General features: G+C 59.6%; 44 protein-coding genes and 1 pseudogene. 35 read left to right on the forward strand and 10 right to left on the reverse strand.

What is annotated here, in order from left to right; genetic code table 11:
- The 4 genes and pseudogenes from ACMNI9_RS08545 to ACMNI9_RS08560 all read left to right on the forward strand — a co-directional run.
- Positions 1-151, forward strand: a pseudogene (locus ACMNI9_RS08545) (ectoine/hydroxyectoine ABC transporter ATP-binding protein EhuA); the annotation flags it as partial.
- A gap of 529 nt (positions 152-680) precedes the next feature.
- Positions 681-2,081, forward strand: a complete 1,401-nt coding sequence (locus ACMNI9_RS08550) for a cytochrome ubiquinol oxidase subunit I (RefSeq protein WP_216529209.1) — start codon at positions 681-683, stop codon at positions 2,079-2,081.
- 2 nt (positions 2,082-2,083) lie between these two features.
- Positions 2,084-3,121 (forward strand): cytochrome d ubiquinol oxidase subunit II, encoded by a 1,038-nt coding sequence (gene cydB / locus ACMNI9_RS08555; protein ID WP_418831632.1) that lies wholly within the window; start codon positions 2,084-2,086, stop codon positions 3,119-3,121.
- Positions 3,122-3,328: 207 nt separating this feature from the next.
- Entirely contained in the window at positions 3,329-4,255 is a 927-nt protein-coding gene (locus tag ACMNI9_RS08560) for a DUF4190 domain-containing protein (protein WP_418831634.1), read from the forward strand.
- Positions 4,256-4,313: 58 nt separating this feature from the next.
- On the opposite strand, the gene ACMNI9_RS08565 is transcribed toward ACMNI9_RS08560, so the two are convergent.
- Positions 4,314-4,757 carry a GatB/YqeY domain-containing protein gene (locus tag ACMNI9_RS08565; protein ID WP_216529212.1) on the reverse strand — a complete coding sequence of 148 codons (444 nt, stop codon included), beginning with the start codon at positions 4,755-4,757 and terminating at the stop codon, positions 4,314-4,316.
- 46 nt (positions 4,758-4,803) lie between these two features.
- Positions 4,804-5,601 (reverse strand): prepilin-type N-terminal cleavage/methylation domain-containing protein, encoded by a 798-nt coding sequence (locus ACMNI9_RS08570; protein WP_418831636.1) that lies wholly within the window; start codon positions 5,599-5,601, stop codon positions 4,804-4,806.
- Between the two features lie 312 nt (positions 5,602-5,913).
- On the opposite strand from ACMNI9_RS08570, the gene ACMNI9_RS08575 reads away from it, so the two are divergent.
- From ACMNI9_RS08575 to ACMNI9_RS08625, 11 genes are all read left to right on the forward strand, one after another.
- On the forward strand, positions 5,914-6,402 hold the full coding sequence (locus ACMNI9_RS08575; RefSeq protein ID WP_114567850.1) for a PH domain-containing protein: 489 nt from the start codon (positions 5,914-5,916) through the stop codon (positions 6,400-6,402).
- The gene (locus ACMNI9_RS08580; protein ID WP_418831638.1) at positions 6,402-8,240 is read left to right on the forward strand and encodes a PH domain-containing protein; all 1,839 of its coding nucleotides are present in this window, start codon (positions 6,402-6,404) and stop codon (positions 8,238-8,240) included. The genes ACMNI9_RS08575 and ACMNI9_RS08580 overlap by 1 nt, the downstream gene beginning before the upstream one ends.
- Before the next feature lie 157 nt (positions 8,241-8,397).
- Positions 8,398-9,090 carry a PAQR family membrane homeostasis protein TrhA gene (gene trhA / locus ACMNI9_RS08585; protein WP_216529239.1) on the forward strand — a complete coding sequence of 231 codons (693 nt, stop codon included), beginning with the start codon at positions 8,398-8,400 and terminating at the stop codon, positions 9,088-9,090.
- 12 nt (positions 9,091-9,102) lie between these two features.
- Entirely contained in the window at positions 9,103-10,443 is a 1,341-nt protein-coding gene (locus ACMNI9_RS08590) for a hemolysin family protein (protein WP_418831639.1), read from the forward strand.
- Positions 10,440-11,432, forward strand: a complete 993-nt coding sequence (locus ACMNI9_RS08595) for a PspC domain-containing protein (protein WP_225749792.1) — start codon at positions 10,440-10,442, stop codon at positions 11,430-11,432. Before ACMNI9_RS08590 ends, ACMNI9_RS08595 begins: the two co-directional genes overlap by 4 nt.
- Positions 11,433-11,729: 297 nt before the next feature.
- The gene (locus tag ACMNI9_RS08600) at positions 11,730-12,542 is read left to right on the forward strand and encodes a CMP-2-keto-3-deoxyoctulosonic acid synthetase (protein WP_418831661.1); all 813 of its coding nucleotides are present in this window, start codon (positions 11,730-11,732) and stop codon (positions 12,540-12,542) included.
- A gap of 214 nt (positions 12,543-12,756) precedes the next feature.
- The gene (locus ACMNI9_RS08605) at positions 12,757-13,416 is read left to right on the forward strand and encodes a potassium channel family protein (RefSeq protein WP_114567857.1); all 660 of its coding nucleotides are present in this window, start codon (positions 12,757-12,759) and stop codon (positions 13,414-13,416) included.
- Between the two features lie 62 nt (positions 13,417-13,478).
- Positions 13,479-14,156, forward strand: a complete 678-nt coding sequence (locus ACMNI9_RS08610; protein WP_114567845.1) for a potassium channel family protein — start codon at positions 13,479-13,481, stop codon at positions 14,154-14,156.
- Between the two features lie 209 nt (positions 14,157-14,365).
- Positions 14,366-16,225 carry an FAD-dependent oxidoreductase gene (locus ACMNI9_RS08615; RefSeq protein ID WP_114567844.1) on the forward strand — a complete coding sequence of 620 codons (1,860 nt, stop codon included), beginning with the start codon at positions 14,366-14,368 and terminating at the stop codon, positions 16,223-16,225.
- Between the two features lie 35 nt (positions 16,226-16,260).
- Complete coding sequence (locus ACMNI9_RS08620) at positions 16,261-16,965, forward strand: succinate dehydrogenase/fumarate reductase iron-sulfur subunit (RefSeq protein ID WP_225749793.1); 705 nt, start codon at positions 16,261-16,263, stop codon at positions 16,963-16,965.
- Positions 16,966-17,097: 132 nt separating this feature from the next.
- Positions 17,098-17,670: a TetR/AcrR family transcriptional regulator gene (locus ACMNI9_RS08625; RefSeq protein WP_114567856.1), complete on the forward strand. Its 573-nt coding sequence runs from the start codon at positions 17,098-17,100 to the stop codon at positions 17,668-17,670.
- An 11-nt stretch (positions 17,671-17,681) separates the two neighbouring features.
- On the opposite strand, the gene ACMNI9_RS08630 is transcribed toward ACMNI9_RS08625, so the two are convergent.
- The gene (locus ACMNI9_RS08630) at positions 17,682-18,215 is read right to left on the reverse strand and encodes an MOSC domain-containing protein (RefSeq protein WP_216529217.1); all 534 of its coding nucleotides are present in this window, start codon (positions 18,213-18,215) and stop codon (positions 17,682-17,684) included.
- Positions 18,216-18,414: 199 nt separating this feature from the next.
- On the opposite strand from ACMNI9_RS08630, the gene purB reads away from it, so the two are divergent.
- Positions 18,415-19,758, forward strand: a complete 1,344-nt coding sequence (gene purB, locus ACMNI9_RS08635) for an adenylosuccinate lyase (RefSeq protein WP_216529218.1) — start codon at positions 18,415-18,417, stop codon at positions 19,756-19,758.
- A gap of 445 nt (positions 19,759-20,203) precedes the next feature.
- Here purB and ACMNI9_RS08640 read toward each other — a convergent pair whose 3' ends face one another.
- On the reverse strand, positions 20,204-21,793 hold the full coding sequence (locus ACMNI9_RS08640) for a Tat pathway signal protein (RefSeq protein WP_225749794.1): 1,590 nt from the start codon (positions 21,791-21,793) through the stop codon (positions 20,204-20,206).
- 150 nt (positions 21,794-21,943) lie between these two features.
- Between ACMNI9_RS08640 and ACMNI9_RS08645 the strand changes: the two genes are divergently transcribed.
- The 5 genes from ACMNI9_RS08645 (at position 21,944) to ACMNI9_RS08665 (ending at position 29,691) form a co-directional block, all read left to right on the forward strand.
- Entirely contained in the window at positions 21,944-22,654 is a 711-nt protein-coding gene (locus ACMNI9_RS08645; RefSeq protein ID WP_103264709.1) for a response regulator transcription factor, read from the forward strand.
- 82 nt (positions 22,655-22,736) lie between these two features.
- Positions 22,737-24,305: a sensor histidine kinase gene (locus ACMNI9_RS08650; protein WP_231088319.1), complete on the forward strand. Its 1,569-nt coding sequence runs from the start codon at positions 22,737-22,739 to the stop codon at positions 24,303-24,305.
- A 98-nt stretch (positions 24,306-24,403) separates the two neighbouring features.
- On the forward strand, positions 24,404-25,276 hold the full coding sequence (locus tag ACMNI9_RS08655) for a phosphoribosylaminoimidazolesuccinocarboxamide synthase (RefSeq protein WP_216529220.1): 873 nt from the start codon (positions 24,404-24,406) through the stop codon (positions 25,274-25,276).
- A 50-nt stretch (positions 25,277-25,326) separates the two neighbouring features.
- The gene (locus tag ACMNI9_RS08660) at positions 25,327-25,962 is read left to right on the forward strand and encodes a hypothetical protein (RefSeq protein ID WP_114567838.1); all 636 of its coding nucleotides are present in this window, start codon (positions 25,327-25,329) and stop codon (positions 25,960-25,962) included.
- Between the two features lie 9 nt (positions 25,963-25,971).
- Entirely contained in the window at positions 25,972-29,691 is a 3,720-nt protein-coding gene (locus ACMNI9_RS08665) for a phosphoribosylformylglycinamidine synthase (protein WP_418831643.1), read from the forward strand.
- A 126-nt stretch (positions 29,692-29,817) separates the two neighbouring features.
- Here the strand turns inward: ACMNI9_RS08665 and ACMNI9_RS08670 are convergent, their stop codons facing one another.
- Both ACMNI9_RS08670 and ACMNI9_RS08675 read right to left on the reverse strand, forming a co-directional pair.
- Positions 29,818-30,990, reverse strand: coding sequence for an Mbeg1-like protein (locus ACMNI9_RS08670; protein WP_418831645.1), 1,173 nt, complete (start codon positions 30,988-30,990; stop codon positions 29,818-29,820).
- Positions 30,991-31,146: 156 nt separating this feature from the next.
- A complete protein-coding gene (locus tag ACMNI9_RS08675) occupies positions 31,147-31,542 on the reverse strand; it encodes a molybdenum cofactor biosynthesis protein MoaE (RefSeq protein ID WP_114567835.1) in 396 nt (131 codons plus the stop codon).
- Positions 31,543-31,959: 417 nt separating this feature from the next.
- Here ACMNI9_RS08675 and lysA point away from each other — a divergent pair, with 417 nt between their 5' ends.
- The 4 genes from lysA to ACMNI9_RS08695 all read left to right on the forward strand — a co-directional run bounded on the left by lysA (position 31,960) and on the right by ACMNI9_RS08695 (position 36,754).
- Complete coding sequence (lysA, locus tag ACMNI9_RS08680) at positions 31,960-33,315, forward strand: diaminopimelate decarboxylase (RefSeq protein WP_418831647.1); 1,356 nt, start codon at positions 31,960-31,962, stop codon at positions 33,313-33,315.
- Positions 33,316-33,330: 15 nt separating this feature from the next.
- Positions 33,331-34,617, forward strand: a complete 1,287-nt coding sequence (locus ACMNI9_RS08685) for a homoserine dehydrogenase (RefSeq protein ID WP_418831648.1) — start codon at positions 33,331-33,333, stop codon at positions 34,615-34,617.
- Positions 34,618-34,827: 210 nt separating this feature from the next.
- The gene (gene pyrE, locus ACMNI9_RS08690; protein WP_418831650.1) at positions 34,828-35,508 is read left to right on the forward strand and encodes an orotate phosphoribosyltransferase; all 681 of its coding nucleotides are present in this window, start codon (positions 34,828-34,830) and stop codon (positions 35,506-35,508) included.
- 568 nt (positions 35,509-36,076) lie between these two features.
- Entirely contained in the window at positions 36,077-36,754 is a 678-nt protein-coding gene (locus tag ACMNI9_RS08695) for an HAD family hydrolase (protein ID WP_216529225.1), read from the forward strand.
- 19 nt (positions 36,755-36,773) lie between these two features.
- On the opposite strand, the gene ACMNI9_RS08700 is transcribed toward ACMNI9_RS08695, so the two are convergent.
- Positions 36,774-36,992, reverse strand: a complete 219-nt coding sequence (locus ACMNI9_RS08700) for a hypothetical protein (protein WP_216529226.1) — start codon at positions 36,990-36,992, stop codon at positions 36,774-36,776.
- Positions 36,985-37,926, reverse strand: coding sequence for a homoserine O-acetyltransferase MetA (gene metA, locus ACMNI9_RS08705; RefSeq protein ID WP_114567829.1), 942 nt, complete (start codon positions 37,924-37,926; stop codon positions 36,985-36,987). The genes ACMNI9_RS08700 and metA overlap by 8 nt, the downstream gene beginning before the upstream one ends.
- A 289-nt stretch (positions 37,927-38,215) precedes the next feature.
- Between metA and ACMNI9_RS08710 the strand changes: the two genes are divergently transcribed.
- The 6 genes from ACMNI9_RS08710 to ACMNI9_RS08735 all read left to right on the forward strand — a co-directional run bounded on the left by ACMNI9_RS08710 (position 38,216) and on the right by ACMNI9_RS08735 (position 44,714).
- The gene (locus ACMNI9_RS08710) at positions 38,216-38,734 is read left to right on the forward strand and encodes a hypothetical protein (protein ID WP_114567828.1); all 519 of its coding nucleotides are present in this window, start codon (positions 38,216-38,218) and stop codon (positions 38,732-38,734) included.
- A 135-nt stretch (positions 38,735-38,869) separates the two neighbouring features.
- Entirely contained in the window at positions 38,870-40,360 is a 1,491-nt protein-coding gene (locus ACMNI9_RS08715) for a hypothetical protein (protein WP_418831652.1), read from the forward strand.
- A gap of 131 nt (positions 40,361-40,491) precedes the next feature.
- Positions 40,492-42,132, forward strand: a complete 1,641-nt coding sequence (locus ACMNI9_RS08720) for a molybdopterin-dependent oxidoreductase (RefSeq protein ID WP_418831653.1) — start codon at positions 40,492-40,494, stop codon at positions 42,130-42,132.
- 12 nt (positions 42,133-42,144) lie between these two features.
- The gene (locus ACMNI9_RS08725) at positions 42,145-42,954 is read left to right on the forward strand and encodes a molybdopterin-dependent oxidoreductase (RefSeq protein WP_216529229.1); all 810 of its coding nucleotides are present in this window, start codon (positions 42,145-42,147) and stop codon (positions 42,952-42,954) included.
- Positions 42,955-42,962: 8 nt separating this feature from the next.
- Positions 42,963-43,241 (forward strand): Ig-like domain-containing protein, encoded by a 279-nt coding sequence (locus ACMNI9_RS08730; protein WP_216529230.1) that lies wholly within the window; start codon positions 42,963-42,965, stop codon positions 43,239-43,241.
- Between the two features lie 192 nt (positions 43,242-43,433).
- Positions 43,434-44,714 carry an O-acetylhomoserine aminocarboxypropyltransferase/cysteine synthase family protein gene (locus ACMNI9_RS08735; RefSeq protein ID WP_418831655.1) on the forward strand — a complete coding sequence of 427 codons (1,281 nt, stop codon included), beginning with the start codon at positions 43,434-43,436 and terminating at the stop codon, positions 44,712-44,714.
- A gap of 12 nt (positions 44,715-44,726) precedes the next feature.
- Here ACMNI9_RS08735 and ACMNI9_RS08740 read toward each other — a convergent pair whose 3' ends face one another.
- Positions 44,727-45,137 (reverse strand): hypothetical protein, encoded by a 411-nt coding sequence (locus ACMNI9_RS08740; RefSeq protein WP_418831657.1) that lies wholly within the window; start codon positions 45,135-45,137, stop codon positions 44,727-44,729.
- Positions 45,138-45,260: 123 nt separating this feature from the next.
- Here ACMNI9_RS08740 and ACMNI9_RS08745 point away from each other — a divergent pair, with 123 nt between their 5' ends.
- Positions 45,261-46,148 carry a GGDEF domain-containing protein gene (locus ACMNI9_RS08745; RefSeq protein WP_231088317.1) on the forward strand — a complete coding sequence of 296 codons (888 nt, stop codon included), beginning with the start codon at positions 45,261-45,263 and terminating at the stop codon, positions 46,146-46,148.
- Between the two features lie 37 nt (positions 46,149-46,185).
- Here ACMNI9_RS08745 and ACMNI9_RS08750 read toward each other — a convergent pair whose 3' ends face one another.
- Entirely contained in the window at positions 46,186-47,619 is a 1,434-nt protein-coding gene (locus ACMNI9_RS08750) for a response regulator transcription factor (protein ID WP_418831659.1), read from the reverse strand.
- 220 nt (positions 47,620-47,839) lie between these two features.
- Here ACMNI9_RS08750 and ACMNI9_RS08755 point away from each other — a divergent pair, with 220 nt between their 5' ends.
- From ACMNI9_RS08755 to rpsI, 3 genes are all read left to right on the forward strand, one after another.
- Complete coding sequence (locus ACMNI9_RS08755; RefSeq protein WP_114567820.1) at positions 47,840-49,507, forward strand: FAD-dependent oxidoreductase; 1,668 nt, start codon at positions 47,840-47,842, stop codon at positions 49,505-49,507.
- A 434-nt stretch (positions 49,508-49,941) separates the two neighbouring features.
- Complete coding sequence (gene rplM, locus ACMNI9_RS08760) at positions 49,942-50,376, forward strand: 50S ribosomal protein L13 (RefSeq protein WP_114567819.1); 435 nt, start codon at positions 49,942-49,944, stop codon at positions 50,374-50,376.
- A 3-nt stretch (positions 50,377-50,379) separates the two neighbouring features.
- Entirely contained in the window at positions 50,380-50,772 is a 393-nt protein-coding gene (rpsI, locus tag ACMNI9_RS08765; protein WP_114567818.1) for a 30S ribosomal protein S9, read from the forward strand.
- Positions 50,773-51,240 lie beyond the last annotated feature (468 nt).

Raw genomic sequence — 51,240 nt, forward strand, 5'->3', positions numbered from 1 at the left:
GGTCACGCACGAAATGGGCTTCGCGCGCGATGTGGCCGACCGCGTCATCTTCATGGACGGCGGCTTCATCGTGGAGCAGGGAACGCCGGAAGAGGTGTTCGACCATCCGAAGTCCGACCGTACCAAAGACTTCCTCGGACACATTTCGTAACCCGTCCGAATACTGCGTAGAAAAGAGAGGGCCGAACTCCTGGAGTTGCGGCCCTCTCTTTGCGTGCGGCGCCGGTGCCGTCGAGCGCGACCGCGTTTTCCGTGAGCATCCCTTCATTCACGTTTAGCGTGCCAAGGAGGATAGCCTGATATAGGTCGTTGTCCTGGTGCTTCTTATCCCAGAACGCAAGGCTGACCAGGAGGCCCGTATCTCCCAGGTAGCATCTGGAAGTCGAGTGCTCCGCGCTCAGTTTCTCGCCCACCCCGCACCCGCGCCCATCCCCGCACCCATCCCGCACCCCTCCGAGTTCTACGCTTCCCTTACGAGGTCGAATATCTTACGAAAAGGGGAGTATATTGATGCTGCAAAGCTGTTTCGCCCTCGAAACAAGGCGTCGGCGCGGTATTCCCGTGCAAACGTACTGGCGCTTCTCCGTAAATGATGTTAATATTGTAACAATTAGGGTGTCGGATGGTTTCAGAGGGCGTTCGGCACGAGGGTGCAAGACGAGACAGTAAGGGGGTGTGCGATGGATATCTTCACCGATCCAGCGTTTCTGGCGCGTTTGCAGTTCGCTTGCACGGCGGCCTACCACTTCATTTTCGTGCCGCTGACCATCGGGTTGGGACTTATCCTTGCCATCAACGAAACACGGTACTACCGCTCCGGCAATCAGGCGGATGCGGCGGCTACCAAGTTCTGGGTCAAGATCTTCACCGCGACGTTCGTAGTCGGCGTGGCTACGGGCATCACGATGGAGTTCTCGTTCGGAACGAACTGGGCGGATTACTCGCGCTTCGTGGGCGACATCTTCGGCGCTCCGCTGGCGGCAGAGGCTCTGTTCGCGTTCTTCTTGGAGTCGGTGTTCCTGGGCGTGCTGCTGTTCGGGCGCAATCGCGTGTCGCGTAAGTTCTACCTGGTGTCGGCCTGGCTCGTGTGGTTCGGGTCGTGCCTGAGCGCCCTGTGGATCCTCATCGCCAACTCGTGGATGCAGACGCCTGCCGGAGCCGAGCTTGCTGCGGACGGTTCCAAGGCCGTCATCACGGACTTCTTCGCCGCGGCTTTCAACCCGTCGCTCATGGCGCGCTATTCGCACACGGTGGTCGCGCTGCTTATCGTGGGCGCGTTCGTGGCGATGGCCGTTGCTGCATGGTACCTGCTCAAGGGCAAGCATGCCGACTTCGCCATGAAGACCATGAAAATTGGCGCGGTGGTAGGCATTGTCACTACCGTTGTGATGCTGGGCACGGCCCATTCTTCGGCCGTGGTCGTTTCCGAGGAGCAGCCCACCAAGCTTGCCATGATGGAGGGCATGTACGAGTCCGAGGCTCCCGCATTGTACTTGTTCGGATGGGTCGACGAAGAGAAACAGGAAGTCCTTACCCCGTTCTACATTCCGGGCGGCACTAGCTTCTTGGCAACGGGCACGTGGGACACCGAGTTCCAGGGCCTCAACGATCTTGCCAAGTCCGAGAAGTACGGTGACTTCGACCCGTCGACCGCTCCCGTGAACTTCGTGTTCCAGACGTACCACTTGATGGTGGCCCTGTTCGGCCTGATCGCCATCACGGTTTTCCTGGCGCTGTTCTTCACGCTGCGCGGCGGCAAGATCAAGAACATGAAGTGGCTCCAGCGCTTGATCCTCATTTCCCCGGTGTTTCCGATGCTGGCCATCCAGGCCGGTTGGTTCACGGCTGAGGTCGGGCGTCAGCCCTGGGTAGTCTATCCGTCCGCAACGGGCCCGGATGGCGTGAGCCTGCTGACGAACGAGGGCATCTCCCAGTCGGTTTCCAGCGTCGAACTGCTCATTACCATGGTGCTGTTCCTGGTGGTCTACACGTTCTTGATGGTGGCGTGGGCGCGTGTCCTGGGCCGCTTCATCAAGGAAGGCCCCGTTGTCGAGCCTGCGTTGAAGAAGGAAGGTGAGTAGTCATGGAAATCACGTTCTTCCAGGGGCTGTGGTTCCTGCTGATCTTCGTGCTCATCGCTGGTTATTTCGTGCTCGACGGATTCGACTTGGGCGCCGGCGTGCTGTATCCGTTCGTTGCGAAGAACGATCGCGATAAGGCTATCGTGCGTCGCAGCATCGGGCCGGTGTGGGACGGCAACGAGGTGTGGCTGCTTACGGCGGGCGGCGCGCTGTTCGCGGCGTTCCCTGCGGCGTACGCCACCACGTTCTCCGGATTCTACCTTGCGGTTATGCTGGTGCTGTTCGGTTTGATCGTGCGCGCGGTTTCCCTTGAGTATCGCGGCCACGACCCCCAGTGGGGGAAGGTGTGGGACGGCTGCTTCACGGTGGGCTCGCTGCTTCCCGCGCTGCTTTTGGGCGTGGCCGTGGGCAACATTTACGCGGGCATCCCCATGGACGCCAACGGCGATTACGCGGGTATTCCGCTGCTGGGCCTGATCACGCCGTTCACGCTCCTGTGCGGTCTTTTGGGCTTGGCCATGTTCTTGGCGCAGGGCGCTACGTGGCTGTCGCTGAAGGCTCCCAAGCCAAGCGACCTTCAGGCTCGCGCGGCGAAGCTGCGCCTGCCGTTGCAGGTGGTTGCGCTGGTTCTGTTCGCGGCGGTGTCGGTGTACGGTCACTTCATCATCCAGCCGGCCATGGATCCCGCCCTCGGCGCGCTGCGCTGGGTGTTCGCGATCTTGGTCCTGGGCGGTATCGGCGCGTCGATCTTCTTCGCGCTCAAGAAGAACTGCGACCTGGGCGCGTTTCTTGCCCAGTCCGTTTCGGCGGCGATGCTGGTGGGATTGCTGGCCGCTTCCATGTTCCCGAACCTGGTGGTTGCGTCGGCCGACAGCGTGGGTCCCGCCATCACGGCGATGAGCGCGGCGTCTTCCGAGCTTTCACTTATGTGGATGACCGGAATCACGTGCGTTGGCTTGCCGCTGGTGCTGGCGTACCACGTTATCATCTACCGCACGTTCCGTGGCCGGGTGACCGAAGAGGATCTGGCACACTACTAGGCAAGCGCCCGCAAGCGGGCATGTTGACCAGGGTGTTCTTGGAGCGGGGCCGTTGCATGCGGCCCCGCTCTTGCTTGTTTGAGAACTGAATCGATCGGTAAAGCATGGCGCGAACCTTCGGCCTGAATCTATTGCATCGGCGGTGCCGTCGGTATAATGCCTAACCAGCCCCTTGGGTTTAACGACACCGAATACGTGAGGACTAGTATGAGTACCGAGAACAATCCCAACCAGCCCCAGCAGCCCGTCATGCCGCCAAACCCCGAAGACAATCAACCTGTTGCGCCGCCGGCTCCTGATCAGCAGCCTGTTCATGCGCCCTCGAACGGCAAAGCGGTAGGTGCGCTTGCATGCGGCATTCTTGCTATCCTGTTCGCTTGGATGCCCTTGCTTGGCGTGGCGCTTGGCGTGGCGGCCATTGTTTTGGCTGGCAAGGCGGTCAGGGAGTCCGGGAAAGACGGCAAGGCTACGGGAGGAAAGGCCTGCGGCATCATCGGAATCGTGCTGGCGGTGCTTTCGCTTGTTCTCTATCTGGTCCTGTTCAGCTTCGGCACCATGGCTTACCTGATGGCGGGATCGACCAGCACCGAGTACCTTTCCTCGCTGTCGACGGGGGACGCCCGCGCGAACGAGGCCGATATGGAGGCCGTTGCCGCGGCTGAATACGATAGGCTCAAGAACAAGGATGCTGCGTTGATTCAGCAGATTGCGGCCAGCGTGGACAAAAGCTTTGCGTCTGCGGCTCATTACGGGCTGGCTGACCTGGGGCTTGATCCTCAAACGTTTGCTGAATGGATGCTGACCGATTTCGATTACAGCCTTGACGGCGCGTACGACAACGGTGACGGAACCGGAACCGTTTACGCGAACGTGACCGTGCGCGATGCGACCGCTTTCGCTAACGCGTTTGTGGCTGACGCCCAGGCGGCGCTCGATTCAGGCCAGCTGGATGGCTTGGACGAGGCTGCCATGAAGGCCAAGCTTGGCGAGATCTACGCTTCCTCCATGGCGAAGTCAACGGGCACTACGACCAGTTACTCCGGGATATCGCTTGTTCAACAGGGCGATGTGTGGAAGGTCGACCAGGATGCCTGGAGCATCGAGCTCAAGCGTTTGCTGGGACTGTACTACTAGAACATGAGAAGCGCCGCGGTTCGTTTCAGCACGAACCGCGGCGCTCGATGGTTGCGCGCTAGGACAGCTTCTGGCCCAGCATTTGGGCGGCTGCTGCTTTGTCGAAGTTGCCGCCGGTCTTCCCCGTGAGGGCGCCCATGATGCGTCCCATATCCTTTTTCGACGATGCGCCCGTTTCTGCAAGCACCTCGTCGATCAAAGAGGCCAGCTCGTCGCCTGCCACCTGCTTGGGCAGATAGCTCTCCAGCACGGCGACCTGAGCGGTCAGCGTGTCGGTGCGCTCTTGGTCGTTTCCTGCCTTGATGGACCCGTCGAGCGTTTCCTTCGTCTGCTTGATCAGGCGCTTGAGCATGGCGTCCACATCGGCGTCCGTGATCTCGCGGCGCTCGTTCACTTCGATGTTCTTGATCTCGCCGTGCACTTGGCGCAGGATCGACAGGCGGGGCTTGTCCTTTGCTTTCATGGCTGCTTTGATCTCGTTTTGCAGTTCCTCGTAGTTCATGCGCTTCCTCTTTCGCTTGCGGCCGTCGTTCGTGTCCGAGTATACCTTACTGCGAAACCGCTACGAACTTTTCGTTTTCCAGATTGACTTTCTTGACGCCCTCTTTTTGCAGAAGATTCCTCAGCGCATTCTCGGCTCCGTTTCCAGACATTGCGATGCTCTCTTCTGCGGGCAGCTCGTGCCATTGGCCCTTTTCGCCCACCAGCCCGTTGTTGTCGCAGATGTACTTGGCTTTCCATCGATCCCCTTCGCTTATGCGCTTTTCGGGGCCCGCGTACAGGAACACGTGGGCGGAGGAATTGTCGTAGCTTTTGAACTGCAGGTAGTACGTCTTTTTGCCGTCCGTCGCTTGCACCGAAGGCCATTCCGTTATGCCGGCTGCTTTTGCGTAGTTTTGTCGATACTCATCATCCGTCTTTCCGGTCCATGTTTGACCGCCCAGCCAATTGACCATGGCGTCTTCGGAGCTCAGCCCATGCTTGGAGCATTTGACCACCATGTTTCCGGGTTCCTTCCCCAGCGCCAGGCTGTAAGATCCTCCCGCGGGGCACAGATCGTGGTTGCCGTTGCCCTCCTTGAGCTGGGCGACGTATCCGTCCAGCATGCTTTGAGTGGGCGTTTCGTCCGTCAGCAGGTAGTTGTCGGCCACCATGACTTTCAGCGATCGTCGGTTGGCGGCGTAAGCGGCTTCCTCGGCGCTTTGGGTCGCGCCGGTGAACACGGGCACGGCGATGGCCACCAGCACGAGCACGATGGCTACGACTACCAGCAATTCCGCCAGCGTGAAGCCTGCGGTTCCGGCTTGCCGAGAGGCGAAGCGACGTGCGACGGCGTGATTCTCCATGAAGTTCCTTTCCCGATGCGCCCGCGTTCGGCGAGGAACGCGGAGGGAGCAGCGCGATGCAGCGTTCCGAACGAAGATCGCGTAGAGAAATTCCCCAGGCGCATCATAGCTGGTCGAGGTAAAGTTTACAATAAGACGCAGCATTGGCGGCGCCGGCAGCGCTGCCGGTCCTGTCGGCACTGCATTTCATGGACGCACCTTGGTGCCTTGTGCAAAAACCTCGTTACAGGGTGGGATATAGCGTCGGAGCCTTTTGACCGCTCTGGTATGATGGATTCCAGTGTTAGAGCTATAACGAGCAAAAGGACCTCCATGAAAGAATTGCCGGTCAATCAACTCAATCCGAAAATCAAGTCGGTGTGGCGGATAAACGACGCAGTGTGGCTTACCGTCGTGTTCCTGTGCTGCTTCGTGCCGTTTGCGATAGCGGCGGTGACGGATGCGTCTCCTTGGATCTTCGTCGTTTTGGCGGCTATCGCCGCCGTGTACGCGGCGTCGCTTATCCTGTGCCTGATCGTCTTGCCGCCCATTCGCTTCATGCGCTGGCGCTACGAGCTGTCGGATGACTATCTGGACATTGCGAAGGGCATCGTCTGGCGCAAGCGCTACATTATCCCGTTCATTCGCGTGCAGAACACCGATACGCGTCAGGGCCCCATCCTGCGCGCGTTTGGCTTGGCGAGCGTCACCGTTGCTACGGCTGCGGGGGAGCACGAGATTCCCGGCCTTGACGCCGATACGGCCGAGCAGCTGCGCGACAAAGCCGCCGAGTTGGCTCGCTTGGCGCAGGAGGACGTGTGATGTCCGACTTCCAGCAGCAAACGATTCCGTCCGAACCGACGCAACCCCAGCCCCAGGCCGACGAACCTCAACGCCATCATGTGCACCATAGCTATATCTGGTTGAACAGCATCCAGGTGGCCGTCACGTTGCTCGTAGTCATGGCGTTCACTTCGTTCTCGTCCATTATCGGAGTGCTCGCCGACGGGCAGGCGTTTGGTCCGGGCAGCGTTCCCTTGGTGCTGTTCGCCCTGGGCGCGAGCGTTGTCGGCTTCGTTCTTCTGGTGGGTTTGATAGGGCTTATCCAGTGGTGGTCGTACAAGCATCTGTATTACGAACTGGGGGCCGAGGAGTTCAACCTGTATTCGGGCATCTTCAACAAGAAGCGCGTACACGTTCCTTACCAGCGCATACAGTCCGTCGATCAGCGAGCCACCCTTATGCAGCGCGTTTTCGGCGTGTGCACGGTGAGCATCGATACGGCCGGCGGCGCGGCTAACAAGGCGGTTCAGGTTCCCTATGTGCAGAAAACGCGCGCCGAGGAATTGCGCAGAGAGCTGTTTGCGCGCAAGCAGCTCGCGGTTGCCGTGCAGAACGGGGCGGCTCCCGAGGCTGCCGCCCAAGCCGTTGCGGCGGCAACCGGCGTGCTTGTTCCCGGTGCGACGGGAGTTGCTGCGGATCGGCCTGCGTCCAACGTGCTGGATGCTCCTGCCGAGATCTGGCAGGACGTGCGCGGCGTGTTCGGTGGGCAGCACGTCGATACCGGCGCTGTCAGCTACGAATACGGCCTGTCCAACAAAGAGCTTGTTTTCACGGGCCTGTCGAACCACACGGCGTTTTGGGTGGTTGTTCTGGGCGCCTTCGGCGCTGTCAGCCAGCTTGCTTCCTTGTTTTCCGGTGCGGCGGAGCCGATGGTCGATCAAGCGGTCACGCTGGGCACGCATTTGTTCGGGGGCAACTTGATCGCACTGGGCGTTGCTGCGTTCTTCGTAGGGTCCGTTGTGATCTGGGCCATATCGGCGGTTGGCGCTTGCCTTTCGTATGGCGGGTTCCGTGCGTGCCGTCGCGGTAGCCGCATCGAGGTTGAGCGCGGTCTGCTGCAGCATCAGTTCCAGGGCGTTGACGTCGACCGCGTGCAGTCGATCATGGTGAAGCAGAGCTTCATTCGTCGGCTTATCGGCTATTGCGAGATATCGTTGGGCAAGATCGACGCGGCTGCGGAAGGCTCGGACGAGCAGCAGCAGGGGCTTGCCCCGCAGGGCGTCGTCATCCACCCGTTCGTGAAGCTCAACCGCGTGCCGGAGATCTTGGCCGGCATCGCCCCCGAGTTTGCCGACGTGCCGGCTGAGACCACGCCCGTTGCTCCCGTTGCGCTCAGGCGCGCGCTCATCCGACGCTGTCTGTTGCAGGGCACGGGCTTCTGGCTGGCTGTTGTTATTGCCGCCGGACATATCGCCGTCAACATCGCCGCGAACCCGGCGGATCCGGCGCAGGCTGCGTCCCTCGGATTCGTCAACGCGGGCGCGTGGGCGGGCTATGCGCTGTGCGTGGCGCTGTTCGCGTTCGACGTTGCGGGTTCTATCTTGTGGTTCCGCGGCTCGGGATTCGCGTACAACGATCGGTTCATGCAGGTGAGCAACGGCGGTTTGGCGCGCGAGACCATCAGCTTCCCTCGCAAGAAGATCCAGTTCGGCTATACGAAGACGAACCCCTTCCAGCGTCGAGCCGGCACCGCTACGGTTAACGCCCGCACGGCGGCGGGCGTCGGAGGGACTACCATTCGCTTGATCGATGCGCGCGTCGAGGATGCGCAAGATTGGCTCGAATGGATCAAGCCCCATGGAAATGTGATACAGTAGAGCTATGGATACCCAAGCGACATCTGACAAACAAAGCCCCCGAAGCACGGAGTCCGGCACTGCCGACGCGCGGCCCGATGCCCCGGGGGACTCTTCCGCGAAGCCTCCGGCTCCCGGTTGGACGCCTTCGCAGTTCAAGCCCGATAATTTCGCCAGCATGCGCCGCGACCGCCACAAGGTTTCGAACACGTCGGCTAGCGCGGTGAACAAGGCTCGCAACGTGCGGGAGTACACGCTTGGCGAGGAAATCGCCAACTCCATCACGCATGGCATCGGCGCTTTGCTGGCCATCGCCGCAATCCCCATCTTGGTGGTGCGCGCGCTCGATGACGGCGGCGGCGTGTATCTGTTCGCCGCCCTTGTGTACACCCTGACCATGCTGCTTGAATACACCATGTCCACGCTCTACCACGCCATTGCGGTCGATCGTGCGAAGAAAGTGTTCAAGATTCTCGACCACAGTTGCATCTACCTGTTTATTGCGGGTTCTTACACGCCGTTTTGCCTGATCTCTCTTGCAGATCACGGTGGCATGTGGCTGTGCTTGTTCGTGTGGGCGGTCGGGTTGGCCGGCGTGGCGTGCGAAGCGTTCTGGGTGTTTCGTCCCCGTTGGATTTCGGCGCTGCTGTATTTGCTCATGGGCTGGTGCGTCGTGTGGTTTTTGCCGGTGCTGGTTTCGGCTATCCCCGCGCAAGGCCTGTGGCTGCTCGTGGGCGGCGGCGTGTGCTATTCCATCGGGTGCATCTTCTACGTCCTGAAGAAGATTCCCTACATGCATTCGATTTTTCATCTATGGGTTCTTGCCGGCAGCGTTTTGCAGTTTTTGGCTATTGCGCTGTACGTCATGTAAACAGGAAGCAGCATGGATATCTGGATAAGCATTATCGTCACATTCTTGCTCGTGCTGGTCAACGGATACTTTTCTATGTCCGAAATGGCGTTGGTGAACGCCAAGTTGGTGCTGCTGCAGCATGAAGCGGAAGCAGGCGACAAACGAGCGGAACGCGCGTACAGCTTGGCGAGCGATTCCAGCCAGTTTTTGGCAACCATCCAAGTGGCCATCACGCTGGTCGGCTTTTTCGCCTCGGCCGCCGCTGCCACGAACCTGTCCGAGCCTTTGGCTTCGTGGTTTGCCAGCTTCAACGTGGCGTGGCTTACGGCTATTGCGCCCGGCTTGGCTCCCGTGGTCATCACGCTGGTGGTGTCGTACCTCAGCATCGTGGTGGGCGAACTTGTCCCGAAGCGCATTGCCCTTGCCGATGCGGAGGGCATGAGCAAAGCGGTGGCGGGCCCGCTTATGGTGTTCGCCAAGATTGCTTCGCCGCTGGTCACGCTCACGTCGGCTTCTGCTAACGGATTGTCCAAGCTGCTGCGCGTCAAGAACGCCGACGAGCGTCAAACCGTGTCCGAAGAAGAGATCAAGTACATGGTCACGGACAACGACGAGCTGCTTGAAGACGAGAAGCGCATGATCCACGACATTCTGAATCTGGGGGACATGAGCGTGCATGAGATCATGCAGCCGCGCGTGGACATGATTCTGGTCGAGGATACGGAAACGGTGCAGCAGGCTCTCGAACGCATGCACGGCACGGGGTACTCGCGCCTTCCCGTGTATCACGAGGACATCGATCACATCGTGGGCATCGTTCATTACAAGGATCTCATGGGTCCGTTCATGGATTCCAAGGGCGCTGATCCGGCCTCTTCTTGTGCGTATGAAGCGCTGTTCGTTCCAGAGACGAAAGACATCTACCCGCTGCTTGCGGAAATGCAAACGAACAGGCAACAGATGGCCATTGTCGTGGACGAGTACGGTGGAACGGATGGTTTAATTACCGTAGAGGACATCGTGGAGGAGATCGTCGGCGAGATCATTGACGAGTCGGACCGAGAGAATCCGTTCGTGGAGCAAGCGAGTGGCGACACCTGGGTGGTCGACGGGCGTTTCCCGGTAGAAGATGCCGAAGAGTTGGGGTGGCCGGTCGAGGAGTCCGCAGACTACGAGACCATTGCCGGTTGGTTGATGAACATGCTCGACTCCGTTCCTCAAACCGGCGATGAGTTCGACCACGACGGCTACCGATTCAAGATCTTGTCCATGCGCCGTCGCCGCATCTTGTCGGTGCGCGCTGAACGCCTGAAAGCCCAGCCCGATTCCTCTGAATGCTCATGTGAGGAACTAGGCCGGGAGGAAGCGTGACGCAAGGAAGGCAGCTGTATCGTTCGCGCGATGCGCTTATAGCGGGTGTTTGCGCCGGCGTAGCCGACTATTTTTCCGTGGACCCGCTTGTTGTTCGCATCTTGGCAGCTGCGTTTACGCTCGCTTCCGGGGGCTTGCTTGGCTTGGCGTATCTTGCGATGTGGATCGTGGTTCCCAAGGCTCCTAAAATAGTGAAACCGCTTGAAGTAAAACCCCAATCGGTTCATTCCGACACGTACGGAACGGTGGACTTCGGCAGTCGATACGGTTCGACCGGGCAGGGTCCGTCGCGGTCGAACACGCCGGCCCAGGCAGCGGGTTGGCGCTATTCGGTGCCATCGTATACGGGCGCCGCGCACGTGCCGCCCGAGCCTCCTGCGGCCGCGCCGTTGAAGCGGGTCCCGCAACCGGTGGTCCACCATCCCGTCGATCCTCCGAAGGAGGCGTCTGAAGCGGGCGTTCGAGCCGCTTTGTGGCTGGGCTCGTTTTTGCTGTTTACCGGCATCGTCGCGATGGCGGTGACGTTCGTTCGCGATATCGCGTGGTGGCAATACGCACCGCTCTTCTTTGTCATCTTGGGAATTGTGGGCATGGTTGTTCCGGGAACCCCCGGGCGCCGCATGCGCAAGTTCGTGGAGGGGCTTGCGTGCTTTTGCATAGGCTCGATGGCGTTGACCATGAGTTTGGGCATCGTTGCTTGGGAATCCATTGTTCCCATGCTGGTTTACCTGTGGCCCCTGCTGCTCATGACGCTTGCGTTCGCGGTGTTTTCGGCAACGCTTAAATCTTCCATGATGAATTTGCTTGCGGGCGCTTGCTTCGCGGTGTTCTGCACGGTGGGGGTGCTGTGGTATTCCATCCCCGGCCCTACGACCGAGATCGTGTTCATGGCTCCGTACGGGCGCGAATACCATATTCAGATGCTGTTGAAGGAGCGCGAATTCGATTTGCTCAACGGAGACGTTCTAGAGTGGTCTATTCGGCTTTAGCTAGCAGAGCACTTACCGTTCGCCCGCATCTGCACATTTCGTTCGCTTGTTCGATTTTTCAATCGAACGCATTGCGACCTGCGGTTTTGTAAAGCGAATTTTTGTCAAGCGAACAAATGATGTAGGGTGTCTCCACACTTTTTTGCCCTATAGCCCCCTTGTCCGCTAAAATGTCTTGTACCACAACAGCATATCGCCCTCCAGGCAGCAATCCCTCTTACAATCTACTACGCTGTCAACCGCCTAAGCGGTAAGGGGTCGTGCGCTGTGTAACGAAAGGTTATTGAAGTTTTGACGGTGAAACGCACTAAACAACGGAAGTCGAACATAGCTGCCAAAATCGCTGCGGTTGGCTGCGCATCGTGCGTGCTGGCTGGGTGCATTGGCTTCGGCTTCGCCTCCGCGGGTAGCGGCGCTTCTCATGATATAGATTCGTTCGGGATTGATTCGGTAAGCACGGCTGCGTCTACGACGGACTATGGCTTTTCGTCGGAGGCCGCCGATTCTGACGCTCGCGAGTCCACGGTGCTTACCAGCACGGCTTCGCGCGATATATCCCAGGGCATCGCCGCCATAGAGGCGGAAGAGGAGGCTGCTCGCCTTGCCGCCGAAGAGGCCGCTCGGAAGGAAGAGGCGGCTCGCATTGCCGCCGCAGAGGCTGCGAAGGCCGAGCAGCAGGCTCGCGCCGCTCGCGAGGGTGCCGCAGATGCGCTGGCTTCCCTTTCCGACGTTGACTGGTCGGTGGGCCACGAGGCGTTCGTGGCCGAATGGAGCGGCCGCATCGACGCGTATCTGGCCGGTTCTCCCTTGTTTGGGCACGGTGCCACGTTCGCGGAAGCTGCTTGGGTCCATGGCGTTGATCCTCGCTGGTCACCCGCTATCTCCAATACCGAAAGCTCGAAGGGCTCTGCGTGCTTCAAGCCCTACAACGCTTGGGGGTGGATGTCCTCGGTTGCGTGGAGCAGTTGGGAAGAGTCCATCAACGCGCACGTTGCGGGTTTGGCTAGCAACTACGGGTATTCCATCACCGTAGCGAACGCGCAGAAGTATTGTCCTCCTACTTATATGGACTGGTTCAATAAAACGCTTACGCAAATGAAGATGATCTAATCGAAGCGCCGCCGGAAAGGCGGCGTTTCGCTTGTTGCGGGCTCGCGAGCCCGCCCCGTGCGCGAAGCGAGGCAACGATCGAGGCACTGTGCTCGCCCTTCCGTTTCGCTTGCCGCTTCACCTCTTCGCTACCGTTTCGTTCCGTTATCTTGTTATTGCAGTATGCTGGGTGCTTGCAGGAAAGTGCGCCTTGGGCGCAGACGAAAGGACTGGTATGAGCAACGTGATCGTCGTAGGCTGTGGCCGCGTCGGTTCTCAGCTGGCAAACATGCTGTCGGACAACGGCAGCAACGTGTGCGTGATCGATCGCAATGCCGATGCATTTGCGAACCTGGGCCGCAACTTCAACGGTTCCACCGTGCAAGGGGTTGGCTTCGACGAAGAGACGCTGATAAAGGCTGGCGTGGAGGACTGCGACGTTGTGGCGGCGGTTACTCAGTTCGACAACACGAATCTTATGTGCGCCGAGGTGGGCAGCCGTTTGTTCGGCGTGCCTCACGTTATCGCGCGTCTGTACAATCCCGACCACGAACGCGCGTACATGCAGTTGGGCATCGACTACGTGTGCGGCACGTCGCTTGTGGCCGAGGACGTGTTCAGCAAGGTGGTGTCGGGGCACGGCGCGCACCTGGACACGTTCGGGGAATTCGAAGTGCTGCGCTTTTCGCTTGACCTGAGTTGGTCGGATAAACGCACCATTCGCGTGTCCGAGCTGGAGCGCGATCACGACATCCGCATTGTGGCGTTCGAGCGCGGAGACGGATCGGCCAGTTCCATTCCCACGCGCGATTCCATTCTGTATAACGGAGATTCGGTGCTGGCGTGCGTGCGCCATGAGCTAATCGAGTCGTTTTCGAAGTATATTCAAGATTAAGGTGCAGCGTTGGCCTGCAATGAATGCGGGCGGCTTGCAGGGCTGTCGGGAAAGGAAGCTTCATGTACATCGTGATCGCGGGAGGTGGCAAAATTGGCGAGTACCTGGCCACCGTGCTGCTGCAAAGCGGCAACGACGTGGCCATTATAGAGGAGACGCTTTCGACGGCCGACAGGTTGTCGGTGGCGCTGCAGGGCCGGTACCTGGTCATCCACGGCGACGGCTGCGATTCGAAGTATCAGGAAGATGCGGGCATTCGCCGCGCTGACGTGTTCGTGGCCACTACAGGCCAAGACGACGACAATCTGGTGTCGTGCGAGATCGCGCAGCGCGTGTTCAACGTGCCGCGCTGCATTGCCCGCGTGAACAGCCCGAAGAACCTTCGCATTTTCAAAGAGGTGGGCATCGAATGCGTGTCGTCCACCACGCTCATTGCGAACCTCATCGAAGAGGAGACGCTGCTTGGCAGCGTGAGCGTTGCGTCGTCGCTTACGCACGGCAACGTCATGCTGACCGAGATCGTGGTGCCGCGCATGCGCCATCACTCCAACGAGGCGGGTATTCTGGTGTCGTCGCTGCCCATGCCCGAAAACAGCCTGGTTGCCGCCGTCTCTCCTCAAGACGACGACAACGTGGAAGTGGTCAACGAGGAAACCGTGCTCTATCCGGGCGACAAGGCCATCGTCGTGGTTGACAACGAGGTTCTCGACGAAGTGCGAGCTTTGTTCAAAGCGTTGTAGCTTTTTGAAAAAGCTCCTTCGTTATGCGTCGGAAAGGCCGAGCAGAAAACGAAGTTGTTGTCCTTGCGCGGACAACTTCGCTTTTTGTTGCGTTTCTCATACGGTTATCCAGTTCCGTTCTTTGAAAGTTTCCCAGAGCACCTGTGACAATGGGTGCATCGAGCGGACGCTGCTCCGCTGAGAATGGGACGCAACAAGGAGGGGATCGTATGAAAGACGGTTGCGGTAACGGGTCGTTTGGCGAAGCGGGTATATCGAGGCGCACGTTTCTCGGAGGCAGTGCTGTAGCCTTTGGCACGATGGTGCTTTCAGGGGTTATGAGCGGGTGCTCTTCTTCGGGGGAAGGTGGCAAGCAGGGCGCGCAAGGACCCGTCGACGGCGAGCAAGTGCTGTATGAGCTCTATGATACGGACATCCTTATCATCGGCGGCGGCCTTGCCGGCTCTCATGCGGCGCTTCAGGCTTACAAGCAGGGACAAGACGTCGTGGTGGTGGAGAAAGCACCTTTCCATTTCGGGGGAGCATGCGGATACAATTGGTGCAATTGGGTGAACTTCATCCAGACCGATACGCCATGGGACAAGTCCGAAGACTTCGTCCTGAACGAGCTTACGAACAAGAAGATCGCCAAGGCGACTCACGAGGCATTTTCCGTCGAGGATCGCAATCTTCTCTTGCGTTATGCGCAGGAAGGGAACAATCTGTTTATGCGAGACGAGACGGGCGCGTTCGTCCCCGGCCTCGACATGCCCGGGTACCCGCTTTTCGGAACCTTCAATGGCTTTCCTCGTTACTTTACCGACTCGGTAGAGCGATCAGGTGCTCGTATCTTCGATCAAACTATGATTACTGATGTCATTATTGAAGACGGCGCGTGCATAGGCGCTATCGGATTGCATATTCCTACCGGGACGGTGCGCGCGTTTCGAGCCAAGTCGACGATTTCCTGCACAGGCGCAAGCTCGTGGGTGTATGGGTGGAATACAGTAGCGGCCACTTCCATCAACTCACCGGACAATACGGGCGATGTCGATGCCGCAGCTTATCGACGAGGCGCGGCCTTGCAGGATTCGGAGTTCTTCCAGTTCGATCTCATCAGCATGTATCCGACCGGTCTTGCAGCTACGTTCGTAGGCGGTATCGGCGCCGACAACCTATGCTGCGAGTACATTTGCGATGCGAACGACAACTACTTCTTCAGAGGGATGGACTACTCGACGCTCGACCGCATCACGTTCACGCGAACGATTGCCAAGGCTATCCACGATGGCGGAGGGTCGCCCAACGGCGGCGTGTACGTGGATTTCTCGAGCCCTGAGGCTTTCGCGGCTATGGGGGAAGTCTACCGTCGCAACGTTACCTTGTGGAAAGAGGTGTTCGGCATAGACGTATCCTCTTCCAAGCTCGAATGCGCGCTTGAAACGTACGAGCACGGTGGAAATCCGCGTGTGGACGAGAGCCTGATGGTCGAGGGCATGCCGGGGTTGTTCTGCGCCCGCGGCGGCGGCGTCTCGGGTGCTCAAGGGGGCACTTCGGTCAATGTCGCATACCGAGACGGATCCTATGCGATGATGAAGGCGATTGAATACGCCGAAGGACCGGGCAAGAACAAGCCGCAGTCGTTTACCTTCGCTTCGGTTGAAAAGGAAGTCGGGCGGTTGCACGAAATGCGTACGCGCCGATCCGGTGGCAAGCGCCCCCAGGAAATTACGCGCATGATTCAACGCGCCTGCTATCAAGCATGTCAGCCTACGCGGGAAACCGCGGCAATGAAAGAGGCCGTGGCGGAGCTCGAGCGCATCCGTGCGGAAGAACTGCCCAAAATGCAGCTCGGAGACGCCTCTCTGAACTACAACACCGACTGGAAGGCCGCTATCGAAGCTTACAACCTGCTCGACATTGCCGAAGCTAGTTCGAAAGCAGCTCTTATGCGCGAAGAAAGCCGTGGACATAGCTATCGACCTGAATTCCCGCAAGAAGACCCGGCAAAGTGGACGTGCAACATCGTCGCTAAAAACGTGGACGGCAAAATGCAGCTCGAAACCGTTCCCGTTGTCGAATTGGACTAGCTGCTGCTGTTTGCGCGCTTACGAGGAGGTAAGTTATGAAAATCAAGATTCAAAAGTACAATCCTTCGGTGGATCCCGCTCCTCATTTTGAGGAATACGAAATCACGCATACCGAGCATATGACTTTGCTCGAGGCGTTGGTTCAAGTTAACGATACGATAGAGCCCATTGCTTTCGACTACAGCTGTCGTGGACGCGTGTGCGGGCGGTGTGCTATGACGCTCAACGGGGTTCCTTGCCTCGCTTGCGTGACGCTGGTGGAAGATTCAGATAAAAACGAGGTTACCCCTCTTAAGCATTTCCCGGTAGTGCGCGATTTGATCGTGGACAAGACGAAGATTACCGACAGGGTGAGTCGAATTCTTGCGCGCCAGCGTGCTTTCGATCTTACGGTCGAAGAGGTGAAGGCTCCGGTCGACGCATCTTTGCCCAAGAAGCTCGAACCGCTTGAGTATTGCGCTCGTTGCGGCGTGTGCACGGCAGCTTGCCCTGTTGTGGAACAGAAAGGACTTAAATCCTATATTGGACCGACGGGCATGATTGCTATCGCAAATCGATTTTACGATCCGTACGATCAAGGGGACCGTGTGGTGGAGGCTGTGCAAAACGGCTTGTGGGAATGTATAGAATGCGGCATGTGCGATACCGTGTGCAAGGCGCTTGAGATCGATCACCTGTCGGTTTGGAAGGATCTTCGCGAAGCCGCCGAATCAGCCGGGTTGAATCCGCCTCGCTCTTAACGAGCTTCGATGTAGGTTTGAAATAGCCTGTTGATTTCCCAGCTCCGTTTCGCGACGGAGCTGGGTTGTATGCTGGCGCTCATCGTGAGTGTATACTGGAGGGGCCGTATGGGGATGCGGACGGAGGGGGCTATGAAGGCGGATTCTTGGGAGCCGAAAGGGCTTTTTGATGACGAGGATGTGCAGATGAAATTGCGCATCATGCACGCAGTCGATAGATCTCTCGATCAGGTTAAAGTGACGGATCTTTGCGAACGCGCAGGTATATCCCGACAGATGTTCTATCGGCATTTCGACAGTAAGTACAGCTTGCATTGGTGGTGGCCGACGCATGTTCACAAGTTCTATCTTATAGAGGTCGGTCGTACGATAGACTGGGAAACGGGGTATTTCCATCACTTGACCCTGCTGTCGCTTGAAAGCGATTTTTTTAAAGTAGCGACGCAATACACGCTTAACTGCCCGAGCGAGCGCAGCATCATGCCTCATTACAGAAAGTGCGCGTTGCTCGAAACCCTGCAAGATTACCGTCATATGGAGATTAGCGATGAACTTATGTTTTGCCTCGATAGATGGGTGAAAACTGAAACAGAGATACTCACTGAATGGTACCGCATGGGAACCATGCCCTCACCTCAGGAGGCTGCTGAAAAGTTGGCCCTTGCGGCTCCAAGAATGCTCTACGATGCGTTGCTGATGGATTGATCCCCGGTCGACTATCCTTGTGCCGCACGCAGCTCTTCAAGGGCTTCGGGCGGCGTGTAGCCGCACGTTCCGTCGCCTAGAGAAACCACTTCAACGGCGTCGCCTTCCTTGATTTGGCCGTCGGAAAGCGCAACGAAGAAAATTCCTTCGCGCGGGAAAATGCAGTCGCCGGCTAGGTGATAGATGGCGCATTTCGTGTGACAGACTTTCCCGATTTGGGAAAGCTCCAGAAGCACGTCATCGCCGATGCGCACATGTGTGCCCAAGGGCAAAGAAAGCAGATCGATACCTTCGGTGGTAACGTTTTCGGCGAAATCGCCTTCTGCCACGTCAAGGTCCATGGCACGAGCCTTCTCGATGGACTCCCAGGCTAGAAGCGAAACCTGTCGGTGCCAATCGCCGGCGTGCGCGTCGCCCGCCACGCCCTGATGCTCGATGACGGCAATAGGGGAGGTGCAAGGCGTTTTGCGCGTGCCTTTTCGTTTGGAGACGTTGACCGAGCGTACGCGGCCTCGCATGTTTCGATTTCGTTCTGCTTGCTCCATGACGTCCCCCTAAAAACTAGAAACTTACTAGGAAATAGAGTACTGATTTGACGGAAGAAGTCAAGGATGCTTCTTCCGTCCGGCCCACCGCGCCGCCGCGTTCGTCTGCGGCCTCGGCGCTTTCCGTGGAAACCGTCGCTTGGCCGCATGTTTGCGGTATCCTATTGCCATCAGGTACGATTGGGTGAAAGGGACCGGCGTGATCAACCGCTACACGCGCCCCGCAATGGGGGCCATCTGGGAGTTGCAGAACAAGTTCGAAATCTGGAAGGAGATCGAGGTGCTGGCGTGCGAAGCCCAAGCAGAGCTGGGCCAAGCGGGCATCACGAAGGAGGAGGCTGCGTGGATTCGCGCGCATGCCGATTTCACCGTGGAGCGCATCGACGAGATCGAGAAAGTGACGAACCACGACGTTATCGCCTTCACCACGAACATGGCCGAGTACATTGACGCTGACGTGCCGGAGGGCCAGGAACCTCCCAGCCGTTGGGTGCACTACGGCATGACTTCGTCCGACTTGGGAGATACCGCTTTATCGTACCAGGTCACGCAGGCTATCGACATCATTCTTGAGGACATCAAGCAACTGGGAGAAACGTGCAAGCGTCGTGCGTTCGAGTTCCAGAACACGCTGTGTGTCGGTCGCACGCACGGCATTCACGCCGAGCCTATGACGTTTGGCATGAAGTTCGGTAGCTGGGCTTGGGCGCTCAAGCGCGCGCAAACGCGCATGGAAGAGGCGCGCAACGTGGCGGCAACGGGCGCGATCAGCGGTGCGGTAGGAACGTATTCCAGCATCGATCCGTACGTGGAGCAGTACGTGTGCGAAAAGCTGGGCCTCACGCCCGATCCGCTGTCCACGCAGGTGCTCGCACGCGATCGTCATGCGCAGGTCATGGCTGGCCTTGCCGTGACGGCGTCTACGCTCGAAAGCATTGCCATGCAGGTGCGCTTGCTGCAGCAGTCCGACGTGATCGAGGCCGAAGAGCCGTTCACGAAGGGCCAGAAGGGCTCTTCCGCCATGCCTCACAAGCGCAATCCCATCACGGCCGAACGCGTCTGCGGCCTGGCGCGCGTGGTGAAGTCCAACGCGCAGGTGGCTTTCGACGACGTGGCCCTGTGGTATGAGCGCGACATCAGCCACTCCGGTGCCGAGCGCGTGGTGCTGGCCGACAGCTTCACGGCGCTTGACTACATGTTCGGCAAGATGCAGTGGATGCTGGATGGCTTGCAGACCTACCCCGCCAAGATGGAGCACAACCTGTGGCGCACCAAGGGTCTCATCTTCAGCTCGAAAGTGCTGCTTGCGCTGGTGGACACGGGGATCAGCCGCGAGGATGCGTACGTGATCGTGCAGCGCAACGCCATGAAGGTGTGGGAAGACATCCAGAATGCGGTGGACGGCCCCACGTACCGCGAGAACCTCGAGGCCGATCCCGAAGCCAAGTTGTCGAAGGAAACGCTCGACGAGATCTTCGATCCGTGGGACTTCCTTACCCGTAAAGACATCGTGTTCGATCGTCTTCAGGAGCTGGAGTTCTAGCTGATCGCCGGGACGCAAGATCGCATGGTAACGAAGGCCCTTCACGTACGGAGGGCCTTCGTGGTTCATGGGCTGCCGGCCGGAGTTTGAATGCCTGCAAGTTGCGGAGCCTTCGCGATCGCTTCCGCGCGTTTCTGGCGTCGGATCCAGATGAAACTGGCGCGGCATTCCCGGTCTGCGTTCTCGAGCTAGCGTATAAAACGGACCCTTTTTGCGCGCATGAACAAACAGCGCAGGTCAGAGCTCTGGCGTTTTCCCGACGTCTGAAGGCGACGCACCGAGGGGAGCGCAAGCCCGTCGATTCGTGCCAAAATGCGGGCCGCGAGCCTCAAGTTGCGAGCTGCAAGCCGCCCGCCGCAAGCGGCAAACCCTGAATCGCATTCGACGGTGCGCCGACCTTCGGCTTCGGAACCGATCTGGGAATCGCTTGCAGCTTGTTCCCGGCTTACGCCGTCGGCGTCCACACGCGCACGCGGCAGCACTTCACGGGTTCGCCGCCAAGCGGAACGTGGTCGATGTTGGCGAACGTGACTACGGTGTCGTGCGATCCGGTGGAGGCAAGATACTCGCCGTAGTCGTCGGCTCCGCTCTCCACGTCGAACGCGAAGTACTCGTTGGTCGCAAAATCAACTCCGCATACGGCGGTCGTGGACTTCACCATGAAGTACTTGCCGCACCATGCTGGCGGGGCGGACGGCGCGCGGCCGAACCAGAACCACGGCGCGTTGCTGTAGTCGGCGTTCGTTGCGGCGGCGGTTGGGGTGTACGTTCCTACTTTGGAGATGCCGTCGCCGTAGTCGTACCCGGCATCGAACGAGAACGTGAATCCGGTTTTGCCGTACCCTGCCTCTAGCGGCTTCATCGAAACGGGAAGGGCTAACGAGTCTTTCACGTTGCCGGAATTTGCATCGATGCAGGTCAATTGATAGTGAATGGACGAGGTGTCGGTGCGGGGCGTGATTATCACAGAGTCGTTCGACGCATAGGGTGGCGTTGCCATGCGTCCGCGCGAGGTGTATACCACCTCGGTGTCGGATGCTCCCATGGTCGCACGCTTGAGCAAGGAGCTTTCCGCCTTCTTTGCGCCTTTCGGCTTGGGAAGCACTTGCCAGAACGCACGATTTCCAACTGCGGCGATGGACGGCGTCTCGTAGTCGGCGTTGCCTTCTTCAACCAGCACGGGCTCGCCTATGCTGGTGCCGGCAGAGCGCGCTGTGTAAATGCGCCAGATGCCGTCGAGGATGTCCGCCTCGGTCCAAACCAGTCCCGAAGACGTTGCGCGTACATCGTAGATCTCGAAGCCCTCGTCAAGGCCCACGGCTCCCTCCAGAACCGTGGTGGAGACGCCTGATCCCAAGGCCAGCAGGGCAACGTGCGTGAGCGGCTTGGCGCTTTCGGCGGGAAGCAGGCAAGCGGCTACGTGCTCGTCGTTCGCCCACACGAGCGTTCCGTAGGGCAGCTCGAAACTGCCGGTCAGGCTCATGCGCGTGCGGTAATCGTCCACGTTCGCGAGCGAGTCCGATGAGGTGACGGCGCTAGCGGGGACTTTGAGCACGGTCAGGTCGGCGTCGGGGTCTTTCTCCATCTGCTGCGCGACCACGGCAGCTCCGCCGCCGACCGCGGCCAACGCGCCGATTCCCAGTGCGCCGAACAGGAAGTGCCGTCTTGTCAGCAGGATTTCTCCGCCGCTTGGCGTGGGGATGCGCGGGCCGCTCGTATTGCCGCCGGTGGTTGCGCGGGGAGTTGCGTGGCTTGTGCCGGGAGAGGTCGTGCGTCGATGAGCCCCGCCGGATCTGACGTTGGTGCTGCCGGTTCCGTACCCGGCAACGTTGCCGACGCTCGGGGCTGCTCCGCGGCTGCTGCCTCCGCTTCCGGTGCCGAATCCTGCGACGTTGCCTACATGCCCGCCGCGCGCATTGGCCTTGCCGCCCGCGTAAAGCGGTGCGCTCTCCGAGGCGGCGCGCCTGTTCGCGCGTCGTTTCGAAGCCGTGCTGGGTTTGGCGTGATTAGCGTGTGTTGATCTGCGGGTTACCATGGTGTTTATTGTGTCATTTCCTGTACAGGTTCAAGTGCCCTCTTGCGTAATTGCTACAATAAACGCAAACACGACCACCGCGTTTTCACCTGGTCGCTTTAGAGGAAGCGGGCCACGGCGGTGGTAGCCACCGAGCTTGAGGAGTGATCCATGAGCAACGAAACACGACGCATCTTGCTGGTTGAAGATGAAAAGGCCATCCGCGATGCGGTGACCGCGTATCTCGAGCGCGAGAATTACTGGGTAACGGCAGTCGGCGACGGCCAGGAAGCCCTCGAAGAATTTTCAAAGCACCATTTCGATCTGGTTATTCTTGACCTGATGCTGCCTCGCGTTCCGGGCGAGCGCGTCTGCCGCGCCATCCGCGACAATTCCGATGTGCCCATTATCATGCTGACGGCCAAGGGCGAAGTTGAAGACCGCATCATCGGTCTGGAGCTGGGCGCTGACGACTATCTGGTAAAGCCGTTCAGCCCGCGCGAACTGGTTGCCCGCGCTCGCGCGCTTCTGCGTCGCGTGCATGCCGATTCGGAGCCTCAGCGCGAGGTTTTGGAGTTCGGCGAGCTTACCATTGACGTTTCGGGCCACAAAGTGCTTGTCAACAATGAGGAAATCGACCTGACCGCGAGCGAGTTCAAGTTGCTCACAACGCTGTCCCGTTATCCGGGTCGCGTGTATTCGCGCATGGAATTGGTCGAGAAGGTCCTCGGTTACGACTTCGAGGGCTACGAGCGCACCATCGATTCGCACGTGAAGAACCTTCGCGCGAAGATCGGCGACAACCCGCGTAGCCCGAAGTGGCTGCACACGGTGCATGGCGTGGGCTATCGCTTTGAAGACCCCACGAAGGTCTCCCAGTAGCCTGCAGCGCATCGTGAGCGACGCAATCAACGAACGAGCTTCGACCGGAACGTCCGTTTCTTCCGATAGATCGGCAGAGCGTGTGACGGTCGAAGCTGATTCCGGCACAACTGGACCTGTTGTCGTGCCCCATACCGGGGCCGGCAGGAAGCGCGGGCAGAAGATCCTTTCGTGGGAGAACCTGACCTACACGACGCGCGTCACCGCCGCCTTTGCGTTTATCGCCGTAATGACGGCGCTTGTCGCCATTGGCGTGCTTTCCTTTGTTTGGGAGCAGCATTTCCAGACGTATTCCCAGGACAACATGAAGTCTCTAGCCGAAAACACCGCTCACAAAATCGAGGAATCGTACCGCGAGGTCGGCACGCTTTACAGCCGGGATGTGCAGGCTATTGCCGAATACGCTCAAAGCTTGAGCAGCGGCGTGGGCATTGTGGTGGTTGACAACATCGGGCAAGCGGAAGTCTACAACTCCGCCCGGATCAAGATGGGGGATTCTGGTGCCCCCGCTCCGAAGGACGGGCCTTCGCTTGATGGGGGGCCGTCGCTTGCGCCGGGCATGAATTCCAACGGCATGGAGCACGCGAATATCGTCGTTGATGGTGTTGCCATCGGGTCCGTGCGCGTATGGGTGTACGGATCGGAGGCTTTGGTAACCCAGGCTGATGAGGAGTTCCGCAACAATTCCTACCAGGCGATGGTGTTTGCCGCGGTGCTGGCCATCGTGCTGGCTTCGTGCATCGGTTTTTTGTTCGCACGCACGCTGGTTGGCCCTATCAACCGCATGACCAGTACGGCAAAAGCTATCAAGGAAGGCGACCTGTCCGCCCGAACCGATTTGCACGGCGAGGACGAGATCGCGCGGTTGGGTGAGACGTTCGACGCCATGGCCGATTCCATCGAGCGCGACCGCGAATTGGAGCGCCGCCTGACCACCGATGTTGCCCATGAGCTGCGCACGCCGCTCATGGCCATCCAGTCGACGGTCGAGGCTATGGTGGACGGCGTGTTCGCTGCCGACGAGGAGCGCCTGGAAACGGTGAACTCTGAGGTTCAGCGCCTATCTCGCCTGGTCGATGCCATTCTGCGCCTGTCTCGCTTGGAGAGCCGTTCCACTCCCATGAAGAAAGAAATCGTGGACGTGGGCGAGTTGATCAACGGCATCGTGTCCACGCACGAAGCGTTCGTGTCCGACTCGGGGCTTACGCTGTCCTACGAAATGGAGCGCAACGTGTGCGTGCTCGGCGATGCCGACATGATTCGCCAGGCAACCGCCAACCTCATTTCGAACGCGGTGCGCTATACGCCCGAAGGCGGTCATATCTCCGTACGCGTGAGGCGCGGCGAGATCATGGCGGCTATTCAAGTGGAGGACACGGGCATCGGCCTGTCGCCCGAGGAGGCCAAAATGGTGTTCTCTCGGTTCTGGCGAGCAGACGCCGGGCGCACGCGCGAAAGCGGCGGTTTGGGCATTGGCCTGTCCGTGGTGAAAGAGATCGTGGATCGCCATCACGGATGGGTTCAGGTGGAGGGCGCCAAGGGCAGGGGAGCGTGCTTCACCATTCATATTCCGCTGTATAAGGACGAGGGGCAGCAAAAGGGCCAAAAAGCGCAAAAATCACGTGGAAAGTCCCGTAAAGACCAGAAATAGCCATTGAAATAGACGATAATAACGTAGGTTGAGGGAACTATCGCGCGCGAGCTATCCGGCTCGCGCTGCGTTGTTGAGAGAGCAATGAAAGGACCGGCATGACGGGGATTGACATCAAGCCCGATGCGCAGGGTAAAGTGCGCGATCTGTACGATCTGGGCGACAAGCTGCTGCTGGTGGCGACGGATCGTATTTCTGCGTTCGACTACATCCTGGAAGACGAAATTCCGCACAAAGGCGCGGTGCTCACGCAGCTGTCGTGCTTTTGGTTCGAGCTTTTGGACGGCGTGGTGGAAAACCACCTGATTTCCGCCGACGTCGAGGATCTTCCCGAGCAGTTCAAGCCCTACGCCGACTACCTGCGCGGACGCTTTATGCTGGTCAAGAAGGCCGAGATGTTCCCTTCCGAGTGCATCGTGCGCGGCTATCTGGCCGGCAGCGGCCTCAAAGAGTACCAGAAGCAGGGCACCGTGTGCGGCATCGACTTGCCCGAGGGCCTGGTGAATTCGTCGAAGCTTCCCCAGCCCATCTTCACGCCGTCCACGAAGGCCGAGATCGGCGACCATGACGAGAACATCAGCTTCGATCGCTTGGTCGAGATCATTGGCGAAGACGACGCGACGCAGCTGCGCGATCTGTCTTTGAAGGTGTACACCACGGCGCGCGACCATGCCGAGAAGCAGGGCATCGTGATTGCCGACACCAAGTTCGAGTTTGGCCGCCTGGACGGCAGGATCATCTTGGCGGACGAAGTGCTGACGCCCGACTCGTCCCGCTTCTGGCCGGGCGACGAATACGCCGAAGGCAAGGATCAGCCTAGCTTCGACAAGCAGTTCGTGCGCGATTGGCTGACCGCGAACTGGGATAAGACGGGCAACCCGCCGCGTCTTCCTCAGGACGTTATCGAGAAGACCAGCCAAAAGTACATCCAAGCCTACGAGAAGATCACGGGCCGCGCGTTCGCGTACTAGCCGCGCCCGCTTCGCCGAATCGCAAGTAACCAACAAGGAGCAACAAACTCATGACCCAACGCAATCCCATGAACGACCGGTACCAGACTGACGAGCATCAGGGACAAACGCGCAAGAGCGCTGCGTCCGCGAAGCCCAAGTCCAAGGCCGCGGCTTCGGTGCGCGTGCAGCCCACTCAGAAGACCAAGCAGCAGAAGAAGGCCGAGCAAAAGGCCGCTCGCGCAAAGCAGTCGCAGATCGATCGCCAGTACTACAATCCGCCTACGCCCCAGTACAAGAGGCTGCGCAAGATCTGGTGGGGGCTTTTGATCGGCGCGATCGCCTTGACGGCCCTTTCGTGGGTTGGCCGTTCCTTCCTGCCGGAAGTGGGGACGTACATTTCGTTGGGCTTGGCGTACGCCTGCATCATCGGCGCGCTGTACGTGGACTTCTCGAAGATCCGCAAGGTTCGCCGTGCCTATCAAGAAGAGATGATGAGCAAGAAGTCCAAGGAGATGCGCGCGCAGGAAAAGAAGGCCAAGGCTGCTCAGCGCGCCGCGAAGCAGCAGGAGGCTGAAACGCCGGAGGTTGCCGAAGAGGCTCCGAAGAAGCGCGGGCTGTTCGGCAGCGGCTTCAGGCTGAAGAAGGCCGAGGAGACGAAGGCCACCGAGCAGGATGCGAAGCCTGCGCAAGATTCCAAAAAGTAAGGGGACCCCATGGTTTCTCGTGTCTACGTAGAAAAGAAGCCCGGTTTTGACGTGGAAGCCCAGCAGCTTGCGCATGAGCTGCGCAGCATTTTGGGCGTCGAGGGGCTTGAGAGCGTGCGTTTGGTGAATCGCTACGATGTGGAAGGCGCAAGCGACGAGCTATTCGCCCAGTGCGTTCCCACCGTGTTCAGCGAGCCTCAGTCCGACACCGCGACGTTCGAGCTTCCGCAGGCTGATGGCGCGCACGTGTTCGCCGTGGAGTACTTGCCGGGCCAGTTCGATCAGCGCGCCGATTCGGCAAGCGAGTGCATGCAGCTGATCAGCCAAGGCGAGCGTCCCGACGTGCGCAGCGCGAAGGTGTACGTGCTGTCCGGCGACCTTTCGAACGAGGATGTCGAAGCTATCAAGCAGTACGTGATCAACCCCATCGAGGCGCGCGAGGCGTCGCTCGAAGAGCGCGACACGCTCAAGATGGAGCAGCCGGTTCCCGGCATGGTGGAGACGATCGAGGGCTTCCTTGATTTGGACGAGGCAGGGCTGGCAGCGTTCATAGCCGACCGCGGGTTGGCAATGGACCTGGCCGACATCGTGTTCTGCCAGCAGTATTTCGCCGAAGAGGGCCGCAATCCCACCATCACCGAGATCAAGATGATCGACACGTACTGGTCGGACCACTGCCGTCATACCACGTTCGGCACCGAGCTCACGAACGTCGAAATCAACGACGCGGCGGTGCGCGCGGCGTTTGAGAAGTACCTGGACATGCGTCATGAGCTGGGCCGCGATCATAAGCCGGTGTGTCTTATGGACATGGGCACCATCGGCGCTCGGTACCTGAAGGCGAAGGGCGTGCTGACCGGCCTCGACGAGTCCGAAGAGATCAACGCCTGCACCGTGAAGGTCAAGGTCGACGTGGACGGCGAAGAGCAGGATTGGCTCTACCTGTTCAAGAACGAGACGCATAACCATCCGACGGAGATCGAGCCGTTCGGCGGCGCGGCCACCTGCGTGGGTGGTGCCATTCGCGACCCGCTTTCGGGCCGCAGCTACGTGTATCAGGCCATGCGCGTGACGGGCGCGGCCGATCCGCTGGTGCCCGTGTCCGAAACGCTGCCGGGAAAGCTGCCGCAGCGCAAGCTGGTGACCACGGCTGCCGCAGGCTATTCGTCGTACGGCAACCAGATTGGCTTGACCACCGGCCAGGTGAACGAACTCTACCATCCCGGGTACGCGGCAAAGCGCATGGAGATCGGCGCGGTCGTGGGCGCTACGCCGGCTGACCACGTGCGCCGCGAAACGCCGGCGCCGGGCGATGTGATCGTGCTTCTGGGCGGGCGCACGGGCCGTGACGGCATCGGCGGGGCCACGGGTTCCTCGAAGGCCCACAACCTTGATTCCCTTGAAAGCTGCGGCGCCGAGGTCCAGAAGGGCAACGCGCCTGTCGAGCGCAAGATTCAGCGCCTGTTCCGCCGCGGCGACGCGTGCCGGCTTATCAAGCGCTGCAACGACTTCGGCGCGGGCGGCGTGTCCGTGGCGGTGGGAGAGCTGGCCGATGGCCTGTTCATCAACTTGAACAAGGTTCCCAAGAAGTACGACGGACTGGATGGCACCGAGCTGGCAATCTCGGAAAGCCAGGAGCGCATGGCCATGGCGCTGGCGCCCCAAGACGTCGATGCGTTCCTGGCGCTTGCGCGCGAGGAGAACCTCGAGGCTACGCCTATCGCCGAGGTCACTGAAGAAGCGCGCGTGCGCATGGTCTGGAACGACAAGACCATCGTGGACGTGAGCCGCGACTTCCTGTCCAGCAACGGCGCGCCGAAGCATCAGGACGTGCGCGTGGTCGAAGGCGGCTGCTACGAGCGCTCTTGGCCGGGCTCCACGCTGGCCGAGCGCATGCGGGCGCTGGTTACGGACATCAACGTTTGCTCGAACAAGGGCCTGTCCGAGCGCTTCGACTCCACTATCGGCGCGGCTACCGTGCTCATGCCGTTCGGCGGAAAGCACCAGCTTACGCCGAGCATGGCTATGGTTGCCAAGCTGCCCGTAGATGGCGAGACCACCACGTGCAGCGGCATGTCCTGGGGATTCAACCCGTACCTGACCGAGGCGAACCAGTTCACCGGTTCGTACGTGGCAGTGGTGGAGAGCGTGGCGAAGCTGGTGGCTGCGGGCTTTTTGCGCAAGGACATGTACCTGACGTTCCAAGAGTACTTCGAGCGCCTGCGCGACGAACCCGAGCGCTGGGGCAAGCCCGCGGCGGCGGTTCTGGGGTCGCTGATGGCTCAGATCGATCTGGGCGTGGGCTCGATCGGCGGCAAGGACTCCATGAGCGGCAGCTTTGAAACGCTGGACGTGCCGCCTACGCTGGTGTCGTTCGCGACGGCGGTGGGTTCGGTCGAGCGCGCGACGTCGCCCGAATTCAAGGCCGCCGGCAATCGCGTGGTGCGCATTGCCCCGCGTTACGCCGAGGACGGCGTCACGCCGCAGATCGATGGATTGCTGGAAGCTATTGCCCTGGTCGAGCGCCTGATCGGCGACGGCGCGGCTTTGTCCGTGTCTACGCCCGGATATGGCGGCACGGCGGAAGCCCTGTTCAAGATGTGCGTTGGCAACGGCATTGGCGTGAAGCTGGCCGATTGCGTGCAGGCCGATCAGCTGTTCGCTCCCGCTTACGGCAGTTTCCTGGTGGAGATGCCCGCGTGCGTCGAACTGCCGGATGCAAGCGATGCCGTGTGCGTGTCCGAGCTGGGCCAGACCGTTGACGAGTACGCGTTCGAGGCTGCTGGCGAATCGATCGACCTTGCCGGTTTGCAGGAGGCATGGGAAGGCGCGTTGGAGCCGGTGTTCCCGTATCGTGCCCAGGGCGAGCCGGTCAAAGCCGTGAGCTTCACGGACGGCGCTCCGCTTGTGTACAACGGCACCATCGCGAAGCCGCGCGTCATCATCCCGGTGTTCCCGGGCAACAACTGCGAATACGACTCCGCCCGCGCGTTCGAACGCGCAGGTGCCGTGGCCGAGACGTTCGTCATCAACAACCTGACGCCCGAGGCGGTTGCCGAAAGCACGGCGGAGCTGGTTCGCCTTATTAAGAACAGCCAGATCATCATGCTTCCGGGCGGTTTCTCCGGCGGCGACGAGCCTGACGGTTCGGCGAAGTTCATCACGGCGTTCTTCCGTGCTCCGGCAGTGACGGAAGCCGTGCGCGATCTGCTGCAGAACCGCGACGGCCTCATGCTGGGCATCTGCAACGGTTTCCAGGCGCTTGTGAAGCTGGGGCTGGTGCCGTACGGCGATATTCGCCCGATGGACGAGGATTGCCCCACGCTTACGTTCAACAACATCGGCCGTCACCAGAGCCGTTTGGTGCGCACGCGCGTGGCGTCGAACCTGTCGCCTTGGATGAGCCGGTGCGAAGTGGGCGACATCCATACAGTGGCGATCAGCCATGGCGAAGGCCGGTTCGTGGCGAGCCCCGAGTTGCTGGAGCGTATGGCCGCCAATGGTCAGATCGCCGCGCAGTACGTTGACGATCAGGGTGCGCCTTCCATGGGCTTGGATGTGAACCCGAACGGGTCTGCTTGGGCGGTCGAGGCTATCACCAGCCCCGATGGTCGTGTTCTGGGCAAGATGGGCCATACCGAGCGCAGCGGTTACAGCCTGTACAAAAACGTGCCCGGCAACCTGTACCAGCCCCTGTTCGAGGGCGGCGTGGGTTACTTCACGGATTAATCGATTCCGCGTACAGCGTGTTTGCAGGGGCCGGCGTACTCACGAGGTGCGTCGGCCCTTGTTGCATAGACGGGTCGCTCTTCCTGCCAAATGGGTGAAGTTGTCGGGGCGATCGTCGGCCTCGGTTTACGAGGCGTTCTTCGTTTTCGGTGCAAGCCAGCCCGCAACGCCTCGCGCTGCGTCGTGGGCGATCAGGTTGGTCAGCGTGCCCAGCGCGCTTACCAGAATGTCCCGGTTCGCCTGATCGAGCGCTTTGGCGGCTTCGACCAGCAAGGCTATGGACTTCACCCCGCCCATCAGGATGTCTGCGGCATCGAGCGCGCTCGATGCTTCGATGGCCCTGAACGCGGCCTCGACCACCTGCCGGGTTTTCTCGGGGGAGAACCCGGTCAGCCATTGCTCCATGATCGCGTGGGTCGAGAGGGACGAATCTGCCAGCTGATCGGCGTAGACGAAATCGGTTCCCTTAACTTCCCAGTTCAGCACGCTGTGCTGCATCATACCGTGATCTGCGCTGTGCACCACGTGCAGGGGCAGTTCACGCGGCGTTTCCAGAAGCATTCCCACGATGCACTCTTGCGGCACCGTCTTGTGCACGCGATCGCGGATGATCGAGAACGCGCGGTCGTCGACGGCTCCCGCCCGAAAGCCGGGGCCATCGTGGTCGTATATGCGTTCGATACGCTCTTGGACTTTCGGCGTTGCATGCAGAGCTGCGTATTCGGCCAGGTTTCCGCCTTTGGAATGGCCTCCTAGATACAGCCGCTGCGGCAGGCGGGGCGCGACGGCTTCCAGGTAGCGAACAGCCAGGTCTTGCGCGGGAACAGGGAATTGGTAGGTCATGTTGAAGTTCTCGCGCCATCCAGTGAACGACCGATCGGTGCCGCGAAACCCCACGTAGGCGAACTTTTTGCCGCAAACGAACGTCATAGCGGCGAATTGGGTTTGCGTCGCCTCGTCGAACACGCTTGCGCAGTCCTGTACGGTCATAGTGCGAAAGCGCGGGCTGGCTGCAAGGGCCAGCATGTTGTTTTTCACGGGCTCGGGCACCAGGCCCGTGAACAGGCTATCGTAATGCTCCGCCCGCAGCGCGTCGGTGAAGCGCACGGGCCGTACGGGACGGAGGCGATCCGCGACGGCTGCTCGAAGGCTCGGAGGTTCGCTCCATGCGCGTTTCATAGGGGTGATGTCTTCCATGCGAACCATGCAGAACTGCGAAAGGGCTGCCGAGTCCACCGGGTTGAACGGCTTCTCGTCAAAGGATGCGAATTCCGTTGCCAGGTAATCGAGGATGTTCATGCGCGCTCCTTCAGGGCAGATCGACCGCTTGGTGCCTGCCTCTAGTGTAGCGCACCAGCTTCCTGCGCGCGGTGAGGGCCGCTTTTATATGGGAAGGCCCCGACTGCTGAATGAGCTGCGCAGCCGAGGCCTTGAGAAACGTCGAGCACCGTTGTCCTACGCGTAGATTTCCTTTTCCACCACCAGGTCGTTCTTGATCTTGCCGACCAGTTTCTGCAAGGCGTCGATGCAGTTGGGGCGGATGTCGGCGCCGATCAGAACGTACATGATGGAGTCGCCCACGCCCAGCACTCCCTCGTTCAGCCATACGCGCACGTAGTATACGCCCGGCCAGGTCAGAGCTTCCTCAACGGCTGCGTCTACACCAGCGGCGTCGTAGGAGAACTCCACCTGCGCAACGTCGCCCAGCCCTTCGACGCCTTCGCGTACCTGCTGTTTCGGGGTGATGCGCACCACGCCGTTGTGGGTGAGAAACATGCCGCACTGAGCGGCCTTCGGATCCTGCTTCGCTTCCTTGAGCCACTGATCGATAGAGGGTTCCTGCTTGGCCATGAGCGAGCTCCTTTCTGTCTGTGCTGCATAGTATACTCTATTGAGGATTATAGAAGCTATAAAGTCATAGCAAGTTGATAGGGAAAAGTTGCCTTTTTTACGGATGGAACTCAACCCTGCAGAGGTACGGCGTGCGTGCAAGGCTTCGTGTTTTGCTGCGCATTCCGGTTCGCCTGCGCCCCGTGCGCCGATGCGGGCTTCGCCCGGAAGCGCGGTGACCGAAGCGGCTTGGCAGCGCACGGCTTTCTCCTGGCTCCAGGGTATCCATTCTACGAAAATTTACGCTCTGCACCCGGGGAAATGCAGCAAGGCTGGTAGTATGAACCCCAATCACAACAGCCGGCGACGGGCCGGCTCTGCCGACGGGCAGGTCGGCGACATCAAGGGAAGCAAACAGGCAGAAAGGTAGGCGGACCTATGGCTTTGCCCGCATCCGATTTGAGCAAGCAGCCCGACAACCGTACCACCATGGAGCTGGGCGCGGTGCTGCCGCGTACCGCCGAAGTGCGCGACGACCACTTGTACGTAGGCGGCGTCGACATGGTGGAGCTGGCGCGCGAGCAGGGCACGGCTTTGTACGTCATGGACGAAGCGGACATGCGCAGCCGCATGGAGTCCTACCGCGAGGCGTTCCGCAGCCGCTATCAGAATTCCGATATCGTGTATGCCAGCAAGGCGTTTCTCAATAAAGAAGCGGCTCGCATGGTGGCCGACGAGGGCCTGTGCCTTGACGTATCGGGCGGTGGCGAGCTGGCTATCGCGCGTGCAGTGGATTTTCCGGCCGAGCGCGTGTTCATGCATGGCAACAACAAGACGCCGCGCGAGCTGCGCGAAGCCATCCAGGCGGGTGTCGGCCGCATCATCATCGACAGTCGCATCGAACTCAAGCGCATCTCCGAGATCGCCGGTGAGCTGGGCGTCGAGCAGCCTATCTACATGCGCATCACGCCAGGCGTCGAGGCCGACACGCATCAGTATATTCGCACGGGTTGCGAGGACTCGAAGTTCGGCTTCACCATGCGCGAGGATTTTGCGTTCGGTTGCGTGAATGACGTGCTGGCTGCGCCGAACGTGCGTTTGGCGGGCCTGCATTGCCACATTGGCTCGCAGATCTTCTCGCTGCACTCCTACCCCGAGGCCGTCGAGGTCATGGTGGACCTTATGGCCCGCATCGAGCAAGAGTACGGTTATCGCATCGAGGAATTGGATGTGGGCGGTGGTCTGGGCATTGCCTATACGGCTGACGACAAGCCGGCCTCCATCGACGAGTTCGCCGAAACGGTGACCTCGTCCGTGCTCGCCGCGTGCCAGAAGTACGGCGTGGCTGAGCCGCGTCTGCTCACCGAGCCGGGCCGCAGCCTGGTGGCTACCGCCGGTGTAACGCTGTATACGGTGGGCATTATCAAAACCCTGCCGAACATTCGCAAGTACGTGGCGGTTGACGGCGGCATGTCCGACAACATCCGCACGGCGCTGTACCACGCCGATTACGAGCCGGTTATCGCCAACAAGGCGGGGCAGCCGCGTACCGAGATCGTCACTATTGCGGGCAAGCATTGCGAAAGCGGCGACGCCGTGGTCATTGACATGCCGATCCAGCATCCTGACCTGGGCGATATCGTTGCTGTCTTCGGCACGGGCGCGTACTGCTACACTATGGCAAGCAACTACAACGGCCAGCCGAGGCCGGCCGTCGTGTTCGTGAGGGACGGCGAAGCGCGCGTGGTTACGCGCCGCGAAACGTACGATGATCTGATGAGCCGGGACATTTAGGAAAGGGAGAGCGACATGGCGGTTAAACTTGGCTTGGTGGGCACCGGCACGGTGGGCGGCGGATGCATCGACATCCTGAAGAACCACCGGGAGGACTTCAAGCGCCACTACGGTGTTGACCTGGAGCTGGTGCGCGTGTGCTCGCGCAATCCCGAACAGGCCATCGAACACGGCGTGGAGGATATCTTCACTCAGGATTACCAGGACATTCTCAATGATCCTTCAATCGATATCGTTATCGAGCTGATCGGCGGCACTACCGTGGCGCGCGATGTGGTGCTGGGCGCGTTGCGCGCTGGCAAGAACGTGGTCACGGCCAACAAGGCGCTCATGGCTACGTATGGCGAAGAGGTCATGCACGCTGCGGACCAGGCGAACAAGGAGATCGCGTTCGAGGCGAGCGTGGGCGGCGGCATCCCCATCATCGATCCGATGAAGCATTCCCTTATCTCCAACGAGATCTCGTCGGTCATGGGCATTGTGAACGGCACGACGAACTACATGCTGACCCGCATGGTCGAAGACGGTTTGAGCTACGACGATGCGCTCAAGGAGGCGCAGCAGAAGGGCTTCGCTGAGGCGGATCCCACCGCCGACGTGGACGGTTTCGACGCTGCCGCCAAGATTGCCATCCTGGCCTCCATCGCATTCAACTCGCGCGTGACCATCGGCGACGTGCATACCGAAGGTATTCGCAACGTAACCACTATGGACCTGGACGCGGCGCGTGATATGGGCTATTGCGTAAAGTTGCTAGCCCTTGCTCACCGTACGGCGCAGGGCATTGACGTGCGCGTGCATCCCACTATGCTGCCGCTGACGCATCAGCTGGCCACGGTCAACGGCGTGTTCAACGCCATTTACGTGACGGGCGATGCCGTGGGCGAGACCATGTTCTTCGGCGAGGGCGCGGGTTCGGGCCCGGCTGCGAGCGCTGTGATGGGCGACGTGCTGGAGGTGGCGCGTCATGTTACGTTGGGCGTGGGACCGCTTGTGGGTTGTACCTGTACCGATAGCCTGCCTATCGTTCCCATGGAAGAGCTCAAGACCAAGTATTACATCCGCTTCAAGGTGGCCGACCGCTCGGGCGTTCTTGCCTCTATGGCCGGCGTGTTCGCCAAGCACAACGTAAGCGTGTACTCGGTGGTGCAGCGCGGCAAGAAGGAAGGCGGCACGGTGGATCTGGTGTACGTGACGCATACCGCGTGCGAGAAGAGCGTGCGCGACGTGCTGACCGAGATCGCGCAGCTTGACGACATCCTGCGCGAGGAGCCCAGCGTCATCCGCGTAGAAGACGAGTAACAGCTAGCTTGCCCGGTTGGCAAGTTGCTCCGATTTTTTAGCAGCGTATGCATGCGGCCCTGACGATATTGATCGTTGGGGCCGCTTCTTGTATCGGGGCGATGCGCGTTGCTCGCGTTTCGAAGCCCTCGCCCGGCTTGATTCTAGTATCATATTCATCGGAAGATCGTGCGCGGGTGGGCCGCGCCGCATACGGATAAGGAGCCGGGCATGGAGCAGTACAAGCAGGAGTTCATCGAGTTCATGGTGGAGAGCAAGGTGCTCAAGTTCGGCGAGTTCACGCTCAAGAGCGGCCGCAAGTCTCCTTTCTTCATGAACGCCGGCGCCTACGTGACGGGCGACCAGCTGCATCGTCTGGGTTTGTACTACGCCCGCGCCATCCATGACAATTTCGGCTTGGACTTCGACGTCGTGTTCGGTCCGGCCTACAAGGGCATCCCCCTGTCGGTGATTACCGCCATGGGCATTTCCGAGCTGTACGGCAAGGAAGTTCGCTATTGCTCCAACCGTAAGGAAGTCAAGGATCACGGCGCCGATGCGGGCAATCTGCTGGGATCCGACCTGCAAGACGGCGATCGCGTGGTCATGGTCGAGGACGTGACCACCTCCGGCAAGTCCATTGACGAAACGTATCCCGTGCTCAAGGGCGCGGCTGACGTGGACATCAAGGGGCTTATCGTGTCGCTCAACCGCATGGAAGTGGGGAAGGGCGGCGTTGTGACGGCTCAGCAAGAGGTTCAGGAGAAGTACGGGTTCCCCGTGGCGTCCATCGTCAGCATGGCCGAGGTCACCGAGTACCTGTACAACCGCGAAGTGCAGGGAGGCGTGGTCATCGACGACGCCGTGAAGACGGCGCTCGACGCGTATTACCAGCAGTACGGCGTGAAGTAGCCAAGTGCCCGCGGTTGCCGGTCCCGGTGTGCAGCGAAGGACGGGGATCGCTGCTGGATCGCTATCGGCAAGGGCCTTGCGCGCGAAAAACCGTCCTCGCTGGCAGCTTTTTGCGGTTTGAGGTCGTCGAGCCGGGCAGCGTTTTCATCGTTGCCCGGCTCGCTTTTTGTTTTACCTGGTCACGGCGGCGGATAGCTGAACCGCGCAGGCGCAAGCGCTTCTCCTGCGGAATCAAACGACCTCAAACCGTCAAAACCTGCCAGCGAGGACGGTTTTTCGCGCGCTGACAGTCGTAGAACGGCGGGGACCCTTCCCGGCAGCGAGGGCGGGACTTGCTATCTGCGGTTGCTCGCGCGCTTCATGCGCTGCGGAACGTGCGAGCAGCGTGCGAACGCCATCTTTCAAGCGCCCGAAGGCAGGCGTTGGCTTCGGAGGTAAATATCCTGCAAATTCGCGTTTCCGGTCGCTCGTCCGACGGCGGGGGTTTGCTAAGATTTGCCCGAACAAGAAACCTTGCCGCAGCGACGTGCGTTGGTCGCTCGGCGTATCCGCGAAAGGACCCCCCACCATGAACCCATCTTCGATCGGCATCGTGTTCGATTGCGACGGCACGTTGCTCGATTCGATGTGCGTGTGGCGCGAGATGGAAGCCGAGCTTGCGCGCCGCGCGGACGTGACGCTGACTGAGGACGACAAAGACGTGCTGACCACGCTCACCATTCCTGAATGCGGCGCCTTCTTCCATGAGCGATTCGGCTTGGGAGCGTCCGGGAAAGACGTGGAGGACATGGTCGACGAATTCATGCTGGACTTTTATCGCACGCGCGTCGAGGCTCGTGCGGGGGCGCTCGCGTTCGTGCAGGAACTTGCCAGCCGCGGGGTCCGCATGACCGTCGCATCTTCAAGCCCTCAGCTGTATTTGCAAGCTGGCCTGGAGCGTTGCGGGTTTGCTCCGTATTTTGACGCTATCGTGTCGGTGGATGACGTGAATGCGTCGAAGCGCGAACCCGCTGTTTGGGACCGCGCGCGCGAGCTCATGGGCACGCCGCGTTCGTTCACGTGGGGCATGGAGGATTCGGTGTACGCCGTGCATACGCTCAGAAAGGCGGGCTATCGCACGCTCGGCATCTACGACTGCGACGTTTCCGGCACGTACGAAGAACTCGTCGAATCATGCGATCATGCGGTTCGCACGTTCGACGAGCTGGAGGTGGAAGCGTTCTTGGCTTGGAACGAAGCTCGATAGCAAGCTGCATTGCGGAAGGTTAGCGCCAGGGGTCTTCCTGGTACGTGGGCTCCGGTGCGGGCGGTCGATCGCTGAAAGGGTCGTAGCCGTCGTCGTCTTCGGTTGCCGGGCGAATGAATGGATCCGCCTGCTTTTGGGCGGGGGCGGATCCATCGATCGTTTCCGCGATCGGCGTCGATACCGGTCGCAGCGTGTAGTGCAAAACTCGTTCCTTCGCTTCGTCGCGTTGCTTACTCATGCGAAGAGTCCTCCTCGGTTCCCACTTTGTCCAGATCGTAGGGAGTGGTCTGGTAGACGTAGTAGTTCAGCCAATTCGTGTACAAAAGCTGCGCATGGGCGCGCCATGTTGCCGAGGGCTTTTGCGTTGGGTCGTCGTTGGGGAAGTAGTGCGCAGGCAGCGCCACCCCCATGCCCTTCGCCGCGTCTCGCTCGTATTCTTTCAGAAGCGTATCGTCGTCGTATTCGGGGTGGCCGAACGCGAAAAAGTGACGGCTGTCGACGCTCTTGGCAAGATACACGCCGGCTTCTTCCGATGTCGCGATCAGCTCGAGCTGCGGATGGGCCTCGATGTCTTCGGCTCGCACTTCGGTGTAGCGCGAATGCGGGGCGCGAAACGCGTCGTCGAATCCGCGAACCAAGGGCGACGAGGGCTTGTCCACCTGGTGCTCGAATACGCCTGACAGCTTGTTTTCCAGTTCGTGCTTCTGAATGCCGTAGTGATGGTAAATGCCCGCTTGCGCGCCCCAGCAGATATGGAACACTGAGTGCACGTTGGTCGTCGACCAATCCATGATAGCTGTCAGCTCGTCCCAATAATCCACATGCTCGAAGTCCAGCAGCTCTACGGGCGCACCCGTGATGATCATACCGTCGTATCGCTTGTCTTTGATCTCGTCGAACGAGGTGTAGAACGTCGATAAGTGCTCGCCGGACACGTTTTTCGCCTCATGGCTGATGGTCTGCAGCAGCTCGACTTCGATTTGCAGCGGCGTGTTCGACAGCTTGCGCATGATTTGGGTTTCGGTGACGATCTTCGTGGGCATGAGGTTCAGTAGCAAGACCTTGAGCGGGCGAATGTCCTGATGCATGGCCCGGTACTCGGTCATGACGAAGATGTTCTCGCCTTCGAGGATGTCGGTGGCGGGCAGGGAATCGGGGATTCTGATGGGCATGATGACCTCGCAATCTCGTCTGCCGCTTCATGCGCTGCGGCGGCGCTCAAGGCCGAGTGTTTTGGCTGAGTGTATGATACCGGATAATCAGATGACCTACCTATCCGAAGAAGAGATAACGCGTTATCGGAACGCCCCATTCCTTTTCCAACCTTCCTCGTTTTTCAGCCATGCCGCGTTCGTCCGGTCGTTCGTCGTGCATTGCGGGGCGAATCCGCCGGGGAAAATGGATACGATAGGGATGCGCTGCGACGTGCGGTGGCAATACGGTGCGAGACGGGAGGAAGCAATGGCGGGAATCGAGACGCTTATTGCGACGAAGGATACCGGGGAGCGTACGCTCTACTGTTTTTTGGCGGGAAGGTTGCGCCTGGAGCCTGAATACGCGCCGTTTGGCTACGACCGGATTCAGCTGTACCTGAACGTGCGCACCGAAAACGATGCGAACGCCGATGCCGCTTCCACTATTATCGCCGACGTCACGCTTACTCAGGGAGATTCCTCGGACGATCACGTGCGCATTATCGATTTCGTTACGCGCAAGGAGGACTTGGGCTGCGGCACGTTCGTACTGGAGGTGCTGTGCCTGATCGCCGATTACTACGGGTGCCGCGGAATCATGGGGGAGCTGTTCGAGGACGACCTGACGCGCAACAAGGAGAAGACGTTCGCGTTCTTCGGCAAACGTGGTTTCGAGGTCTTGTGCCAAGAAGATAACAAGGTTCATCCCTATCGCGTGCAGACCACTACGTATCGCGACCGCTTGCCGGAGGGTATCGTCCTTTCGCTTACGGGGCTGGAAAGCTGATTGCTTCACGTGGTTTCACGGCCCATGATCTGCCCATAGCAAATACTTTCTAGTCCTTCCTCGAACTCTTGAACGCCTGGTTACGCATTTGAGACTATGGCCCAAGAAGGTGATTCTTGAGACGAGGTGAGGATCATGGGGGAGGGTCTTGTGGCAGACGATCGGTCGTTGCTGGGGCGTGCTTTTTCCCTTGCGTCGAGAAAGTCGCAAACGCTCGAATCTATCGCGAAAGCCCTCGACGTTTCTCCCGAGGATCTGTCGTTGTGCTGGATCGTGCTCAATAAGCTGCGCCGCTGCCAGGGCAGAGCGCTGCCCGTTCCCTTCGCCGTGGAGCAATCTGCCGCAAGCACTGAAGCGCCGATGACGCAGAATTGGTACGCTCCCACATGGCTTTTGAGCAGCTTGCTTGAAACGTACCAGGTGAACGAAGGTTTGGCTGTTCACTACGCTCGCATTTTGTCGGATCCCGAGGGCGGGCATTACGAGTTGAACCTTGCGGCCGAAGAGGTTGCTGCTGCCGCGCGGTTGGAGTACGGCGCGTCCGACACCTTGCGGTTGAAGCGCGTGTGCGTTCAGGCATGCGAACCTGAAAACGGCGTTGAACTGCTTGTTTCTAATGCCGGAAACATCTTGCTGAACATCGAGGCGTATCGCGGTGAGCCGCTTTCCGCTTCGTTCATCGAGTCTTTGCATGCCAAGCTGGTCGAGGGCATTTCGATCAAAGAGGTATGCGGCGTCGAGTTTCTCGAAGCCGACGTTTCCGAGCGGCGTGCTTTGGCGCTGGAGTCGTTTTGCGCGACCTGCGAAGGAAACCACACGCTGATCAACGCGCTTGTTTCTCTGTACTACTTCAAAACGTTTCGTCTCTTTCCGGCGGGAAATTCCGTGCTCGCCTACATACTGTACTTTATCGTTTTGCATCGGGCTGGATACCACTTCTCCGCCCATATTCCCGTCCTTAAGCTGCTGTACTCCGATGACGAGAACTTCGTCGAGGACCATTGCCTTTCCGGAACGCCCGAAGATCTGGCTGTGGCTTGCGACGGGTACTACGATTGGACGGGTTATTTTGAGCGGGCCGTCGCGCTTGTGGTGGGCGAGCAGCGATGGACCATGACCAAGCTTGAGGGGATGCGGCGCCGGCGCGAGCGACTTCGCCTCATTATCGACGCTGACGAGTCGCTGAACTATCGACAAAAGGCGGTCCTGCTCGAGGCCGTTCTGCACAGCAACGCCGAGTTCACGTACGCAATCCACGTCCATCGGTACGGGATATCCTATCCATGTGCTCGAAGCGATTTCGCCCGCCTTCTTGATCTGGGGTTTTTGCGGCAGCATGATGATGGTATTCGGCACTTTTTCGTGGCTTCCGAAAAGTTCCACCTCACGTTTCTGCCTTACTTGCAAGAACACTGCTCCGAGATGTTTCTTCGATACTATCGCGAAGACGGATCGCTCATAGATGAGTTCAAAAGCATCGAGGACGCGTCTCTTGAATACAACCGAGACGTAGGGTTTTACGAAAAGTCCCTGCTGGACAAGACCTATATCGAGCATTACGACCATCGTCGCGCGCAAATCGCAGAATCAGATGGCCCGCAAAGACGCGGACAGTCGAAGGGATAGCTGCGCCAAGCGGCTGCGAACCCATGGCACGAGGGAGGGGTTCGCGGCTTGCTGTGGCGCTGGCCTGCCAAAAGAGGACAACCGGAAGAAAGGAGAATCGGTTTTCGTTTCCCATTGCAAAGGAGGATTTCATGAAGAAAGAAGAATGCGCGGGTTCGCGCCATCGAAGCAAGCCGAAGTTGATCGCCTCCCTCGTGGCAGTAGCCATGGTCGCTTCGTTTGCCGCATGGGGGTGCAGCCCCAAACCTTCGTCGGACGAGCCGGATTCAACCGGGACGAAGGCGGAACCTGCAGCTAGTTCGGGTCCCGATCAGCTTGCAGCCTATAGCGGATTTCCCGAGTCGGGTCGCTTTGTGGACGGCATTGCGTCATTGCCCGAGTTTTACCAGAACACCGAGAAGAACGACGCCAACGCCGAGTCTCGCTCTCCGCGTCGTTACACCGACCGCAACGGTTTTTTGGTGCAGCCGGTTCCTTCCGATGACATCGGATTCAACGACACCTACCTTGACGCAGACAAGCGCGGATGCACCTCGTGCCACACGCTCGAGAACGCGCTCATGAGCTTGCCAACGTACCATCGGCTTATTTTCTTCGGATACAACACCGAGCAGGGATACCAAAATTGCATCGCGTGCCATTCCGAATCCTACTCGGGAAACAAGCTGAGCGACCCCATCCATACGCTGCACATGGGCAGCCCCATGTTCGTCGACAAAGACGGCGGCACGTGCCAGTCCTGCCATTACGTCGATGCGAAAACAGGGACGTTCGAGCGATGGGACGAAGTGAAGTACAACCTGTACAAGGGCATCACCGATTTGAAGGCCGACGAGGCAAAGCCCTCCATCTCGTACGACCAGACCACCATCACACCGCCGGAAAACCGATTCTACAAGACCATCAAAGACGAGCCGAGCCAATGGTTGACCGATGATTCCCAGGTTGACGAATCCATCTACCAGAACTGGGTCGTTTCCATTGACGGCGATTGCGAGAATTCCGTCGAGATGACGCTGCCCGAAATGGAGCAGAAGTTCGGCACCGTGAAGCAGGTCATGAAGATGGACTGCACTATCAACGGCGTGGGCCAGGCTACCATCATGCAGAGCGAGGTGGAGGGTATTCCCGTATCTGCCATCATCGACTATGCGAAGCCCAAAGCGGGTGCCAACATTTTGAGTCCCATCAGCTCCGACGGATACGATTACGCTCAAATGAGCCTCGATTGGCTGCGCGACAACGACGCCATCATCGTGACCAAGATGGACGGCAAGCTGCTCCCCAATTCTCAAGGATATCCTTGCATGATCTGGGTGTATAAGACTTCGGGCGGCAACTTCACGAAGCGCATCTCCAATCTGACGTTCATGACGAAGCCCGCTGACGAACTCAATGACCAGCTGTACGTGGGCCAGTTCACCGACGATCGCACGGGCGAGATCTATTCCAAGCCCAACAGCGGCGTGCTGAACTACCCGACCGGCGTGGTCCTGTCGGGCGATGAGGCCAAGACCGTGCATTTGGAAGGCTTTGCCGATGCATGGGACGAGCCTATCAAGAAGGTTGAATTCTCCTTCGACCATGGAAAAACGTGGACGACGCTCGACACGCCCGACAACAATGCCGATTACTGGACGTATTGGCGCATGGACTTCACGCCGCCGTCTCCGGGTGCGTACCTGCTTGATATTCGCACCACCAGCGTAACGCCCGACGGAGCCGATCGTGTTTGCCAGTACAACACGCAATTCATGTTCACGGTAGAGTAGAGAGGAGTCGACATGAAAACGAAGATGCAGCACGGTCGCACGACGCTCTCCGCTTTGGCCGGTTTGACCATGGTTGCTTCGATGGCGGCCGCGCCGGTTGCTCTCGCGTCCGAGACGGATGCTTCGACATCGCGTCCCGCTGGCGAAAACGAGGCGCGGACCTACGGTGCGCCGATCGAGAACGTGCAGGTCACTGATACTGTAGTCAAGGGCGAATTCTCGTATGACCAGGGTGCCATTACGCCGAACGCCCTCATCAAAACACTGTTTCAACGGGCTACGAACGCCTTGTGCGGAGCATCCGTCGATCTTGCGGTCGACAATCCCCTTGGTTGGCAGCTGTCGGTTTCAGGGGACGTGCAGTCAGCGTTCACCGCTTCGGTTGGCGATCTTGCCAAGGAGGAGTCCACGAACAAGGTGATGTCATGCACCTGCGGCGGGAATCCGGTTGGCGGGCGCGCAACCATCACGGCCGACGTGAAGGGCATTCCCGTGGAGCACTTGCTAAGCCGTGCGTCCGTGCAGCCGGGAGCGAACACGGTGACGTTCGTTTCTTCCGACGGTACCGAAGTCTCGTTCTCTTTGGGCTACGTGCTGGGGCATCATGCGGTGCTGAGCTATCAGATCAACGACGAAGACCTGTCCGCTTCCGTAGGCGGCAATAACCAGCTTTGGATGACGAAAACGCCTGCAAACTACTTCGTTCGCGACATTGCGAGCATCGTGGTCTCCACGCAGGAGCAGCCTCCTGCGGATCCAGGGCTTTCCGACGCTCACCCCAACAGCCCCAATATTGGCGTGTTGGCAGGCGTTCAGGAATAGGTGGAGCCATGATCGTTCCTATGCAGGTGGAGGCCGGGAAGCCGGTGACGTTGAGCGGATACGCCGAAGACTACGGAAACCAGATTTCATCGGTGCAGTTTTCGTTGGACAACGGTCGGAACTGGACTACGTTCGACGTTTCCGACTCTGCTCCCGAATTGTCCGTTCAATGGAGCTTCTCGTACACGCCGCCTAAGCCTGGTTTCTATCGTCTGCTGGTTCGATCTGTTGCCGAGGACGGGACGGCGAGTCCCCTGGCCGACGTAGCGGAGTTCACGGCTACCTGATGAAATTGCTTGGCGGATTGCCGAAACGGCCCCGGATCGTCCGGGGCCGTTTCTATGCGTTTGAAAACAGATAGCCCGGTTATTCCATAAACAGATTGCAGGTTATCGGAAAGACACGGCTACCAAGCGCGTTGCAGTGCTCGGTATAATGAGCCGGACACATTTCCCGGACCCTTGCGATGAGGAGCCTTTATGAGTGAAAGCATAAGCACGACCTGCGTACAGGGGGGCTACCGTCCCGGCGACGGCGAACCTCGGCAGATTCCCATTTACCAGTCCACCACCTGGAAATACGATACGAGCGAGCACATGGGCAAGCTGTTCGACTTGGAAGAAGCAGGGTATTTCTATACGCGTCTGCAAAATCCCACCAACGATTTCGTGGCGGCCAAGATCGCCGAGCTTGAGGGCGGCACGGCGGCTATGCTCACTTCGTCGGGACAGGCGGCAAACTTTTTCGCGGTGTTCAACATCGCCGGTTGCGGCGACCATATTGTGGCCAGTTCGGCAATCTACGGCGGTACTTACAATTTGCTGGCGGTCACCATGAAGCGCATGGGACTGGAGTGCACGTTCGTGTCTCCCGATTGCACCGACGAAGAGCTCGAGGCTGCTTTCCGTCCGAACACGAAGGCCGTATTCGGAGAAACCATCGCAAACCCCGCCTTGTCCGTGCTTGACATCGAGCGTTTTGCCGCGGCGGCACATGCGCACGGCGTGCCGCTTATCGTGGACAACACGTTCCCCACGCCGGTGAACTGCCGTCCCATTGAGTGGGGCGCCGACATCGTCACCCATTCCACCACGAAGTACATGGACGGTCACGGAGCGAGCGTCGGCGGGGCTATCGTTGATTCTGGAAGGTTCGACTGGACCGCGCATGCTGACAAGTTCCCCGGTTTGTGCGAACCGGACGAAAGCTACCACGGAGTAACGTACACCGAGCGTTTCGGCTTGGCCGGTGCGTTCATCACGAAGGCGACGGCGCAGCTCATGCGCGATTTCGGGTGCACGCAGTCGCCGCAAAACGCCTTCCTCGTCAATATGGGGTTGGAAAGCCTGCACCTGCGCATGGCGCAGCACAATGCCAACGGGCTTGCGCTGGCCGAATTCTTGGCGCAGCATCCAAAAGTGGCGTGGGTGCGCTATCCGGGCCTCAAAGGCGATGCCGAATACGAACTTTCCCAGAAGTACCTTTCCCATGGCGCAAGCGGCGTGGTCAGCTTTGGCGTTGCCGGCGGTCGGGCGGCAGCGGAGACGTTCATGAAAAACCTCAAGTTGGCCCAGATCGCCACGCACGTGGCGGATGCGCGGACCTGCGTGTTGCATCCGGCGAACGCGACGCATCGCCAAATGAACGATGCGGAGCTGGCGGCTGCCGGCATCACCGCCGATCTCATTCGCTTGTCGTGCGGTATCGAAGGCACGGGCGATCTTGTCGCCGATGTCGAACAGGCTCTTGCCGCAGTGTAGACGCGCCGCATTTTAGGCAAGCGAGAAGAATTCCAAGCATCGCGAAACGCAGGACGCTCGAAAAACGAGCGCCTGCGTTTCTTTTTCGGCGAGGCAGAGTTCGAAATCGGACGGCTTCTTGCTGAATTCCCCTCCGGTCGACGGCCAAGGCTCGGTATACTGTTTTTCATGGAAAACCGCAAAGAGCATATGGTCGCGCTGTCTGATATCCCCGTCGAGTTTGCCCAGTTGAAGTGCACTGACGAGGGGATAAGGCCACTTGTTGCCAACGATGAGTTTTTCGCTTTGATGGGTTGCGTTCGCGCGCCCGGAGAGCTTTATCCCGAAGCCCTGCTTGCCACGTCTGGTTGGGATCAGTTTTCCGAGCGCCTGCGGATTGGCATCGAAGCGGGCGAAACCATAATCGAAATCGAAGTTCCTCAAGAAACCCTTGACGGATCCGTCCTCAGGGTTCGAACGCGCTGCAAGTACGACCCCGATCGACGAATCGCCTCATGCAGCGTACTGGACGTGACGTCGTGGTTGGAGACGCGCAGACGCTTGCGCATGAGCGAGGATGCTTTTCGGGTCGCCGTCGAAATGAGCGGCAAGATCATTGCGGTTTTCGACACCGTCGAGCGAGCGCTGCTTTTGCAGAATGTTTCCGGCGGAAGGCTGATCGAGCCTATCCGCTACGAGGACGTTCCCGATAGTCTGGTAACGCGAGGACTGGTTGCCCCCGAAGGGGTCGATGCGTTTTTGGGGCTGTACCACGATATCGATAGGGGCGTTCCTCATGGAACGGCGGTCATCCGCATGCGCAGGTCCGTTTCCGGCGATTTTCGGTGGTATCAGGTTGATTATACGCTGGTGACCGATGATGAGGGCAATCCCGCTTCAGCGGTTATCTCGTTTTGGGACGTGACCGAGCGGCGCGAGCTCGAGCGCGCGCAGAAGACGCGTGCGGAACGGGATTCCTTGACAGGCGTTTTGAACCGGGCTACGTTCGAGGCGCTGTCCTCTCAGCTTATCCGGGAATCAGAAGACCAGGTCAACCATGCTTTCATTATGGCCGATCTGGATGGCTTCAAGATGACGAACGATTCGCTCGGCCATGCGGTGGGCGACCTTGTGCTGGTGTGGTCGGTAGAGGCGCTTTCCGAGGCCGTTCGTCATGGCGATATGGTTGGGCGCATAGGCGGCGACGAGTTCATGGTGTGCTTGCGCGGCATTTCGTCGCGCGAGGTCATCGAGGCCATTGCACGGCGCATGTGCGCGGCCGTGTCGGAGATGGCCGCCAACGATCCGCGACGCCGAGACTATCCTACCGTGAGCTTGGGCATCGCTCGGTTCCCGCGTGACGGCGCCACATACGAAGAGCTGTACCGTAACGCCGATGCGGCCATGTACCGAGCCAAGCGCAGCGGCGGCAATACGTGGGAGTTCTTCTCATAAATCGTTCGCCCTCCCAGGCGCAGCCAGGCTTGCGGTCCTATTCCCAGCCCGGCTTTCCAACTCCTCCTTGCTCGATGGTGTCGAGCAACCCCTGACGATCGAACACGCCCACCTTGCGGTAGATATTGCTTACATGGTGCTTCGCGGTGCCCTGGGCGATGGACAATTCATCGCAGATATAGCGGACCGTACGTCCGCGCGCCAGCAGGACCAGCACTTCTCCTTCGCGGTTCGTCAGTCGGCACATTGCCGCGATGCGCGCGCATTTTTGCTCAAGGCTCGTGTCGGTCGCTGTGCGCGGCGTGGCATACAGTCTCTGCACGTCGGTCTGCGTGAAAAACAGCATGCCCGCCAATGTCAGAATGAGCACGCCTACAAGGAACACGTCGGTTCTCAAGGAGCCGGACCATATCGATGGTTGTTGCAGCACGTCAGCGGCGAACGATCCCGCAAGCGTGCCCGTTCGCGCGCAGAAGATGACCAGCCCGAACGAAAGCGCCACGGGAATGCGCGCGCGGAAAGCAACGTCGGTAGATACCAGCATCATGAACATATCCAGGCAGTACACACCCATGATGATGAGCCCCGCTCCTATAAAGCGATAAGGGGCGGATAGAAGAAGCAAGAGGACAAGGCCTGCTACCATGGCGGGAATAACGGGACGGTACAACGCGATGGGCTCGGCGAACGACGGTGCCGCCACCATGGAAAGCGTGATGGCGCCTATGCCGCCTCCTGCCAAAATGAGCGCTTTCGCGATGAACGAAGCGTCTCCGTCGGCAAACGTGTTGGCCATTCCCTGCGACATGCCGTACACAACGCTTATGATAAGGATGCATGTGAGGACCCGAGGTACCGGTATTGTTTTTATATCAAGCGGCAGCACGGAAGGCTCTCTGCGCGGTTCCTTTTTACAGGCTTTCAAAACGGCTGCCGACACCAGGGGCATTGCGGCGTTGAAGGCTACGGCTGCCCACTGCGGAAGCGCGTATGCTGCGAAAAACAGCGCGAAGGCAAACGTGTACGACACGTATAGATGACGCCCTACGCGGCCGGTGGCAAGCGCGCTCCATAATTCTCCCCACATGACAAGCAGCAACGCATTGCCGAACGCTACGGCGAGCGCCCCTGCTAAAAATGCAGAGAAGCCAATCGGACCGACCCCGAACGTCAGGGCGAGGGGGATGACGACCGATCCTGTTGCGGTCAGCCCTCCTGCGGCTGCAAAGCAGCTACGTCGGGTGAGAAACGGGGCGTGCCACCGAGCTGCGAGCATTACGGCTAGGTATCCCATCGCGGTAAGAGCGAGTATCCATAGCAAAGCATTGCCGGCGAAAGAGAATCGTTCTGCATCGGGAATGAGCGTGGCGGTGCACATGCTGATCATTTGCCAAGCCTGCCAGAATCCCAGGCCCAGCAAACGCCATCCTGAGAATCGCTCGCCCTCTTGGTTCAACCGTGCTTCGCCCATGCGTACTCCGTTTCGCTTCCCCCTGGCCTCCCTCTTCAAAGCTAGCAAAACCGTGGGACAGGTGCAAGTTGCGTTCAGGAAATCCTATGGTCCGATGTGGCCCATAAGCCGTTTTCCTGCGAAAATGGGCCGCTTTGTTCGATGACTGCGCATCCCGGAAGACCCATGATGACCTCAAGCGCAGACGGAGGGATCTGCGAATGAATCGAAAGGGGTTCGTATGTCCGAGCATGTGAAAAGCGGCCTATCGCGCCGTGCGTTTCTAGGCCTGGGTGCTACGGCTGCCGTTGCAGCGGGCGCAGCGGGTCTTGCTGGTTGTGCGCCTGCGGCGGGCGGGGCGTCAGACTCGAAGGCTTCTACGACGGATGATTCCGCCGCAGGGAAGTCTGCGTACGCTTGGGAAGTTGCGCCGGAGCCCATTACCGATATCGCGTCCACGGTAGACACGGACATCTTGGTTATCGGTGCGGGCCTGGCCGGATGCGCGACCGCTGCGGCGGCTGCCGAAAAAGGCGGCAAGGTCACGGTGGTCGAGAAGACGTCCAGTTGGAACGGCCGCGGTGGCGGCTTCGGCGCCATAAACTCGCACTACATGGACGAACTGGGCATCAAGGTCGATCGCGTGAACGCCAAGCAGCACTGGATCGCGCAGTGCGCAAGCCGTGCGAACGAAGATTTGATTTCCAAGTTCTTCAACCATTCCGAAGAAGCATCGAACTGGCTTTTGGCTAAGGCTGAAGCGTTGGGCGGCTCGGCCATGGTGGGTGCGTTCTACAGCCATGACGACGTGTACGCCGAGCAGCCGGGTTACCACATGCTCCGAATCCCCGAGGAAGCCGGCCTCAAGTCCACCGGGTTCGCCGGCGCCGAGCTGTGCTACAACGACGCCGTGCGCGATGGCGCCCAGTTCGTCTTCGACGCGCCGGCCGTGCAGCTGGTAAAAGACGGCTCTCGGGTGACGGGCTGCATCTGCGAGACGAAGGACGGCTACGTGCAGTACAACGCAAGCAAGGGCGTAGTGCTGTGCACGGGCGACATCGGCGGCGATGCGGAGATGGTCAAGGCGTACGCGCCGATCTGCGCCGAGTACGGACAGCCGCGCAGCCAGTACACCCCGATGGGCGTGAACACGGGCGACGGCCACAAGATGGGCATGTGGGCCGGTGCGCAGCTGCAGGACCTGCCGCTTCCCACGATGATGCATCCGCAGGCGTTTTGCTGGTTCCACGGGCCGTTCCTGTTCGTGAACGACAACGGCGAGCGCTTCATGTGCGAAGATACCTGGGTGCAAGGCAAGTCGCTTGCCATCAACCGCCAGCCCAACGGCGAAGCGTGGTCCGTGTTCGACGCCAACTGGAAGACCGACCTGGTGAACGGTCTGCCCTACGGCGGCGGTATGTTCTGGGATTCGTTCCGCCCCTACGGCAGCGACCTGGAGCTGGCTCCGCAGTACTTCGAGACGCAAATCCCCAAGTACATCGAGCAGGGCATTGCCTATCAGGCGGACACTCTGGACGACCTTGCCAAGAAGATCGGCTGCGACGCCGCTGCGCTCAAGGCCACGGTCGATCGCTACAACGGCATGTGCGAAGCGGGCGAGGACACCGACTACTACAAGAAGCCCGTGTTCCTGACCCCCGTGAAGGAAGGCCCGTTCTACGCGCTCAAAGTCGGCCCGGCATTGCTTGCCATCCCGGGCGGCCTGCGCACGAACGTCGACTTCCAGTGCCTCGATGCGGAAGGCAAAGCCATCGAAGGCCTTTACGCGCTCGGCAATGTGCAAGGCGACATCTGCGCGGTTGACTATCCCATCAACGTTGCCGGCAACAGCCACGGTCGCTGCATCACGTACGGTTACGTTTTGGGACACGAGTTGGCTCAGGCATAGGCCTTTCCGCCAATCCGATTTCCCGGCCCCTCCCTCGGTCCCTCGCGCTTCGGCGCGGGGGACCGCTTGCGTGTCCGACGTCGCCCTGCAGAGCGGATCGTTGCCCGCGTTGCCTGCCCAGGTGCTCGGCCGTTCTTTCTTTATGCAAATAGCGCGCAGCGTCATGATTATTCGTTGACTTCTGGGGTATTCCCTGTTTACAATGCAAAGGTTCGCTTTCGAAAGCCCCGTGCATGCAGTAAGAAGCGGAAGCGCGAACCGGGGAGTCCAGACCTTAGGTTGCGCGTCGGCGTAGGAACCCGACATCCGATCTACCTGCACTTTTGAAACCGATCATTCGCCGCGAAGCGGTTGGTTCGCTTTGTCGAGCCGCTGAAGAGCGACGGAAATCCCGCCCCGCACGGCGGGGTAGGACAGGATTTTGGAGGAAGATAGTGAAGACGTATTACGCGAAGCCCAACGAAGTTGAGCGCGAGTGGGTCTTGATCGACGCAGAGAACCAGGTTCTCGGTCGCGTCGCTGCAAAGGCTGCTCATATTCTCAAGGGCAAGCACAAGCCGCAGTACACGCCGCATGTCGACACCGGTGACTTCGTGGTCATCATCAACGTGGACAAGATCCGCGTGACGGGCACGAAGGCTCAGTCCAAGAGCTATTACCGTCACAGTGGTTTCCCCGGCGGGCTGAAGTCCGAGACCTTTGAAGAGGCCATGGCAAAGCATCCCGAGCGCGTTATCGAGCATGCTGTCAAGGGCATGCTGCCGAAGAACACGCTTGGTCGCGCCATGGGCAAGAAGCTCAAGGTGTACACGGGTGCGGAGCATCCGCACATGGCTCAGCAGCCCCGCAAGATCGAGATGGAGGGTTAACCCATGGCAGGTGAAGCTTTGTACTACGGCACCGGCCGTCGCAAGAACGCTGTTGCGCGCGTGCGCCTCGTTCCCGGCACCGGCAAGATGACCATCAACGGCCGCGAAGCTGCGCAGTACTTCGGTCGCGAGGCTTTGGTCGATTACGCCAAGACGCCGTTCAAGGTTACGGACACGGTGGACCACTTCGACGTTATCGCCATTCTGAACGGTGGCGGCATCTCGGGTCAGGCCGGCGCTCTGCGTCACGGCATCTCCCGCGCGCTGCTTTCCGCTGGCGATTATCGCGCCGAGCTCAAGAAGGCTGGCTTCCTGACGCGCGACTCCCGTATGGTGGAGCGCAAGAAGTACGGTCTCAAGAAGGCCCGCAAGCGCCCGCAGTTCTCGAAGCGCTAAGTCGTATTTGCGAACAGCATGTCTTTGCAAAGCCCGTCTCGTTCGAGGCGGGCTTTTTCTGTATATAGGTAGGGCGAGACTGCGGACGGGTGAAGCTATGCGATTTCGCGCGATTCCCGAAAAGGGCCTTGCGCCGCGTCCCGGCTTCACGTAACATGCTCCCTCCGCGCTTCCCGAGGGGAGGGCGCGGCTGCAACCCGCGGTTCCTCGCAAGGCGGACGAAGCCTCGACGGGAACGGGCCGAAGAACTTTTTCGAAAAAAGTTCTTGACGCCGGGCGGGGGCACGGGTAGTATATCTCCTTGCGCTTCGGGCTTCGGCCCCAGGCGGAGAACCTTGAAAACCGGATACTGAGAAGCAGAACAAGCGAGAAAAAAGCCAAGTGAACGGATCCGCATGAGACGGACCCCGGCCGGCCGCGGACCCCTCGGGGGAGCGGGCGGCGGGAAACCAAGATCGAACGCGGCAG

The organism is Paraeggerthella sp., from assembly GCF_048427265.1.
Classification (GTDB): domain Bacteria; phylum Actinomycetota; class Coriobacteriia; order Coriobacteriales; family Eggerthellaceae; genus Paraeggerthella; species Paraeggerthella hominis.

Bases quoted from the DNA above. Each gene is read 5' to 3' on its own strand.
- ACMNI9_RS08550 (WP_216529209.1), top strand. From the start codon at position 681: ATGGATATCTTCACCGATCCAGCGTTTCTGGCGCGTTTGCAGTTCGCT.
- cydB (WP_418831632.1), top strand. From the start codon at position 2,084: ATGGAAATCACGTTCTTCCAGGGGCTGTGGTTCCTGCTGATCTTCGTG.
- ACMNI9_RS08560 (WP_418831634.1), top strand. From the start codon at position 3,329: ATGAGTACCGAGAACAATCCCAACCAGCCCCAGCAGCCCGTCATGCCG.
- ACMNI9_RS08565 (WP_216529212.1), bottom strand. From the start codon at position 4,757: ATGAACTACGAGGAACTGCAAAACGAGATCAAAGCAGCCATGAAAGCA.
- ACMNI9_RS08570 (WP_418831636.1), bottom strand. From the start codon at position 5,601: ATGGAGAATCACGCCGTCGCACGTCGCTTCGCCTCTCGGCAAGCCGGA.
- ACMNI9_RS08575 (WP_114567850.1), top strand. From the start codon at position 5,914: ATGAAAGAATTGCCGGTCAATCAACTCAATCCGAAAATCAAGTCGGTG.
- ACMNI9_RS08580 (WP_418831638.1), top strand. From the start codon at position 6,402: ATGTCCGACTTCCAGCAGCAAACGATTCCGTCCGAACCGACGCAACCC.
- trhA (WP_216529239.1), top strand. From the start codon at position 8,398: ATGCGCCGCGACCGCCACAAGGTTTCGAACACGTCGGCTAGCGCGGTG.
- ACMNI9_RS08590 (WP_418831639.1), top strand. From the start codon at position 9,103: ATGGATATCTGGATAAGCATTATCGTCACATTCTTGCTCGTGCTGGTC.
- ACMNI9_RS08605 (WP_114567857.1), top strand. From the start codon at position 12,757: ATGAGCAACGTGATCGTCGTAGGCTGTGGCCGCGTCGGTTCTCAGCTG.
- ACMNI9_RS08610 (WP_114567845.1), top strand. From the start codon at position 13,479: ATGTACATCGTGATCGCGGGAGGTGGCAAAATTGGCGAGTACCTGGCC.
- ACMNI9_RS08615 (WP_114567844.1), top strand. From the start codon at position 14,366: ATGAAAGACGGTTGCGGTAACGGGTCGTTTGGCGAAGCGGGTATATCG.
- ACMNI9_RS08620 (WP_225749793.1), top strand. From the start codon at position 16,261: ATGAAAATCAAGATTCAAAAGTACAATCCTTCGGTGGATCCCGCTCCT.
- ACMNI9_RS08625 (WP_114567856.1), top strand. From the start codon at position 17,098: ATGAAGGCGGATTCTTGGGAGCCGAAAGGGCTTTTTGATGACGAGGAT.
- ACMNI9_RS08630 (WP_216529217.1), bottom strand. From the start codon at position 18,215: ATGGAGCAAGCAGAACGAAATCGAAACATGCGAGGCCGCGTACGCTCG.
- ACMNI9_RS08640 (WP_225749794.1), bottom strand. From the start codon at position 21,793: ATGGTAACCCGCAGATCAACACACGCTAATCACGCCAAACCCAGCACG.
- ACMNI9_RS08645 (WP_103264709.1), top strand. From the start codon at position 21,944: ATGAGCAACGAAACACGACGCATCTTGCTGGTTGAAGATGAAAAGGCC.
- ACMNI9_RS08655 (WP_216529220.1), top strand. From the start codon at position 24,404: ATGACGGGGATTGACATCAAGCCCGATGCGCAGGGTAAAGTGCGCGAT.
- ACMNI9_RS08660 (WP_114567838.1), top strand. From the start codon at position 25,327: ATGACCCAACGCAATCCCATGAACGACCGGTACCAGACTGACGAGCAT.
- ACMNI9_RS08665 (WP_418831643.1), top strand. From the start codon at position 25,972: ATGGTTTCTCGTGTCTACGTAGAAAAGAAGCCCGGTTTTGACGTGGAA.
- ACMNI9_RS08670 (WP_418831645.1), bottom strand. From the start codon at position 30,990: ATGAACATCCTCGATTACCTGGCAACGGAATTCGCATCCTTTGACGAG.
- ACMNI9_RS08675 (WP_114567835.1), bottom strand. From the start codon at position 31,542: ATGGCCAAGCAGGAACCCTCTATCGATCAGTGGCTCAAGGAAGCGAAG.
- lysA (WP_418831647.1), top strand. From the start codon at position 31,960: ATGGCTTTGCCCGCATCCGATTTGAGCAAGCAGCCCGACAACCGTACC.
- ACMNI9_RS08685 (WP_418831648.1), top strand. From the start codon at position 33,331: ATGGCGGTTAAACTTGGCTTGGTGGGCACCGGCACGGTGGGCGGCGGA.
- pyrE (WP_418831650.1), top strand. From the start codon at position 34,828: ATGGAGCAGTACAAGCAGGAGTTCATCGAGTTCATGGTGGAGAGCAAG.
- ACMNI9_RS08695 (WP_216529225.1), top strand. From the start codon at position 36,077: ATGAACCCATCTTCGATCGGCATCGTGTTCGATTGCGACGGCACGTTG.
- ACMNI9_RS08700 (WP_216529226.1), bottom strand. From the start codon at position 36,992: ATGAGTAAGCAACGCGACGAAGCGAAGGAACGAGTTTTGCACTACACG.
- metA (WP_114567829.1), bottom strand. From the start codon at position 37,926: ATGCCCATCAGAATCCCCGATTCCCTGCCCGCCACCGACATCCTCGAA.
- ACMNI9_RS08710 (WP_114567828.1), top strand. From the start codon at position 38,216: ATGGCGGGAATCGAGACGCTTATTGCGACGAAGGATACCGGGGAGCGT.
- ACMNI9_RS08715 (WP_418831652.1), top strand. From the start codon at position 38,870: ATGGGGGAGGGTCTTGTGGCAGACGATCGGTCGTTGCTGGGGCGTGCT.
- ACMNI9_RS08720 (WP_418831653.1), top strand. From the start codon at position 40,492: ATGAAGAAAGAAGAATGCGCGGGTTCGCGCCATCGAAGCAAGCCGAAG.
- ACMNI9_RS08725 (WP_216529229.1), top strand. From the start codon at position 42,145: ATGAAAACGAAGATGCAGCACGGTCGCACGACGCTCTCCGCTTTGGCC.
- ACMNI9_RS08730 (WP_216529230.1), top strand. From the start codon at position 42,963: ATGATCGTTCCTATGCAGGTGGAGGCCGGGAAGCCGGTGACGTTGAGC.
- ACMNI9_RS08735 (WP_418831655.1), top strand. From the start codon at position 43,434: ATGAGTGAAAGCATAAGCACGACCTGCGTACAGGGGGGCTACCGTCCC.
- ACMNI9_RS08745 (WP_231088317.1), top strand. From the start codon at position 45,261: ATGAGCGAGGATGCTTTTCGGGTCGCCGTCGAAATGAGCGGCAAGATC.
- ACMNI9_RS08750 (WP_418831659.1), bottom strand. From the start codon at position 47,619: ATGGGCGAAGCACGGTTGAACCAAGAGGGCGAGCGATTCTCAGGATGG.
- ACMNI9_RS08755 (WP_114567820.1), top strand. From the start codon at position 47,840: ATGTCCGAGCATGTGAAAAGCGGCCTATCGCGCCGTGCGTTTCTAGGC.
- rpsI (WP_114567818.1), top strand. From the start codon at position 50,380: ATGGCAGGTGAAGCTTTGTACTACGGCACCGGCCGTCGCAAGAACGCT.